Origin of the sequence: Nocardia sputorum, from assembly GCF_027924405.1 — a bacterium.
GTDB lineage: Bacteria > Actinomycetota > Actinomycetes > Mycobacteriales > Mycobacteriaceae > Nocardia > Nocardia sputorum.
Window position 1 is genome coordinate 168937 of the sequence record NZ_AP026978.1, and the last position, 54917, is coordinate 223853.

The following is a 54917-nucleotide window of genomic DNA, read 5'->3' on the forward strand; positions in this document are numbered from 1 at the left end:
CGGGAGTTTGCGATGCCGTTCAACGAGTTCTTCCGTCGTCAGGCGGCGCTTTCGGCTGACCGGCCGCACTTCGGCGACTTCGACCCCGTTTCGGGTTACGCGGAAGGTCTCACCGGCCTCGACCGCATCCATGACCGCCGCTGAGTGGTTGCGGAACTCGCGCTGCGTGATCACCTTCATGACGTCATTGTAGCCCGCTGTAGCGCGCGGAGCTACGGCGCTGCTCGCACCCCTACAACCAGGTGTCCAACGTCGTCGTCGTGAGGAAGTGCTCCAGGTCGGCGCGCCACGGGGCCGGGGTGGTCTTCTCCGGTTCGATGGCGGTGTACTGGCCCCGGTAGAACAGCAGGGGGCGGCCGGTGGTGGTCGTCTCGGAGAGGGCTTGGACGCGGCCGATGACGATGTAGTGGTCGCCGCCGTCGACGACGGTCTCGACCTTGCACTGGATGGTGGCCAGCGCTTCGTCCAGCACCGGGAGTTCCTGGTCGGAGGTGTGCCAGGCGGCGCCGGCGAACTTGTCGGGTTCGCGGGAGCCGAAGCGGGCGCACAGTTCGCGCTGCTGTTCGGCGAGGACGTTCACGCAGAAGCGCCCGGATTTCTCGATCGCCGCCCAGGACCGGGACGCCTTGGTGGGGCAGAACAGCACCAGCGGCGGTTCGAGGGAGAGGGCGGCGAAGGACTGGCAGGCGAAGCCGATCGGCGCCCCGTCACCGTCGAAGGTGGTGATCACGGTGATGCCGGTGCAGAACTGCCCCAGCACGTTCCGGAACTGCCGTGGATCGATCTCGGATCCGTCCGCGGTCATCGTTTCGCTCGCCCTCTCGGTCACTGCTGCCGCTGTCCGACGGTGAAGTCGTGCCCCCACAGGCTCACCGCGGTGGATTCCCGCGCGATCCAGTCGTGGTCGTCGACTTCCAGTCCTTCACAGCCGAATTCGACGTCGAACCCGCCCGGCGTCTTCATGTAGAAGGAGAGCATCTTGTCGTTGACGTGCCGTCCCAGCGTCGCCGACATCTTGACCTTCTTGCGCAGCGCGCGATCCAGGGCGAGCCCCACGTCGTCGGCGTTCTCCACCTCGATCATCAGGTGCACGATGCCGCTGGGCGTCGGCATGGGCAGGAACGCCAGCGAATGGTGGCGCGGATTGCAGCCGAAGAATCGCAGCCAGGCGGGCTCGCCATCGGCGGGGCGGCCGACCATCTGCGGTGGCAGCCGCATCGAGTCGCGCAGCCGGAAGCCGAGCACGTCGCGGTAGAACTCCAGCGCCGCCTTGTCGTCCTTGGTGGAGAGCACCACGTGCCCGAGCCCTTGCTCCTCGGTGACGAACTTGTGCCCGTACGGGCTGACCACCCGGCGATGCTCCAGCGCCACACCGTGGAACGCTTCGAGCGTATTGCCGGAGGGGTCGTCGAACCGGATCAGCTCGTACACCCGGCGATCGGCCAGTTCGGCGGCAGTGCCCTCCTTGAAGGGCACGCCCGCCGCGTCCAACCGGTTGCGGATGTCTTGCAGCTCTTCGGCGTTGGCGGTTTCCCAGCCCGAGATCTGCAGCCGGTCCTTTTCGCCGGGGACGATCACGAGCCGGGCCGGGAACTCGTCCATGCGCAAATACAGCGCTTCCGGATCGGTGCCCTTTCCCTCGACCATGCCGAGGACTTTGAGCCCGTACTCCCGCCAGGCGGCCATGTCGGTCGCCTCGATACGCAGATATCCCAGTGATCGGATGCCCATCACTTCTCCTTGACGCCCGCGAGGAAATCGATCGCGAGCCGGTTGAATTCGTGGAACTTCTCCAGCTGTGCCCAGTGTCCACACCCGCCGAAGACGTGCAACTGCGCGCGCGGGATCAGCTTGGTCGCCACCAGTGCGCCGTCGAGCGGGTTGACCCGGTCCTCGCGGCCCCAGATCAGCAGCACCGGCTGCCGCAGCTTGTAGGCGTCGCGCCAGAGCATGCCCTTCTCGAAGTCCGCGCTCGCGAACGACTTGCCCATCGCCCGGGTGGCGGCCAGCGCCTCGGGCGTGCTCGCGGAGGCGAACCGCTCGTCGATCAGCTCGTCGGTGACCAGCGACTGGTCGAAGACCATGATGCGCAGGAACGCCTCCAGGTTCTCCCTGGTCGGCTCGTAGTTGAACTTGGAGAGCAGTTTCACGCCCTCGGTCGGGTCGGGCGCGAACAGGTTGGTGCTCAGTCCGCCCGGACCCATCAGGATCAGCTTCCCGGCGCGATCCGGGTAGTCCAGCGCGAACCGGACGGCCGCGCCGCCGCCGAGCGAGTTGCCCAGCAGGTGCACCCGGGAGGTGATCTCCAGGTGGTCGAGCAGGTCCTTCAGCGCCGAGGCGCTGTGCACGAAGTACTGCGGATGCTCGGTGGGCTTGTCCGAGCGGCCGTAGCCGGGCTGATCCACCGCCAGTACGTGGAAGTGCTCGGCCAGCACCGGGATATTGCGCGCGAAGTTCGACCATGAGGACGCGCCCGGCCCGCCGCCGTGCAGCAGGACGATCGTCGGCCCGTTGCCGACGCCCGCCTCGTGGTAGTGCAGTCGCAGGTCGGGTCGCACCTGCGCGTAGCGCGAGGTCGATTCGGCGGTGAGTTCCGCGGTCGAGGTCACGGGCACCCCCTACACCATGCCGTCGGTGACGGGGAGGCCGAACTCGTGCGTGCCATACATCAGGTAGGCGCGCTCGGGGTCGTTGGCCGCGTGCACCCGGCCCGCGTGCGCGTCGCGCCAGAAGCGTTGCAGCGGCGTGCCGTTGGCCAGCGCGGTGGCGCCGGAACTCTCGAACAGCTTGTCGATCGCGGCGATCGAGCGGCCGGTCGCGCGCACCTGGTCGCGGCGGGCCCGCACGCGCAGGTCGAACGGGATCTCCTGGCCCGCCACCAGCAGCGCGTATTCGTCGGCGACGTTGCCCGACAGCTGCCGCCACGCGGCGTCGATGTCGCTGGCGGCCTCCGCGATGCGCACTTTGGCGAACGGGTCCTCCTTGGCCTTCTCGCCTGCGTAGGCCGCGCGTACCCGCTTGCCCTGGTGCTCGACGTGCGCCGCGTAGGCGCCGTAGGCCATGCCGACGATCGGGGTGGAGATCGTGGTGGGATGGATGGTGCCCCAGGGCATTTTGTAGACCGGATCGGTGTTCTGTTCCAGACCGGGCGATTTCAGTTCGCTCATGGCGCGGAAGCTGAGGAACCGGTGCGACGGCACGAAGACGTCTTTCACCACGACCGTGTTGGAGCCGGTGCCGCGCAGGCCGACCACGTTCCACACGTCGTCGATGCGGTAGTCGTCGCGCGGGATGAGGAAGCTGCCGAAGTCGACCGGCTTGCCGTCCTTGATCACCGGGCCGCCGAGGACCGCCCAGGTGGCGTGATCGCAGCCGGACGACCAGGCCCACGCGCCGTTGACGAGGTAACCGCCGTCGACGACCGTGCCCGCGCCCATCGGCGCGTAGGAGGAGGAGATCCGCACTTCGGTGTCCTCGCCCCAGACGTCTTCCTGCGCCTGCTGCGCGAACAGCGCCAGGTGCCAGTTGTGCACGCCCACAATGCCGGCCACCCAGCCGGTGGATCCGCAGGCGCTGGCGATCTTGCGCACGGTGTCGTAGAAGACCACCGGATCGGCGGCGTGACCGCCCCACTGCTTGGGCTGGAGCAGCCGGAAGAAGCCGGTCTCCTGCAACGCCTTCATGCTTTCGTCGGGGATGCGCCGCAGGTCCTCGGCCTCCTGTGCGCGTTCGCGCAACGTCGGCAACAGCGCTTCGACCCGTTCGGTCACTTCTTGCGTCATCTCGGGACCTGCTCCTGCCTGGTCGGTTGATGTCCGAAATCTCATTTGCCTCTGAGACTAGAACAGGTTCCTATTTCTGTCGAGAACCGGTGTCCACCCCTGCCCGGACATGCGCTCATGCAGGAAGTGAGGGGAATCGCTGGCGTCCAGAGCGCCAGTTTTGTAACGTGTTCTAGTACAGATGGAGGAGGAAACGCGATGGCAGTTACGCCACAGGGCGGTGCGAAGGTCCGGGAGCTGGATGTCGGCGCCGCACCGACTCGCTATGCGCGGGGATGGCATTGCCTGGGTCTGGCCAAGACGTTCCGGGACGGCAAGCCGCACGCGGTGAACGTCTTCGGCACCAAGCTCGTCGTCTGGGCCGACAGCAACGGTGAACTGCGGGTGCTGGACGCGTACTGCAGGCACATGGGCGGCGACCTGAGCATGGGCGAGGTCAAGGGCGACGACATCGCCTGTCCGTTCCACGACTGGCGCTGGTCGGGCACCAACGGCAAGTGCACCGCGATTCCGTACGCGCGCCGGGTGCCGCCGCTGGCGCGCACCAGGAAGTGGACCACGCTGGAGCGCAACGGTCAGTTGTTCGTCTGGCACGACCACGAGGGCAGCCAGCCGCCGCCCGAGGTCACCATCCCGCACATCAAGGGCCCTTACACCGACGCCGACGGCAACCCCAGTGAGCAGCTCGACAGCGGGTGGACCGACTGGACCTGGAACTCGATGCTGATCGAGGGCGCCAACTGCCGCGAGATCATCGACAACGTGGTCGACATGGCCCACTTCTTCTACATCCATTTCGCCTTCCCGACGTACTTCAAGAACGTCTTCGAGGGGCACATCGCCACCCAGTTCCTGGAGACCAAGGGCAGGCCGGACATCGGCATGGCCTCCAAGTACGGCGGTGACACGCTGCTCAAGTCCGAGGCCTCGTACTTCGGCCCCTCGTACATGATCAACCCGTTGATCAACATCTACAGCGGTTACGAGGTCAAGAGCGTCCTGATCAACTGCCACTACCCGGTCACCCAGGACTCCTTCGTCCTGCAATGGGGTATCACGCTGGAGAAGCCGAAGGGCGTCGAGGGCGAGATGGCGACCAAGCTGGCGGAGAAGATGACCGAGGGCATCAGCGTCGGCTTCCTGCAGGACGTCGAGATCTGGAAGCACAAGTCCAAGGTCGAGAACCCGCTGCTGTGCGAGGAGGACGGGCCGGTCTACCAGCTGCGCCGCTGGTACGAACAGTTCTACGTCGACCTGGCCGACGTCACCGAGAAGATGACCCAGCGCTTCGAGTTCGAGGTGGACACCACCAAGGCCAACGAGGCGTGGGAGGCGGAGGTCGCGGAGAACCTGCGGCGCAAGCGCGAGTCCGAGGAAGCCGAGGCCGGCGTCTGATGGCGGCCACCTGGGCGAAGGCACCCGATTTCGCCGACCAGCCCGCTCGGCGAGCCGAAGTGCGCGCCCAGACGGTGGTCGACAAACAGCGCTACCTGGAGGACGGCCTGACCCCGCTGCGGTGTCAGGCCTGCCGGAGCCAGGTCTTGGTGCGCAAGAGCAGCACGCACCAGACCTCGGTGCAGTGGACCGGCGATCCGGCCGAGCGCTGCCCGGTCTTCGCCGAACTGAGTGCGCGCGGCCACGGGCCTGGCCGCCCCGACTCCTGTCCGAATCTCGAGCGCACCATCGCCTGGGCCGTGGACGAGGGCGTGCTCGAAATCCCCGAGTGATCCAGCTGCGCGGGGCGGCGGGCGCCGATCGGGTTGCCCGCCGATCGCCGCGGCGGTGACCGCGCTGTCGCGCCCGAGCCGTGCTCCGGCTACGTTGACGGGAACAAAAAGGACCTTCGTGCCGGAACGGATACCGTCCGAACCGGCGCCGCAGGAGGGAGTTTCCGCGATGCTGGTGCGGCATCTGGACTGCGCGACCATGTGCCCGGTCGGCGGGCGCGCGCTGCTCGGCAGCGGTGGGCTGCTGACCGGTGGGCTGGTCGGGCATTGCCTGCTCATCGAGTCCGATGACGGACTGGTGCTGGTGGACACCGGTTTCGGCATGGCCGACGTGCTCGACCGCGGCAGGCTGGGGGCAGGCAGCGCGCGGCTGCTGCGTCCCCGGTTGCGTCCGGAACTCACCGCGCTGCACCAGATCCGCGGGCTCGGCTACCGGCGCGAGGACGTCCGGCACATCGTGCTCACCCATCTCGACCTCGATCACGCCGGCGGGCTGTCGGACTTCCCCGACGCCACGGTGCACGTCTTCGCCGACGAACTCGACGCGGCGACCCAGCGCCCCACCATCGGCGAGAAGCTGCGCTACCAGCCGCGCCAGTGGGAGCACGGGCCTCGCTGGCTGGCCCACGAGACCGGCGCGGACACCTGGTTCGGTTTCACCGCCGTCCCGGTGCTCGAGGACATCATGCTGATCCCGCTGGTCGGGCACACCCGCGGGCACAGCGGCGTCGCGGTCCGGCAGAGCGACGGATGGTTGTTGCACTGCGGTGACGCCTACTTCCACCACCGGCAGCTGGCGGAGGGGAGGGCTCGTCCGCCGGTCGGCCTGGGTGTCTTCGAGGTGCTCGCGAGCACGCTGGGGCGCGCCCGGGTGGAGAATCTGGAGCGCCTGCGCACGCTGCACGCCGATCACGGCGACCGGGTGCGGATGTTCTGCGCGCACGATCCGCACGAGCTCGCCCAGTTCGCCGCCGTGCCGGTGCGCTGAACCCGGTCAGTCCAGCCGGAAGTCGGCGAAGTCGAAACCCGGTGCGACGATGCAGCTGACCAGCACGTATTCCGCGCCCGCAGGTCGCGCCGACTGGCTGACGCCGCCGGGCACCACGGCTTGGAGCAGCTGACCGCGCTCCACGTCGGGGCCCAGGGTCACCACTTCGCCGCCGATGTCGAGCGCGAGCGGCCCGCCGCGGTGCCAGAGCCACAGCTCGTCGGAGCGCACCGTGTGCGGCGCGGACCGCTCGCCCGGCAACAGCAGGAAATGGATCGCCGTCGCCGCGGCGCGCCGGCCCGGGTAGCCCTCCGGCGTGAATCGCACCGGGCTGCGCCAGGTTTCGCGATACCATCCGCCCTCCGGGTGCGGCGCGAGATCGAGTGCGACGGCGAGCGGCGGACGAGTGTCGGTCATCGTTCGACTATGCCCGATCGACGCACCGCTCAGTTCTCCTCGATCCGCCAGGTGATGCCGAACGGCGCGAGCGCGTCGAGGAAATCGGCGGGGTCGAACGCTTCGGCGGGGGCGAGCGCGCCCGGTGCGGCGGCGTTCTCGGCCAGCCGGACAGCCGTCGCCACGGCCATCAGCGCGGAATCGCGGTAGGAGTCGACGCCGCTGAGCACGCCGCGGGCGTGCCGTCCGTCCGCGCCGAACGCGTCCACCACGAGGTCGTAGCGCAGGTCCGCGCTGGGCGCGTCGGGCAGTGTGTCGATGAGTGCGGCGGTGAACCCGCTGAGCGTGTCGAGAATCGACGTGGCGAGGACGCCTTCGACGTACGAGACGTTCGAGTGACGGGGGATGGTCAGCACCGGGGGCTGCGGAAACTTCGCGACGGTGGTCGGCTCGGTGTTGCCGGGGAAGGTCATCTTGTCGTGTCGTGCCTCCGCGCCCGCGCCCGTGCGCAGTTCGCCGTCGGCGTAGTGCCAGCCGCCGCCGCGGAACCAGTCCAGGCTCGCGAAGACCGTCTTCGCACTACCTTTGGAACCGTTGCCGCCGCTCTTGCTCAGGTGGCTCAGCACCACCTCGGCCGGACCGGTCACGCGGCGCGTGGCGAGGTGAGCGAGCAGGTCACCGGGGACATTACTGTCGGTGACGCCGGAGACGAGGGTGACGCCCGCCGCCGCGGCGCGCGGTCCGAACTCGTCGAAGACCCGTTTCAGGAACAGTTGCTCGCCGGACATGTCGGTGTAGTGGGCACCGGCGTCGATCGCCGCGGCGAGTACCGCCGCGCCGTGCTCGACATAGGCGGGCAAGCTGCTGATCACCACCTCCGCGCCAGTGAACGCGGTGACGAGGGCCGCGTGGTCGGACAGCTCGGCTACCCGTATGCCGGCGTCGGGCAGGTCGACGGCGCCGGCGGCGGCACGGATGCGATCGGCGTCGCGGCCCACCAGGATCGGGGTGAGGCCGCGGCGGCGCAGTTCGGCGAGCAGGTAGCCGCCGGTGTGTCCGGTGGCGCCGTAGACGGCGATGGTGCGGGTGTCTTCGCTGGATGTCATGAGAAGAAATCTATTGTTTGCAGGTGAGTCGGCCAATGCCTACGAAGCTCGATACTTTGTCTCAAACGCTCATCAATAGAGTGCTACGGTGAACGGGTGGACATTCTGAGCGAGGCCATCGCGGCGATCCGCACCGGCAGCCCCACCTCCGGCCTGTTCATCCGGCACGCCCCGTGGGGTCGGCGGTATCCCGTGGTTCCGGGCGCCGGGTTCCACGTGGTCCTCCAAGGCTCTTGCTGGGTGGTGCCGCCGGACGGCGAACCCATGGCGCTCGGCGTCGGGGACGTGCTGTTCATGCCGCGCGGGGCCGACCACGATCTGGTCGACAGCCTGGACAGCCCGGTCACCGAGACCGCGCTGCCCGGCGAGCCCAGGGAGGTCACGGGCCCCGGCGTTCGCACCGCCTTGCTCTGCGGCGCTTACGAACTCGGCCGCGGTCGCAGTCACCCGATCCTCGACGAGCTGCCCGAGTTCATTCATCTGCCCGCGCGCCCGGGGCGTCATCCCGCGCTGCGCGGCGCCGTCGACCTGCTGGCCGCGGAGATCGCCGAGCCGCGCCCGGGCAGCGACGCGGCCGTGCCCGCGATCCTCGAGACGTTGCTGTTGTTCATCCTGCGCGCCTGGTTCGACGAGCAAGCCGACGCGCGATCGTCGGGCTGGGCAGGCGCTTTCGCCGATCCCGCGGTCGCGGCGGTGCTACGCGCCGTGCACGAGGAACCCGCGCGTGCGTGGACGGTCGCCGAGCTCGGCGACATCGCGGGCGTCTCCCGCGCGACTCTCGCCCGCCGCTTCCTCGCGACGGTCGGCGAACCGCCCCTGGCCTACGTGACCCGCTGGCGCATGCTGACCGCCGCCCGCCTGCTGCGCGACACCGACGCCGGCCTCGGCGCCGTGGCCCGCCGCGTCGGTTACGCCTCGGAGTTCGCTTTCGCCAAAGCGTTCAAACGCGAATACGGCCTGGCCCCAGGGCAGTACCGCCGTGCGGCCGAAAGTCCGCCCCTGGTCGCGGTGTGAACCGGCGCCGGACCACCCGTTCGGTGCGCATGGCGCGAAGACCCCACCGTGGTGATCGTGTGGCACGTGCGGCCTGCCTTGTGCGGACCGAGGCTCCTGCCGTCCGCCGACCGGGCCGACGCTGAACTCAGCTGAACGGCGAGTGCGGCCGTTCCTGGAGCTCGTCGTCCACGTAGATGTCGACCTTCTCGTTGTAGAAGCAGACCAGCCCGGCGACCTTCTGGCTCTCCGGAAGCGGCGTGCGGTAGCCCCACACGTAGTCGGGATACTCCTTGCCCTCGACGCGGACCGTCCAGTAGTCGGCGGTGCCCTTGTACGGGCAGCTGGTGTGGGTGGCCGACGGGTGCAGCAGATCCATGCGGACGTCTGTCATCGGCAGGTAATACCGCGGCGGCAAACCGGTTTCGAACAGGATGCGCGGCGTGCGCGAATCGGCGACGGTGACGCCGTCGATCTCCACTCGCACATGTCGCGAACTGGCCAGGATGTCGACGCGCGAGTAGGGGTTGCGCGGATGGACGTAGATCGGCTCGTCCTCCTCGAACCACTCGTCCATCGCGCCCCACTCCAGCCGGACGAGGTCGCGCAATTCGGTGAGCGGCGAGTCGTGGTACCGCAGCGCCGCCCCGCCCGCCGTCGTGCCGTCGACCATGACGTCGTAGACGGTCGCGTCGCCACGGCTCGCGGAGTGCCGGGTCTGCCCGCTCGGTTCGAGTTTGGCGCGCAGATCCGCGACCGGCAGGTAGTAGGTCGGGTAGTGCGGGTTCTCCCAGACCAGCACGGGCCGCGCACTGTCGGCCACCAAGTGACCGCCCAGGTACACGCGCACACGCTTCTTGCTGGTCTCGACGCTGACGCGGCCCCGCTTCGCTTCGGTCATATCTCTCGACCGTACTCCTCGCTCACGGTCAGTCACCGACCGTCATGGCCTGCGCTTCCTCGACGCTGTGCGGTGCGGGATCGTGGTCGTCGAGGTGGGCCAGCGCGGCGCGCCCGGCCAGCAGGACGACGACCGCGGCGGCGGTGCACGCCGCGCCGACCCAGAACGGCAACGAGATGCTGTGCTCGCCGAGTTTGCCCGCGAGGTAAGGAGCGGCGGCCCCACCCGCGAACCGGACGAAGCTGTAGGCGGCCGACGCCGTGGACCGCTCCACCGGCGCTGAGATCATCACGGCCTCGGTGATCAGCGTGTTGTTCACGCCGAGGAACAGGCCCGCCAGCACGGTGCCGACGATCAGCACGGGCTTGTGCTCGGCGAAGACGGCCATCATCGCCAGGTCCGCCGCGAACAGCGCCAGCGACAGTCCCATCATCGGCAGCGAACCGAACCGGCGCTGCAACCGGGGAGCCAGGAACACCGACGCGATCGCCAGCAGCACACCCCAGCCGCAGAAGATGAAGCCGATCGCGTAGGTGCCCATATCCAGCGGGAACGGGGTGTAGGCGAGCAGGGTGAAGAAGCCGAAGTTGTACAGCAGGGCGGTGAGGCTCACGATCAGCAGCCCCCGGTGGCGCAACGCGCGGAACGGCGCGGCGATCGAGGTGCGGTGCGCCGGCTTGGGGCCCTCCGGCAGTAGGACGACGATGCTGATCAGCGCGACGGCCATCAGCGCCGAGACGCCGAAGAACGGCCCGCGCCAGCTGATTCCGCCGAGCACGCCGCCGACCAGCGGTCCGGTCGCGATGCCGATGCCGAGCGCGGCCTCGTAGAGGATGATCGCGCGCGCTACGCCGCCGCTGGCCGCGCCGACGATGGTGGCCAGGGCGGTGGCGATGAACAGCGCGTTGCCCAGGCCCCAGCCCGCCCGGAATCCGACGATCTGCGCCACCGTGTCCGACATGCCTGCCAGCGCCGCGAACACGATGATGATCGCCAGCCCGGCCAGCAGCGTCTTCTTGGCGCCGAAGCGGCTGGACACCACACCGGTGACCAGCATGGCCACGCCCGTGACCAGCATGTAGCTGGTGAACAGCAGCGACACCTGGGACGGTGAGGCGTGCAGTTGTTCGCCGATGGGTTTCAGGATGGGATCGACCAGGCCGATGCCCATGAACGCGATCACGCTGGCGAAGGCGACCGCCCAGACGGCTTTCGGTTGTTTGGTGTCGTCCGCGACCGGGGCGGGGGTGGGAGCCAAAGCGCTCATCAGTGTTCCCTCGAGATCGGATCGTGCTGTCGCGTAGCCGTTTTCAGGGCCTCCAGCAGGTCGTGCAATTCGGTGTCGAGTCGCGCCAGGCGTTCGGCGTCGAAACCGGGCAGGTGTCCGCCGATCGCGGCGGCGAATGCTTGGCGGAACTCGGTCAGCCGGGTCCGCCCGGCCGGGGTGAGCTCGATGAGGACGGCCCGGAAGTCCTCCGGGTCCTTGCGCCGGGTCGCGAAGCCTTCCGCGACCAGCTTGCCGATCAGCGCCGTTGCCGCCGGCTGTGAACATCGGTCGATCCTGGCGAATTCGCTGACCCGCAGCGCGCCGTGTTCATCGAGCACCGCCAGTGCCCGCAACACGGCCCGCGGCAGGTCGTCGCCGCTGATCACCCCGGCCAGCCGAGTGAGCCTGCCCGCGGTGACGAGAAGGTCGACGACGATGTCATCCGCTACGTTCACCTGGGCTTGCCGCACGAGGAATATTATTACATAGGCTAACTATCTATTTGTCGTGAGGTCGGCCACAGGCGGGGAACGCGCGGGCGGCCCCGCGCAACGGCGGTTCCGCGGGGCCGTCGACGTCGGCGGTCAATCCTGCTGCGCGCCGGTTGAATCGGCTGCGTGTTCCGGTTCCTCGTAACGGATGTCGTACGCCGCCGCGATCGGATTGAACTTCACCGGGTCCAGCGCTCCGTCGGTCAGCACCGACGCACCGGCTTCGAAGAGATCCTCCAGGTAGCACTCCCAGCCGCCGGGCGATGAGATCTGCAGCACCCGTGGCGGCGGTTGCGATCCGCAGCGCAGGGCGTGCGGGACGCCGTGCGGCAGCAGGACGAACATGCCCTCCGTCGCGGAGAGGGTCCGGTCGTCGAACTCGACGTCGAGCGTGCCTTCGAGCACGTAGATGCATTCGTCCGCCACGTGGTGGGTGTGCCGCGGGATATCGCGCGCGAGCGTCACCTCCAGCAGGGAGAACCTGCCCTCGGTATCGGCGGTGGTCGCCTTCACCGCGAACGCGGGCGGTAATGGCACCCGGCCGGGGCGTGCCTCGCCGGCGTCCAGGAGGTGGAAACGATTGTGGGACATGAAGTGCTACCCTTCGAAGCAGTTAAACGGAACCGGAATCCGGTTCCGATTGAAGCGTAAACACGGAGGTATCGCCAGTGTCAAGGCCAACGCCCCGCAAACCGCGCGCGGACGCCGCGCTCAACCGCGCCCGCATCGTGGCCGTGGCCCGCACGCTGTTCGCCGAGCGCGGCGGCGCGGTGCAGCTGCCCGAGATCGCCCGCGCCGCAGGCGTCGGAATCGGCACGGTCTACCGCCATTTCCCCACCCATGCCGATCTCATCGAAGCCGCGGCCGAGCAGCGCTTCGCCGAGATCGAGGAGTTCGCCCGCACCGAATGCCTGCGGGCCGAGCCCGGGCAGGGGCTCGCCCGCTACCTGCGTCATGTCGGCGCGGTGCTGGCGGCCGACCGGGGCCTGTCGGCGGCGATCGAGGCGGCTCGGGAGTCGGCGGGCAGTGCGCCGCGGGGCGAATCCCGAAGCAGGCTCGAGAAGGTGATCGGCGAACTGGTCGAGCGGGACCGGGACGCAGGGACCGTGCGCGACGACTGCACGGTGACCGATGTGTACATGATCGTCGGCGCGGTGTCCGCGACGATCGGCAGCGGCAGCGGTGATTGGCGCCGGCTCGTGGAGATCGTTCTCGACGGCCTGCGTCCCGGCGGACGCTCGGACGCGTGAGTCAGCCCGGGGCTATGTTGGCGTTGCGGTGGAAGACGTTGCCCGGATCGTAGTCGGCCTTGATGTGGGCCAGTTTCGCGTATTTGGCGCTTCCGTAGGATTCGCGGACCCGGTCGTAATTCGGGTCCGCCATGAAGTTCACGTACCCGCCGCGATTGGAAGCCATCGGGCGCAGCGCTTCCCACGTGGTGCGCACCCATTCCCGGTCGCGGGCGAGCGTCTCGGCGTCGGGAGTGATCGCGGTGATGTTGCACCCGTAATGCGGGGTGCGCGCGCCGCCGAATGCCGTGTCGTCCTCGCCGACGGTGGTGAACGCGCCGCTGAGCGGGAAGATCGGCATGAACGACAGCGGCGCGGTCTTCGCCGCGGCGTGCGCGGTGAGCACGGCGATGACGTCGTTGGAGAAGTCGTCCAGATCGAGCCCCTTCTCGTAGCCGCGCATGCCCCAGGGCGCCGCGGCGTCGAGCATCCGTTGCAATCCGGCGTACGGGATCGGGCTGAGGAACTCGAACAGCGGCGGGAGCGCGTTCCGGATCGGCGCTACCGCGGCGGCGTGTTCCTCGGCCGTGCCGAAACCGGCGACGATCAAGGCGTGGCCCGCTCGGCCGTGGTACCGCTCCGGAACGAACGGCGCGGGCGGCGCGGTCATCGCCAGCGCTATCAACGCTCCCGATCGGCGCGGCAGGGTGGGAAGGAACTCCCGGATCAAGCGCAGGGCGTCGGTCCCGTCCGGCATGTCCCAGAAGAACAGGCCGAGGTGCACTTCCGGCCCCACGTGATGCAGGCGGTACTCGAATTCGGTGACCACACCGAAGTTTCCGCCGCCCCCGCGCAACGCCCAGAACAGGTCCGCGTGCTCGGTCTCGCAGGCCCGCACCACCTGGCCGTCGGCGAGCACCACCTGCGCCGAGACGAGATTGTCGACAGCCAGCCCGGCCATGCGGGTCAGCCAGCCCATGCCGCCGCCGAGGGTGAGGCCGCCGACGCCGGTGTCACTGATCACACCGCCGGTCACCGCCAGACCGTGGGCCTGGGTCGCGGCGTCCATGTCCGCCATCGTCGCGCCGCCGCCGACCCGGGCGCGCTCGGTCCCCGGATCCACCACGACGCCCGTCAGCGCGCTGAGGTTGATCATCAGGCCACCCTCGCCCACCGCGGTCCCGCTGTAGGAGTGGCCGCCGCCGCGCACGGATATCTCCAGCCCGCGCTCCCTGCCGAAGGCCAACGCCGCGGCCACGTCACGAGACGACAGGCACTGGGCTATCACGGCGGGCCGCCGGTCGATGTCGGCGTTCCAGATGGCGCGGGCGCGGTCGTACCCGGCGTCCGTGGGGCCGAACACCGGCCCGTCCATGGTGGACCGTAGAACCTGGAGATCGGAATTCACTGTTTGCGTCATGGCATCCTCCCGGATGGTGGCCCCGACGACTTGTTGGGCGGCGAGTCGGCATCTCGACTCGCTACGGCACCGATCCCGACCTTGCGGTGCCACTCGAAAACGCATCCCCCGACCATGCGCGTGTGGCGCTTGTCACATCTTAGTTGATCATGTCCAGGCCCGACAGCCTCCTAGACAGGGCGCATCGTCGGAAGGCCCGGCGCGCCGCCGCTCAGGACTCAGGCGGGCTGCGTCGCCGGACGGTGCGCGGCGCCGAACAGCTGGGCGTCGCCGTGGGCGCGCTTGAAGAACAGATGCGCGTCGTGTTCCCAGGTGATCGCGATGCCGCCATGCAACTGGACGGTCTCGGCCGCGATGGCGGAGAGCGCCTCCGAGCAGTGCACCCGAGCGACCCAGACGTCCTCGGCGGCCGACGGGCTGTGCGCCGCCACCGCCGCGGTGGCTGCGACGGACGCGGAGCGGGCCGATTCCAGCAGCACGTACATGTCGGCCATGCGGTGCTTGAGCGCCTGGAAGCTGCCGATCACCCGGCCGAACTGCACGCGGGACTTGGCGTAGTCCACCGTCATCTCGAGGCAGCGGTCGGCGGCTCCCACCTGCTCGGCGGCCAGCGCGGCCCAGGCGATCTCCCGCAGCCGGGCGACGGTCGCCGCCGGATCGCCCGAGCCGAGCCGTCGCGCGGGCGCCTCGGCGAAGGCGACCTCGGCCAGCTTGCGCGTGGGGTCCATGGTGGGCGCGGACCGCCGGGTGACGCCCGCCGCGGTGGGCTCGATCTCGAACAGGCCGGTAGCGGTGACGACGACGAGAGTGTCCGCCGACATCCCGTCGAGCACGTAATGCGCCGTCCCGGTCAGCGCGCCGTCCGTCTCGCATACGCCCGGATCGTCCCAGCCGCGCTCGCTCGCCCAGCAGACCGCGATCGTCCGCGTGCCCTCCGCCACCTCGGGCAGCAGCCGCCCGCAGGCTTCGGTGTCGCCCGACAGCAGGACGGCCTGCGCACCCAAGACGGCCGAACCGAGCATCGGCACCCCGGCGAGCGTGCGGCCCAATTCGCCCACCACCAGCAGGGATTCGACCAGACTCGCGCCGAAGCCGCCGTACTCCTCGGGAATCGCGAGCGCGGCGACGCCGATCTGCTCGCACAGCAGCCGCCACAGGGCCGGGTCGTAGCCGAGTTCGGTGTCCATCGCGGCACGCACCGCCGCGGACCCCGCGTGCTTGGTCAGCAGCGCCCGCACCGAGGCGAGGAACTCTTGGTGTTCGGCGGTGCTCATCGGTGTCCTTTCGTGGTGGTGACGCTGCGCTGCCTCCTCCGGGCCTGACCGCTCATGCTGGGTTTGTTTTTCGCATGAGCGGGGCCCTGCGGGGTGACGCTGCGCTGCCTCCTCCGGGCCTGACCGCTCATGCTGGGTTTGTTGTGCGCATGTGCGGGGCCCTGCGTGGTGACGCTGCGCTGCCTCCTCCGGGCCTGACCGCTCATGCGAGGCCCCGCGTGGCGCGATCGGAGTCGGTGTCCGCCCGCAGCGCCCGTGCGATCCGGGCGCGGTGCAGATCCGGTGTGCCCCATGCCGAACGCAACGCGGTCACCTTGGTCAACCACAGTGACAGGTCGTACTCGGCGGTGTAGCCGATCGCGCCGTGCACCTGCAGCGCCGCGCGGGCGGCGCGGTAGGCGGCGTCGCCGCAGGCGATCACGGCGGCCGAGACGTCGCGGCCGCGGGTGGTTTCGGTCATCGTCAGCGCGGCCCGGAAGAGCAGCGGCTCGGCCAGATCCAGCGCGATGAGCACGTCGGCGAGCTTCTGCTTCACGGCCTGGAACTCGCCGATCGGCTTGCCGAACTGCTTGCGCTGCTTGGCGTACTCGGTGGACGCGTGCAGCAGGGCTTTGCCCGCGCCGAGCAGCTGGGCCGCGCAGGCCAGCGCGCCGGTGTCGAAACCGGCGGCCGCTGCCACGCGAGCCCCGTCGCCCTCCGCGACGGTCTCGGCCGCGGCGACGGTGAACAGGCGGCGGGCGGGATCGACCGAGCGCACCAGACCGGTGCGATGCCCGGTGGACAGTTGATGCTCCCCGGCCAGCAGGACCACCTCGGCGGTGTCGGCGTCCAGCGCGACACCGCCGGGCCCGTCTGACGCGAACGCGACGGTGCCCAGCGCCGCGCCCTCCACGAAGCCCGGCAGCCAGCGCGCGGCCGGTTCCTGGTCCGGAAGCGCTTGGAGCAGTGCCGGAATCGCCGCGGCGGTTTCCACCAGCGGGCCGGGCACGGCCGCCCGGCCGATCTCCTGGAACGCCACGACCAGGTCGATCGGTTCGGCGCCGATGCCGCCGTGCTCCTCCGCGACGGCCAGACCCAGCACACCGGCCTCGGCCAGTTGCCGGATCAGCGCGCGACCGGGACCGCTGTCGCCGGACGCCCACGCGCGCACGGCGGCGGGCGCGCGGCCCGCCTCCAGCAGTTTGCGCAGGCTGACGCCGAAATCGAGTTGTTCGGGGCTGAGCGCGAATCTCATCGGCTGCTTCCTCTCGGTAGTCCGAGCAGCCGCTCGGCGATGATGTTGCGCTGGATCTCGTTGGTGCCCGCGTAGATCGGGCCGGACAGCGCGAACAGGTATCCGTCGGTCCACGGCCCCGAACGCTCCGCCGCCGCACCGAGCACCTCGAGCGCGGTCTCGTGCATCGCGATGTCGAGCTCGGACCAGAACACCTTGGTGATCGATGATTCCGCGCCCAGCTTGCCGCCTTCGTTGAGCCGGGTCACCGTGCCGAACGTGTGCAGCCGGTAGGCCTCGCTGCCGATCCAGGCGTCCACCACCGCGTCGCGCTGCGCGGTGTTGTCCTCGCCGCCGGTCTCGCGCCACAGGTCGATCAGCCGCTGCGCGGTGGCGCTGAACCGGCCGGGGCTGCGCAGGGAGAGGCCGCGTTCGTTGCTGGAGGTGCTCATCGCCACGCGCCAGCCCTCGCCGGGCGCGCCGATCACGTCGCGGTCGGGCACGAACACGTCGTCGAGGAAGATCTCCGCGAAGCCGGGTTCGCCGTCCAGCTGCGGGATCGGGCGCACCGAGACCCCGTCGGCGGTCAGCGGGAACATGACGTAGGTGAGGCCCTTGTGCCGCTCGGCCTCGGGGTCGCTACGGAACAGCCCGAATGCCCAGTCGGCGAAGGCGGCGCGCGAACTCCACGTCTTCTGGCCGCTCAGCAGCCAGCCTCCGCTGGTGCGCCGGGCGGTCGAGCGGATACCGGCCAAGTCGCTGCCCGCTTCGGGCTCCGACCACGCCTGCGCCCAGATGTCGTCGCCGCGCGCCATCCGCGGCATGATCCGCTCCAGCTGTTCCGGCGTGCCGTGTTCGAAAAGCGTCGGCGCCAGCAGGAAGATGCCGTTCTGGCTGACCCGCCCCGGCGCGCCCGCCGCGTAGTACTCCTGCTCGAACAGCACCCACTCCAGCAGCGAGGCGTTGCGCCCGCCGAATTCCTCCGGCCAGGCCACCACCGAGAGCCGGGCGTCGGCGAGGGTGCGCTCCCATGCGCGGTGCGCCTCGAATCCCGCTTTGGTGTCCATGGAGGGCAGCGGCTTCGCGGGTTTGTTCGCGGCCAGGAATTCGCGGACCTCCCGCTGGAATTCCTGGGTCGCCTGGTCGAGATCCAGATCCACTAGGTTGTTCCGTTCTGTTCTGCGGTGCTCGCGGAGGCCTTCATCGACTTGGCGTTCATGCCGCCCAGCGAGTCGGCGCCGACCTCGGCGTTGTGCGCGTGGGCGAAGTGGTGCAGGCCGAACACCGAGTCCATGCCCGACCGCATGCCCATCAGGTCCTCGGCCTGGTTGACCGCCTTCTTGGTCAGCGCGAGGCCGAATTGCGGCATGGCGGCGATCTTCTCGGCCAGCGCCAAGGTCTCGGCCTCCAAGTCGGCGCGGGGGACCACCCGGTTGACCATGCCCCACTCCTTGGCCTGCGCCGCGCCGAACCGGTCGCCGGTGAACAGGAACTCCTTCGCCGCGCGCGGACCCATCACCCACGGGTGGGCGAAGTACTCGACGCCCGGGATGCCCATGCGCACCACGGGATCGGAGAAGAACGCGTCGTCGGAGGCGATGATCAGATCGCACACCCAGGCCAGCATGAGCCCGCCGGCGATGCAGGCGCCCTGCACCATCGCGATGGTCGGCTTGGGAATCTCCCGCCAGCGCCTGCACATGCCGAGGTAGACCTCGAGCTCGCGGGCGAAGCGCTGATCGCCGCCCGCCCGGTCCACGTGGTCCCACCACAGCGCGGCCTTGTTCGGGTACCGCACGTGGTGATCGCGACCGGGCGTGCCGATGTCGTGCCCGGCGCTGAAGTGTTTCCCGTTGCCGGCCAGCACGATCACCCCGACCTCCGGATCCTCCACGGCGCGCTCGAAGGCGGCGTCGAGGGCGTAGGTCATCACCGAGTTCTGCGCGTTGCGGTAATCCGGCCGGTTCAGCGTGACGATCGCGACGCGACCACGCCGCTCGTAGGTGACGACCTCACCCTCGTCCGGGATCGCCGGACCCTGGTCCGGGGTTGCCGGTTCCGACATTACGACTTCTCCTCACGTAGTTGACGCTTGAGCACTTTCCCGGCGGCGCTGTAGGGCAGCTGGTCGCGGAATTCGACGAACCGCGGCACCTTGAAATTGGCCAGCACGGTGGCGGCGTGCGCGCGCACCTGGTCCTCGGTGAGCGCGGCGTCGGGTTTGCGCACCACGTACGCCTTGCCCACCTCGCCCATCCTGGTGTCCGGGACGCCGATCACCGCCGACTCGGCCACGCCGTCCAGCCGGGCCAGTGCCTGTTCCACTTCGGCGGGGTAGACGTTGAAGCCGCCGGAGATGTACATGTCCTTGAGCCGGTCGGTGACCTTGAGGTACCCGCGCTCGTCGACCGTGCCGATGTCACCGGTGTGCAGCCAGCCGTCGGCGTCGATCGTCTGCGCGGTGCTGTCCGGGTCGTCCAGGTAACCGAGCATCACGTTCGGCCCGCGCAGCAGGACCTCGCCCGCGTCGCCGAGCCGCAGTTCGAAGTCCGCGATCGGCCTGCCACAGGTGTTGGCGATGGTCTCGGCGTCGTCGTCGACGCGGCACATGGTGCCGAAGCCCGCGCTCTCGGACAGGCCGTAGGCGGTGATCACGACGTCGAAGGCCAGTTCCGAGCGCATCCGCTCGATCAGCACCACCGGCACCGTCGCCGCACCGGTGACGGCCACCCGCAGCGAGCTCAGGTCGAACTCGGAGCGTCGCGGGAAATCCAGGATCGTCTGGTAGATCGTCGGCGGGCCGGGCAGCACCGTGACCTGCTCCGCACCGATCAGCCGCATCGTCTCCGGTACGTCGAAGGTGGCCTGCGGAATGATCGTGGCTCCGGTGACCAGGCAGGCGAGGATGCCCGCCTTGTAGCCGAAGTTGTGGAAGAACGGGTTCACCACCAGGTACCGATCGTCCCCGCGCAACGTGGCGCACTCGGCCCAGGCCCGCACGACGGACAGCGCCTGCCGATGGGCGACCAGGGTGCCTTTGCTGCGGCCGGTGGTGCCGGAGGTGAACAGGATGTCGGAGATGTCGTCCGGACGGATCGACGCGGCGCGTTCCTCGGCTTCGGCCACGGTGACCGGCGCGGCGACGGTCGCGAGTTCCGACCAGTCCAGCGCGGCGATGTCGGTGTTCTCGGTGCCCGGTTCGACCGGGATCACCACCACCGTGTCGATGGCCAGGTCCGGAGCGGACGCGCGGAGTTCGGCGAGCCGCTCGCGGCCGAGGAAAGGACCCGCGATGAACAGCGCCTTCGCGTCCACCCGCCCGAGCACGTCGGCGGCCTCGTCGGCCACGTAGCGGGTGTTCAACGGCACCAGCGCCGCGCCGGCGTAATGGGCGGCCAGCGCGGCGATCACCCAGTGGTGCGTATTGGGCGCCCACATGGCCACGCGGTCGCCCACTCGCACGCCGCGCGCGATCAACGCCCGCGCCACTTCCTGGACCGCCTCGAGCAGCTGGGTCCAGTCCAGCCGGACCTCGCCGTCGGCGATCGCCGGTGCGTCGCCGAAGGTCCGGGCGGCGTGGTGCAGTGCCATCGGTGTCGTCTGAGCAGGGGTTGTCACGGTTGTCCTTACCGTCCGCGAGCGACTTATGCGCACGCTCTACAAAGCAAGTGCTTGGTAGGTTATCCTACCGGCGTGGGTGCGATCCAGACCTCAGAATCCGACACCGCCGCTCCGGACGGGCGGTTTTCCGCCGCGCCGGACGAGCGATTCGCCGCCGACGTGCGCGAGTGGCTGGAGGAGAACCTCAACGGCGAATTCCGCGAGCTGCGCGGCCTCGGCGGTCCCGGCCGCGAACACGAGGCGTTCGACGAACGCATCGCCTGGGACCGGCACCTGGCCGCGGCCGGTTGGACCTGCCTGGGCTGGCCGAAGGAGTACGGCGGCCGCGAAGCCACGGTCCGTCAGCAGGTGATCTTCCACGAGGAGTACGCCAAGGCGAACGCCCCCGCGCGGGTGTCGCACGTCGGCGAGGAACTGCTCGGCCCGACGCTGCTCGCCTTCGGTACGGAGGCCCAGAAGAACCGGTTCCTGCCCGGTATCCGCACTGTCACCGAACTGTGGTGCCAGGGCTATTCGGAACCCGGCGCGGGCTCGGACCTGGCCGCCATCACCACCGCCGCGCAGCTGGACGGCGACGAGTGGTCGATCACCGGGCAGAAGATCTGGACCTCGCTGGCGCACGTCGCGGACTGGTGCTTCGTCGTCGCCCGCACCGAGCGCGGGTCGGTGCGGCACAAGGGCCTGTCCTACCTGCTGGTCCCGATGAAGCAGCCGGGCGTCGACGTGCGCCCGATCATCCAGCTGACCGGGACCTCGGAGTTCAACGAGGTCTTCTTCGACAACGCCCGCACCGCGGCCGACCTGGTGGTCGGCGAGCCGGGTGACGGATGGCGCATCGCCATGGGCACGCTCACCTTCGAGCGCGGCATCTCCACCTTGGGCCAGCAGATCCGCTTCGCCAGGGAACTGGCCGACATCGAGGCATTGGCGCGGCGCACCGGCGCGTCCGACGACCCGCTGATCGCCGAGCGGATCGACCGCGCCTGGGTCGGGCTGCGCGTACTGCGCGCGCACGCCATGCGCACGATGGAGGGCGCGGGCGTAGACGACGGCGCGGGCCAGGCTTCGGTGGCGAAACTGCTCTGGGCCAATTGGCATCGCGGGCTCGGCGAGCTGGCGATGGCCGTACTCGGCGCCCGCGGCCTGGTGGCGGGCGAGGACGATCTCGACGAATGGCAGCGGCTGTATCTGTTCACCCGCGCCGACACCATCTACGGAGGTTCGAACGAAGTGCAGCGCAACATCATCGCCGAGCGGGTGCTCGGCCTACCGCGCGAGGCCCGCCCGTGACCGGCCCGCTGTCGGTCGCCCCCGCGCCCGTCTCCGGGCACGGCCTGCTGACCGGACGATCGGCCGTGATCACCGCGGCCGCGGGCACCGGCATCGGCTCCGCGACCGCGCGCAGGCTGCTGGCCGAGGGCGCGGACGTGGTGGTCTCCGACTGGCACGAGCGTCGCCTGGCGGAGACCGCGACCGAGCTGGCCGCGGAGTTCCCGGACCGCCGGGTCGCCTCGATCGCGTGCGACGTGCAGAGCACAGAGCAGGTGAACGCGCTGGTGCGCGGCGCCGCGGAGGCCCTGGGCCGGATCGACATCATGGTCAACAACGCCGGGCTGGGCGGGGAGACGCCCGTGGTCGACATGACCGACGAGCAGTGGGATCGCGTTCTCGACATCACGCTCAACGGCACGTTCCGCTGCACGCGCGCCGTCCTCGGCTACTTCCGCGACGCGGGCCATGGCGGCGTGGTCGTGAACAACGCCAGCGTGCTCGGCTGGCGCGCGCAGTACGGCCAAGCGCACTACGCCGCGGCGAAGGCGGGCGTCATGGCGTTGACCAGGTGCAGCGCGGTCGAGGCGGCCGAATTGGGCGTCCGGATCAACGCGGTGGCCCCGAGCATCGCCCGGCACGCGTTCCTGGACAAGGTCAGCTCCACCGAACTGCTCGACCGCCTCTCGGAGCGCGAGGCGTTCGGCCGCGCGGCCGAGCCATGGGAGGTCGCCGCGACGATCGCCATGCTGGCCAGCGATTACACCACCTACCTGACCGGCGAGGTGGTCTCCATCAGCAGCCAACGCGCCTGAGCCACCGCGTTTCCCGGGCTCGTCCGCGCTGTGCCGAGCGGACGAGCACACCGGGCGACCATCGAGCAGCCACCCGCCCGCCGCTCCGGGCGAGACCCCTCGCGCCGTATTGCGATCGCCTTCTTTCATCGGGCGGGCCCCGGGAAATGGGCGGCTGATCAGGTAGAAAAGGGCGAGCCGGAGCGCCCTGCGGTGTGCCATGCTGAAGGAGATCGGATCCGCGCTCTTCAAGGGGGCGATGGCTATGGGCCTGGATCGCCCACCTGCCCGCGAACAATTGGAACTCGACGTGGTGCGCGAAGTCGTGCTCGCCAGGCGACGGATGGACAGCCTCGTCCTCTCCGCGCTCACCCTCGGCGCCGAACTCATCCAGCACACCTCCGAGAGCGCGGTCGCCACGGCCGCCGTTCGCATCCTGGAGCAGCACGCCGTCGACGAGGAGGAAGTCGCCCGCGATCCGCGCGGCGCGCTGCGTGCCGATCTGGCGCGTGATCGCGAGCGCGCCCGCCGCGTCGGCCTGGGCGCGGACAGCGGGGAGACCGAGCAGGAACGGCGCAGACAGCGCCAGACGGCACTGCTGTGCGAGGTGCGCGCCGACCTGCTCGCGGTGGTCGCGAAATGCCGGAAATTCCGCTTCGACCAGGTGACCTTCGCGGACGAGATCGCGCAGGGACTGTGCGCGGCCACCGACAAGCTGGTGATCGGGGCGGACATGGACACCTACCACGCCTGGCAGCGCGGCATGGTGCTGAAGTTGAGCGAGGAACCGGTGCGGGGCGGCCCGCCGCGGGTGATGGCCACGGTGGACGCCGGGCCGGACCGCGGCCAGCTCACCGTGGAATGGGACAGCTGCGAACGACGTCTCGCGCTCGTCGCGCGGATGGCGCGAGCGGGTGTCTCGCCCGTGATCATCTGCGATCGCCTGCTGGTGGATCTCTCCGTGTCGTCGCCGCTGCGCTACTCGGCCCGGTGAGGTCTCGACCAAGCAAATGCTTGGTTGTATGATGGCCGTGTGCCCGCACCAGACGCTTCGAAATCAGCACGGCGCAGCGAGTTGCTCGCCATGGCGGCCGAATTGTTCGCCGAGCGAGGACTGCGCGCCACCACCGTGCGTGACATCGCCGACGCGGCCGGGATCCTCTCCGGGAGCCTCTATCACCACTTCGATTCCAAGGAGTCGATGGTCGACGAGATCCTGCGCGGATTCCTGGACGAACTATTCGGCCGCTACCGGGAGATCGTCGCCTCCGGCCTGAGTTCGCGAGACACCTTGGAAGCCTTGGTGCTCGCGTCCTACGAGTCGTTCGACCGCTGGCACGCCGCGGTGGCGATCTACCAGGCCGAGGCGAAGCGACTGCGCGACTCGGAGCGGTTCGCCTACATCGCCGACTACAACCGCGAATTCCGTGAGCTGTGGCACCGGGTGCTGACCAACGGCGTCCAGGACGGCAGCTTCCGGGCGGAACTCGACGTCGAACTGGCCTACCGGTTCCTGCGTGACACGGTATGGGTCGCGGTGCGCTGGTACCGGCCCGGAGGCCCGATCACCGTCGAGAACCTCGCAAAGCAGTACCTGACCATCGTGCTCGACGGGCTCACCGCCGGCGAGCGCACCACGTAGGAGTCCTTACATGTCAGCACCTTCCGCGTCCCGTCGTCCGTATGCCCCGCTGCGGGACGCCTACGTGATCGATGCGGTACGCACCCCGGTCGGCAAGCGCGGCGGCGCACTGGCGGGCGTGCACCCGGCCGATCTCGGCGCGGCCGCGCTGCGCGGCCTCCTGGACCGCAATCCCGTCGATCCGGGGAATGTGGACGATGTGATCGTCGGCTGTGTCGACAACATCGGCCCGCAAGCGGGCAACATCGGCCGCACCATGTGGCTGACCGCCGGATATCCCGAAGAGGTTCCCGGCGTCACGGTGGACCGGCAGTGCGGATCCAGCCAGCAGGCCATCAATTTCGGCGCCCAAGCCATCATGAGCGGCACCGCCGAGGTCATCGTCGCGGGCGGCGTGCAGAACATGAGCGCGATCCCGATCTCCGCGGCCATGCTCGCGGGCAAGGAGTACGGCTTCGACTCACCGTTCGTCGGGGCGCAGGGCTGGGACCACCGCTACGGCACCGGTGAGGTGACACAGTTCCGCGCCGCCCAGCTGATCGCCGAGAAGTGGGGCATCAGCAGGGAAGAGATGGAGCGCTGGGCGCTGCGCAGCCACGAGCGGGCCCGCGACGCGATCAAGAACGGCCGTTTCGACAACGAGATCGTGCCGGTCGGCGACTTCTGGATCGACCAGGGGCCGCGCGAGACCAGCCTGGAGAAGATGGCGTCGCTGCCGCCCCTGGCGGAGGGCAGCCCGCTGACCGCCGCGGTGGCCAGCCAGATCTCCGACGGAGCCAGTGCCACCCTGCTCGCTTCCGAGTGGGCGGTGCGGGAGTACGGCTTGACGCCGCGAGCGCGCATCCACCACGTCAGCGCGCGCGGCGCGGACCCGATCTTCATGCTCACCGCGCCGATTCCGGCGACCAAGTGGGCGCTGGAGAAGAGCGGTCTCACCATCGACGACATCGACGTCGTCGAGATCAACGAGGCGTTCGCGCCGGTGGTGCTGTCCTGGCTGAAGGAGACCGGCGCGGACCCGGAGAAGGTCAACGTCAACGGCGGCGCCATCGCACTCGGCCACCCGCTCGGAGCGACCGGCGCGAAGCTCTTCGCGACGCTGCTCAACGAACTCGAGCGGATCGAGGGCCGCTACGGCCTGCTCACCATCTGCGAGGGCGGCGGCACCGCCAACGCCACCATCATCGAGCGGCTGCCCCGCTGACCGCGACGAGCGGCACGTCGGCGAATTCGACGTGCCGCTCGGCCGCGCACGATGGGCGCCGGTCGGGCTCAGTCGGATTGCACCTCGTGATCGGATTGCCCCTGGGACGACCCGTCCTCGGCAACGCTCCCGCTCGCGGAATCCCCGGTCGGCTTGCCCTCGCTAGCCTGGCCTTTTCCCTTCCCTTTCCCCTTACCCTTGCCTTTCCCTTTGCCCTTCCCCTTTTCTTCGCCGTCGTCGGTGTCGCTCGTGTCGGAGGGTTGCCCCTGCTCTTCGTCCTGTGCCAGATAAGTGACCGGCCCGCCGCCGATCGTCTCGCTCGTGGTTGGCTGCGCTACGAGTCCCACGGTCAACGCGCCCGCGGCGACCGCCGCCGCCGTCACGACAGCCCGAACGGTGGTCTTTCCCACTACCAAACCTCCCTGATGATCGGTTTCGTCGGTGGAGCAGCGCGAAGTTAGCACCGGGAAGGACGCTCGTCGCCGGGCTCGCCGCACGCGGACACCCTCGTGACGAGGCCGACATCCCGCTGTGACGACTTCCCGGAAGGTCCGGATGGTTCGCCGGGAATGCGGGTCAGCACCGCGGTTCGGCGCGTGGTCGGGAACCTCGATGCCGATCACGCTCAGCGGTGGCCGAGGCATGGGCCGCGTCCGGGCGGCCGGACTCGGGAGCCGATCGGCGATGAGTTCGCCTGTGGTTTCCCGTCTGTACCCACAGACCCGGTCAACCGCACCCGAGGAGAGCATCATGACCGCCACATACACCTTCGACGTCTTCTCCAGTCTCGACGGCTACGGCAGCGTCAGCGGCGGTGACTGGGGCGGCTACTGGGGCAAACAAGGCCCCGAACTGCTCGCTCACCGCCTCGCCTCGTACACCCCGGAGCAGCGGATGGTTCTCGGAGCGAACACGTATCGAGCGTTCGCACAGCTGCTGGCCTCGGGTACCGAGGAGTCGGTGCGTGACGCATGGGTCACCCGGATGAGGAACCTGCCTGCGACGGTGGTGTCGACCACCCTGGACGGTCCGCTCGACTGGCCGGACGCCACCGTCGTGAGCGGTGACGCCGTCGACGTCGTCGCCCGGCTGAAGCAGGAGTCCGAGGTGCCGCTGCGGTCGCACGGGAGTCTGTCGATGAACCGGGCGCTGATGGCCGCGGGCTTGGTCGACCGCGTCCAGGTGACGCTGTTCCCGGTGATCACCGGTCGGACCGGTGCTGATCCGATCTTTCGAGGGGCGGCCGACTTCGACCTCGAGCTGATCGAGAGCCGGACGCTCGACGGCAACATCCAAGAACTCGTCTACCGGCCCACCCTGCATGTCTGAGTCCGACTGCGGTTCGACGTGGCCGCGAACCCGCGGCCGGGCACGATCCACAGCATGATGGTGGGATGGCCGAGCGGGTGAACGCATGCGCACATTGCTGATACTGATCGTCGTGCTGGTGATCGCGCTGATCGTCGGCGACCGGATCGCGGTCGTGCTGGCGCAGAACGAGATCGGTCGCAAGATCGCCGCCGACTACGACCTCCCGCACCAACCGAGCGTCGACATCGGCGGTTTCCCGTTCCTCACCCAGGCCGCCGAGGGCAACTATCACGACATCGGTATCCGGATCGGCGACTGGAGCGGGCAGAACATCACCGTCCACAACCTCGACATCACGATGACCGACGTATCGGCGCCGCTGACCGACGTACTCCACAACCGGACGTCGAACCTGATCGCGGCCACCGCGACGGCGACGGCCGTGGTTCCCTACGACACCGTGCGGGATTTCGCGCCGTCGGGCGTGGAGTCGATCTCCAACGCCGAGGACGGGCTGCGCGTCACCGGGACATTCCTGGTGGATGGAATCCCGGTACCCGCGACGGTCGTCGTCGCCGTCGAGCCCACCGGCGAGGGCATTCGAGTCACGCCGGTTTCGGTCCAGCCCGCGGCCGGCGGACCGAGGATTCCCCTGGCGATGCTGCGCCGAAGCCTCACCTTCGTGGTGCCGTTACAGCGGCTGCCGCTCGGTGCGCAACTGACGGCGATCCGGCCGAGCGCCGATGGCCTCCAAGTGACCGCCGTGGCCCACGACGTGCGTTTCTCCGATCTGCCGTGAGCCGCGGCCGCCGGACGACACCGGCCCGGACCATTCTGGAGCTGTGCTTGCCGGGGTTTTCAGGATGTGAAGCCCCGGCAGGCGGCCGGTAGCAAGGTCAATCGCCGACCGGGATCGTCGTCGCCGCGGGTGCGCCGAACCAGGACGACAACGCCGCTCGCAGGCCCTCCTCGGCGGTGTCTGCGGGTTCGTCGATGGTCGCGGCCCAGGCGATGTGGCCATCCGGGCGGATGAGGATGGCGTCGGCCGGACGGTTCTCGGCTTCGCCGGTGCGGATGTCGATGCGGTGCTGCCAGTCTCGGGCGGTAGCGCGCAGATCCGCGCGGTCGGCGAGGTCGAGCAGGATGGGTCGCGCGGCGTGCATGAGTTCGGCGACGGCGGTGGTCCCGGCGTCGGTGTGCAGGGTGAGGTCGGACACGAAGGTTCCCGTCAAGGGGTGACCATTCGGGTTGGGTAGCTGATAGCGGATATCGGCACCGGCAATGAGGGCTCCCATGCGCCGCAGAGGCTGTTCGTCGGTGAGAAGTTCCTGGAAGACCTCTCGCAGTGCTTCGGCGGCCGGGTCGTGCCCGCGCCGCAGCGCGACCTGTGCCCGGGTGTGCAGCATGGTGCGCGCCCCGGCGAGGTGACGTTCGTCGTGGTAGGTGTCCAGCAGGCCGCCGGGCGCCCACCCGTGGACGTCGGCGGCCAGCTTCCAGGCCAGGTTGACCGCATCGAGCAGACCGGCGTTGAGGGCCACGCCCGTGGCGGGAAACAGATGGGCCGCATCACCGGCGAGGAGGACCCGGCCGGCGCGATAGCGTTCGGCGTGGCGGGCCTTGAAGGTGAAGCGCGACAGCCGAAATGTCTCCGTCACAGGAAGATCCGCGCCCAGCACGCGCCGGATGCTATCCCGCAGTTCGGTCACGGTCATCGGCGCGTCGTCGTCGTATTCGACGGTCTCGTCCTCGATCGTGTAGACGGACAGCACGTCCGACGCGGGCGAAACACCCATCCCGAACAGACCGCGGTCCGTGCGCGTGAAACCCGCGCGGATGGCTCCGAACCCGGGAACATCCAGGTCGCCGTTGTCGAGCCGGGTCACCGAATCGGGCACGGTGATCTGGGCCAGCCGATTCACCTCCGGATACACCGTGCCGGGAAACGGAATCCCGGCCAGGTCACGAACCCGGCTGCGCGCACCGTCGCAGCCCACCAGATAGCGGGCGGTCACCCGGTATAGCCCGTCCGGCCCGTCGACCTCCGCGGTGACCGCGTCGGCGTCCTGCCGCACATCCAGCACCTGGTGTCCGCGACGGATATCGACGCCGAGTTCGCCGGCGCGCTCGCCGAGCAGTCGCTCGAGCCGCTGTTGCGGCAGCGGCAGGGCGTGCATCGGGGATTCGACCAGCTGGGTGAGGTCCACATGCACACCGCCGAACGGGAACCGCGGAGCCGGAATCGGATCGGTGCAGGCCGCTGCGAACCGATCGAGCAAACCTCGGTAGCGCAACAGCTCCAGAATCTGCCCGCCGATTCCACCGGCCTTCGGGGTGTCGCGCGGCTGCGGCTGCCGCTCCAACACCAGCGGCCGCACTCCGGCCAAGCGCAGCTCGGCGGCCAGCATCAGGCCGGTGGGGCCCGCGCCCACGATGATCACGTCGGTACGCATTGCTACTCCATTCCGGCCGATCCCGGCCGTGGCGAACGATTGACGGAACCCCAGGTCACCGAAGGGCGCTACCGCGCCCCGTACCTGCCGTGCCGGGACCACCCGCCCTTGGAGTTGGGGACCGTGCGCGGAGGCACGGGGCGAGTCACGAAGCGCTGGTTGCTCTGGCTCGGGAAGGTGCTGCGTTGCTTTCGCATATCGGTACCGCCTTTCGAAAACTCGTGAAGTGCCGGAACGCCGGCGGGTTTGCGCCGGATCAGGCGCGATCGAACCAAGTGATCTGCGCGCCGCTGCTGAAGAATTCGCGCTGGGTGACCTTGAATTGCGTCGGCTGGAAATTGCCGGTGAAGAGCCCGATGCCGTCGCCCGCGATCACGGGATAGCTTTTGATGATCAGCTCGTCGACCTCGCCGAGCAGCTGACCGGCCAGATTGCCGCCGCCGCAGAGCCAGATATCCAGGCCCGCTTCCTTCTTCAGTCGCCGGACCAGCTGCACCGGATCGGTGTCGACGATCTCCACCTGCGGATTGTCCACCGGTGCGAGGGTGCTGGAGAAGACGTACTGCTTCAAGTGGTTGTACGGGCTGGTGGCACCCTGCGCGAGGCCCGGCTCGTAGGCGCCGCGGCCCATGAGCACGGTGTCCAAGGTCTTGTTGGGCGTGTCGAGGGCCATGCCGACGGACTCGCGGATCTGCGTCGGCACCGTCTCCGGATAGCGCGGATTGATCCACGCCATCATGTCCGCACTGATCGGATAGAAGTCGTATTCCCCCTGCGGACCTGCGATGTAGCCGTCGAGGGAGACCGCAGCGTAGTAGACAAGCTTTCGCATCTTGACCGCCTCAAGTGTAGTACTCTGAATGAAGTGATTTGAACCGTAGTACTACGAATGGAGTGGTGTCAAGTGGTGCGCACGAATCCGGAACGCCGTCAGGCTCTGCTGGATGCATCGATCGAGGTCCTGGCCCGCGACGGGGCTCGCGGCCTGACTTTCCGGGCGGTCGATCAGGAGGCGGGAGTGCCCGCCGGAACCGCCTCGAACTACTTCCCCAACCGGGATGCACTGCTCGTCCAGGTCGGGCACCGCTATTACGAGCGACTGATCCCCAGCGACGACGCCATGGCGAAATCGCGCGGGCCGCAAACCCGCGAGAGCATGACCGAACTCATGACCGAGGTGGTCGAGCGGGTCTCTCATTTCCGCACCGGCTATCTCGCGATCCTCGAACTGCGACTGGAGGCCACCCGGCGTCCCGAACTGCAGGCACTGCTCACCGAGCGAGTACGCGCGGATCTGGACTTCAATATCGCCAACTATCGGGAGTCCGAGCTGCCCGGTGACGAGGACGCCGTGGTGCTGCTCTATCTCGCCCTGAACTGGCTCATCCTCGAACGACTCACCCTGCCGGGCATTTTCGACGAGCAGCGCGCCGCCGAACTGGTGCGGACGATCGTGGAGCGCGCGATACCCGCCACCACCCGGGTCGCCAACTCTTGACGCGGGCGGCCGGCTGCCTCTGAGCGCTGTCGCTAGTCGACGGTGTAGGTGCCGATGAGCTGGCCGTCGCCGAGGCTCGCGTCGACGATCGCGGTTCTCGCGTCGTTCGGTGCGGTTCGCGAGTCCACCGGTACCGGGCGGGAGAGCGCGTACAGGATGAATCGGTAGTGGTGGACACCCGTGCCCGCGGGTGGGCACGGGCCGAAGTATTCGGCTTTGTCGGCGCTGTTCAGGCTCACCACCCCGCCCGGGGGCGTCTGCCCCTCCTCGGTGGACGTGGTGGTCGGCGGGATATTGCTGACAACCCAGTGGGTGAACAGGCCGCTGGGAGCGTCTGGGTCGTCCACGATCAGGGCGAGGGCGGTGGCTTGCTCGGGGGCGGTCCATGTCAGGGGCGGCGGAACGTTCCTGCCGTGGCAGGTGTAGACCGCCGGAATCGGGTCGCCATGGTTGAAAGCGCTACTACGCACGGAGATCTCGGTCATCGCGGCCTCCGCTCGGGTCGAGGGATAGTGGTCGAGTCCAGCGATTCGCCTGTGCCGGTCCGTGTGGACGAGCCCGGCGCACTGCGAAGGGCGAATACCGGGCGAACTCGATATGTCGTTATCAGACCAGCGTAAGGCGACTGCTGCCGATCGACCAGATTTGGAGGCGAACGCACGGTTATCGGCGGTTCCGATGCGGCTCAGGATCGCCTGCACGCCGGCGGCTGTCGTTTCGCAGCCGGGATGGGCGCGTGATCGGTGACCACAGCACGTCTGCCGCCCGCGCGGGTCCACTGCTGCGATGTGGAAGGACGGCGGCCGCCCTCGCAGCCGCCGTCCGGTGTGACCGCGTCCGGCGTTCAGTCCGACCCGGTAGCGGCCGACTGCTTGTCCGCGGTGAGCTTTGCGATCGTCTCGATCCGCCCCACCGCGTCCGTGACGATCCGATCGATCAACTCCGCGCACGTGGGCAGATCATCGATGATCCCGGTGACCTGCCCCGCGGCGAGCACGCCCGCCTCGGTGTTGCCCTCGACCAATCCGGCGCGCAGCAGCATCGGCGTGTTCGCGGCCATCACCACCTGGGACCAGGTGAGGTCCTTGGTCTTTCGCATGGCCAGGCCGTCACGGATCATGGTGGACCACTTCATGCCCGTCATGCTCTTGAACCGAGCCGCGTTGCCCACCGCGGCGGTGAGCCCGCGCCAGCGGCCCGAATGTTCCAGCCGCTGCACCAGTTCGGTGTTCAGCACGCGATGCGGCATGCCGTCGACCTTGAGCGACACCACCGTGTCCTGGAGCTGTCGCCGCAGGTACTCCTGCTTGACGGCGTCCGGAACGGTGCTCTCCTGGGTGAGCAGGAACCGGGTGCCCATGGCGACGCCCGCCGCGCCGTAGGCCAGGGCGGCGGCCAGGCCGCGCCCGTCGAAGAATCCGCCTGCCGCGACCACGGGAATGTCCACCGCGTCCAGCACGGAGGGCAGCAGCAGGGTGGTGGCCACCGGGCCGGTGTGCCCGCCGCCCTCGCCGCCCTGCACGATCACCGCGTCGGCGCCCCAGGACGCCACTTTGACCGCGTGCTTGGCAGCGCCGATCGACGGGATCACCACCACGCCCGCGTCCTTCAACTTCGCGATCAGGTCCTGCTTGGGGGCGAGCGCGAACGACGCGACCGCCACCTTCTCCCGGATCAGCAGATCGATCCGCTCGGGGGCGTCCGCCGCATCGGCGCGAATGTTCACGCCGAAGGGTTTCGCGGTGTGCGATTTGGTCTTCGCGATGGCCGCCTCGAGCTCGGCGAACGTCATGGTGGCGGAGGCCAGGATGCCGAGTCCGCCCGCCTCGGCGGTGGCCGAGACCAGGCTCGGGCCGGCGACCCAGCCCATACCGGTCTGCACGATCGGGTGTTCGATGCCGACCAGATCGGTCAGCGCGGTGCGCAGGCGCGGGCTCATGACGGTACCTCGGTTTCGCGAATCCTCTTGGGGTCGAGTACCTCCCGGATCAGCCGCAGCTCCTCGGCGGTGGGCTGCCGCGTCTCGCCCGCCTCGGCGAGACCTGCGATCCCGAACGAGGTGTTCGCGGCGACCTCGTCGGCGGTGACGCCGGGATGGAGGCTGCGGGCGCGCATGGTGTGGCCGGGGCCGTCGAAATCGAAGACGCCCAAGTTGGTCACCACGCGATGCAGGTGGTGGAAGCGGTAGGCCGGGTTGGCCGAGTCGACCTTGTCGTATCCCACGCCGGAGACGATGTCGACCCGGTCGGTGAACACACGCTTCGTGTGCCGCGCGACCCAGTAGCTGGTGGCGTGGTTGATCGTGTTGCCCGGCGCGCCACGCACACCGAACATCTGGCGGGTGGGCCGCTGCAACGATCCGAACGCCGAAAGGTTCTGATTGCCGAACCGGTCGATCTGGTTGGCCCCCATCACCACGTGCCGCCGTCCGGACGCCACGACGTCGAAGACTCTCCGGAACGGAATCCAGCCTTCGATGGGCGCTTTGCCACCCAGCGGGGGAGTCTCGGCGAACAGCAACGCCTCACCGTCGGACAGCAGCAGATCGGGTTCGGTGGTGAGTTTGGCCAGGCGCGCTCCGATGATCGACATCGGTGCCATGGGGCTGGCCATGATTTCCCCGGCGCCGCTGAAGATCTCCGCGCAGGCGACGGCGCAGATCTCGGCGCGGGTGACGGTTTCGATGCTGGTCATCACGCCTCCTCGGCGAATCGGCGGACGGCGGCCTGGTACTGCTCCTCCGAGCCGGTCAGATAGGTGTCGACGAACAGCTGCCACGCCTCCGGCGTCTTCGCGGATTCGACGTAGTGCTTCTGGAACTTCTCGTCCCGGCCGTAGTCGTCGGCGGCCAGGGTGAAGTGCGCGCCGCCCGGGGCCTCGACCACGCCGTCCACCATCATGCGGTTGAGCAACAGCGATTGCAGGGGAACGGTTTTCACCAGCTCGTCGGTCTCCACCACGCGCTCGACCGAGACGTAGCGGCGCTGCGCCGCCAGGCAGAACAGATCGTCGAAGTACGGATCGACGCCGGTGTAGGCCGCGTTGCCGTGCTGGTCGCCGAGGTTCAGGTGCACCAGCGCCGCGTCCAGATTCAGCGCGGGCATGGCGATCAGGGTCTCGGGCGTGCCGTCGACGGGATAGGGCGATTCGACCGTCTTCAGCTCGCCCTCCCAGAAGTTCGGCACATCGGAGCCGAGCCCGGCGCGAATCGGCAGGAACGGCAGTCGCGCCGCCGCCGCCTCCAGGCCGCACTTGAGCATGCCCTCGTCCATCTCGCGGGCGGCCAGCGTGCCGGAGGTGCGCGCCTCGGCGAACCACGGGTCGTAGAACGGCGCCGAATCCAGCGACACGAAGCCGTAGTACGCCTTGCGCACCTTGCCCGCCGAGCACAGCAGCCCGAGATCCGGCCCGCCATAGCTGACCACGGTCAGATCCGTGATGTCCGAACGGAGGATGGCTCGCACCAGCGCCATCGGCTTGCGCCGCGACCCCCAGCCGCCGATGCCGATCGTCATCCCGCTGCGCAGCTCGCCGACGACCTCGTCGAGCGACATCCGCTTGTCTCGCATGGAAGTTCCTCTCTACTGCCCGCTCTTGCGCGCCGCGAGGTCGTCGTCGAACCGGGCGCGGATCTCGTCGGCGACGCCGGCGAGGTTGAGTTCGAAGGTGAATCCCTGCTCGTACCGGTAGCTGCGGTGCACGTCCTGCACGTCGATGCCGTTGAGGGCCCGCTTGGCCGCCCGGATCACCCGGCCGTCCTTGGCCGCGATGTTCTTGGCCAGCTCCAGGGCGGCGGCGTCCAGCTCGGCGCGCGGCACCACCTGGTAGACCGAGCCGTAGTGATGCAACTGCTGCGCGGTGATGGTGCTCGCGGTGTAGAACAGCGCGCGCATCAGGTGCTGGGGCACCAGGCGTGCGAGGTGGGTAGCCGCGCCGAGTGCGCCGCGGTCGACCTCGGGCAGCCCGAAGGTGGCGTCGTCGGAGGCGATCACGACATCCGCGTTGCCCACCAGGCCGATGCCGCCGCCCAGGCAGAAGCCCTGGACCACGGCGATCACCGGCACCTGGCACTCGTACACCGCCGCGAACGCCTCGAAACAGCCGTGATTGGCGTCGATCAGCGCCTGGTGGCCCGGCTTGCTCTGGATCTCCTTGATGTCCACGCCCGCGTTGAACCCGCGGTTCTCCGCGCGCAGCACCACCACCTTGGTGTCCGGGTCGCGTCCCGCCGCGCGCACTTCGTCGGCGATGGCGAACCAGCCGTCGGTCGGGATGGCGTTGACCGGCGGATAGTCGACCGTGACCACGCTGATCCCGGTCGCTTCGGAATGGCGGTTGATCCCCATGGCAAGTCCCATCGTGTGTACCAGCGCATTGGCAAAGCAAGCAGTTGCTTGGTAGGTTAGCACGGTGGCACTCGAAATCGATCTGGCCGGGCGCGTCGTTCTGGTGACGGGCGGCGTGCGCGGTGTCGGCGCGGGCGTGAGCAAGGCGTTTCTCGCCGCGGGCGCGACCGTCGTGGCGTGTGCGCGGCGACCGGCCGACGCACCCGTCGAAGTGGACGGGCGCGCGATCGACTACCTGCCGTGCGATGTTCGGGACGCCGACGCGGTGCACGCGCTGGTCGAGACGATCACCGAACGCCACGGCCGCCTCGACCATCTGGTCAACAACGCGGGCGGCGCGCCCTTCGCGCTCGCCGCCGAAGCGAGCAAGAACTTCCACGCCAAGATCGTCGAGCTGAACCTGCTCGCTCCGCTGCTGCTGGCGCAGGCCGCCAACGCGGTGATGCAGCGACAGGACGACGGCGGCTGCATCGTGAACATCTCCAGCGTGAGCGGACATCGCCCGTCGCCGGGCACTGCGGCCTACGGCGCGGCCAAGGCGGGCATGGACAGCCTCACCGGCTCGCTCGCCGTCGAGTGGGCGCCCAAGGTGCGGGTCAACTCGCTGGTGGTCGGCCCGGTCGACACCGAGTTGAGCCGGATGCACTACGGCGATCAGGACGGTGTGGACGCGGTGGGCCGAACCATCCCGCTCGGCCGCATGGCCCGCCCCGACGACGTCGGCCGCTGCGCCGTCTTCCTCGCCTCGCCGCTGGCCGCCTACGTCAGCGGCGCGACGCTCCTGGTGCACGGCGGCGGCGAACGGCCCGCCTTCCTCGCCGCCGCCAACGCCGACCAGCAGTCCTGAACAAGACCGGACACGAAGAAGGACACATATGGACACCGAGCAGATCTGCGCCGGGCGCGTCGTCATCGTCACCGGCGCGGGCCGGGGCATCGGCCGCGCGCACGCCCTCGCCTTCGCCGCGGCGGGCGCCGACGTGGTGGTGAACGACATCGGTTCGACGCTGGACGGCGCGGCCACCGCGGAAACGCCCGCCGCGCAGGTGGTGGCCGAGATCGAAGCGCTGGGCGGACGAGCCGTGGCCAACGGCGACGACGTCGCCGACTGGGCAGGCGCCCGCAGGCTCGTTCAGCAGGCCGTCGACACCTTCGGCAAGCTGGACGTGCTGGTCAACAACGCAGGCTTCGTGCGCGACCGCATGTTGGTCAACCTGAGCGAGGACGAGTGGGACGCGGTGGTCCGCGTGCACCTGAAGGGCCATTTCGCCACCATGCGGCACGCGATCGAGTACTGGCGCGGTGAGGCCAAGGCGGGCCGTCCGGTCGACGGCCGGATCATCAACACCAGCTCCGGCGCGGGTCTGCAGGGCAGCGTCGGCCAGAGCAATTACGGCGCGGCCAAGGCGGGCATCGCGGGCCTGACGCTGACCGCCGCCGCCGAGTTCGCCCGCTACGGCGTGACGGTGAACGCGATCGCCCCGTCCGCGCGCACCAGGATGACCGAGACGGTGTTCGCGGACATGATGGCCAAGCCGGACAACGGCTTCGACGCGATGGCGCCGGAGAACGTGTCCCCGCTGGTCGTGTGGTTGGGCAGCGCGCAGTCGGCGGCGGTGACGGGGCGCGTGTTCGAGGTCGAGGGCGGCAAGGTGGCGCTGGCCGACGGCTGGCGGCACGGCGTGGCCGTGGACCGCGGCGCCCGCTGGGATCCGGCCGAGCTCGGACCCGTCGTGGCCGATCTGATCGCCAAAGCGACTCCGCCGGAGCCGGTGTACGGGGCCTGACCGGCCCCGCCCCTTTCGAGGGCGCGTTCGCGGACCGGGGTTTAGTATGGGCACCCATCCGTTCGGAAAGTCCCGTGTGAGAGTGGCGACCGGGTACAGAACTGCGCTTCGACTGATGAGGGGAAGGCTCGGCGCATGGCAGGAGGTCGCGCATCCCGTGTGCCGGCGGTAGCGGGCGCCGTTCTGGGTGCCGCGCTGTTCGGCAGCCCCGCCTTCGCCGACGTGGGACATCCCTGCCCCCCGTGCGTCGCGGACCCTGCTCCGCCACCCTACGACAGCGGCGATCCCTGGAATCCGCTGACTGTGCCCGGACAGCAATCGGAGACCAGCGCGCCCCCGGCCCAGCCCGCCGCCGGAACCGATTCTGCCGCAGCGGGTTCGGCGGCAACTGCGTCCGCCGCGGGCTCCACCGGGGCGGGAGTTCCGCTCGGGTCGGGCTCGGCCGGACTCGGCGTGGTGCTCGGCTCGGGTTCCGCCGGCCTCGCGCTCGTCCTCGGGTCCGGCTCGGCCGGTCCTGGGGTCGCGCTCGGCGCCGGTTCGGCGGCGGTGGGCTCCGCTGCCGCCGGTACCGGTTCGGCGGTCTCGGGTACCGGTTCGGCCGCACCGGCAACGGGCTCCGCCGCGTCGGGCACCGGCTCCACTGTCTTGGGCGCTAGCGGTTCCGCCGCGCTCGGTACCGGCTCCGCCGCCGTGGGCGCTAGCGGCTCCGCTGCGTTGGGTACCGGTTCGGCTGCGTTGGGTACCGGTTCGGCTGCGTTGGGTGCTGGGTCCGCTGTGCTGGGCGGGACTGGTTCGGCTGCGTTGGGTGCTGGGTCCGCTGTGCTGGGCGGGACTGGTTCGGCTGCGTTGGGTGCTGGGTCCGCTGTGCTGGGCGGGACTGGTTCGGCTGCGTTGGGTACCGGTTCCGCCGCGTTGGGCGCCACCGGCTCCGCCGCTGTCGGCTCGGCAGGCATCGGGTCCGCGGCCGTCGGCTCCGCCGCAACGGGTTCGGCCGCAACGGGTTCCGCCGCGGTGGGTTCGGCGGCCGTCGGGTCCGCGAGTCCATTGCTGCTGTTGTTGATTCCGCTCCCGCAGGCGACCGCTCCGCCCTCCCCAGCGCTGCCACTCGTGACGATTCCTCCCGCACCCAGCCTCGCTGCACCGGAAATCCCGCCTATTCCGATAGGCGCCTTGATGTTTCCGCCGCTCGCCGCCCCTGCCCCCGACCTCGCCGCGCCCGCACCGCCGCAGGCGCGGCAGCCCGCGTCCCCGGCGGTTCACCCGATCGGCTCCACCGATGTCCTTCCCGCGCCGGAATGGTTGTCCCTGATCGGAGGACTGATCGCGCTTGGATTGGCGGGCGCGGGCTCCGGCGTGATCAGCTTCCGGAGCGCGGCGGCCGCACAGGCCAGGATCGACGCGGCGCGGGCCCGGTTCTTCCCGAGGCCGTGAGGAGGCAGCCGATGAGCGAGAGCCGGACCCGCGGTAGCACGCGGTCCTATCGCCGGGTCGCCGCCGCCGTCGACGCCGTGTGCGCGGTGGCGGCCGACTTCGACGCGACCACCCTCGACGAGGTCGTCCTCGCGATCGCGGCCGAGCGGCGCCGGGAGATCGAGATCGCCAGTGCGCGACTGGGTCCCGGCGTCTGCGGACAGCGTCGCCGCTATCCCGACCGCGACGTGATCGTGCTCGCGGAGACGCTGCCGAGCCGTGAACACACCCTCGCCCACGAACTCGGCCACATCGTCTTCGACCACGAAGGCGCGCCCGCGTCCGAAGTGGCGCTGGCGGCGAGCGACGACCTGATCGCCTACATGCTCAGCAGGCGCGCGCATCAGCAGATCGTCGACGACGGCGCCGACGAACTCGCCGAGTGGGAAGCCGAGACGTTCGCCGCGATGCTGATGACCCGGCTGCGCGTGTTCAACAGCCGGGGCGCGGGCGTCTCGGTCCTCCGATTCGACGAGGCGCTCGGATGACCCTGTGGTCGACGGCTCTGCTGGTCTGGATGGCCGCCGGTGCTCGGGTGGGGCGCGTCCTGGTCAAGCCGGCGACCACGGCGCGGGTCGCCATCGTCGTCGCGGTCGCCGCCGTCGCGGTCGCCGCCACCGTCGCGGTGCCCGAGATCGCGGTCGCGTTGGACAATATCGTCCCGGGCGGCGTGCACGCGGGCTGGCTGTCCGACGGAGTCGTCACCGCGAGCTGGATCGCTTTCGCGACGGCCACCTCGGTGGTCGCCTCGGCCGCCTGGCCGGTGGTCTCGCGGCGGAATCTGCGGCAGATCGCCTGGTTCCTCTACGGCGCCGGGCTGTTCGCGATGGTGCTGACGCTGGCCTGGTCGTTCACTTTCGGGTGGGTGGTCGTGGCCGTGGGGTGCGCGTTCGTCGTCGTCACCGGTCTGCGCAATCTGGACTGGACCGCGCTGGGCCGCGGCATCGCGCTCTACACCGCGGGCACCGCGGTGGCCGCGGTGCTGGCCACGGGCCGGATCGGGCGCGCGTTCCAGCACGCACCCCGGGTGGCGCCCGGTGATCCGGCCTGGGCTTGGCCGGTCTGGGAGCTCGCGAGCCTGCTCATCGCGCTCGGCGCGGTGTGGATCGTGGTGGAACTCTGGGTGCGCGCGCGGGTGTTGTTGCATCGGATCCGTGCCCTGCACCGGACCATGGTCGGTCGTTTTCCCGAGGTGGTCGCGCACGAGCAGGGCGGATTCTCCACCCAGCTCAGGGCTTCCGACCAGGTGGCACAGATCATCGATGCGCTGTATCTGCAGTCCGGCGGCGGACTCGTGCTGGCGGAGCTGGCGCCGCCACCCGACTCGGTGGCCGCCCGGGCCGACCGGGTGGCGCGGTGGGCGCGCGACCCGGCGGGGGAGTTCGTGGTGGACGCGCGGTGGATTGCTCCGCCCGAAGGCATTAGTCCGCGCGGTTGGGTGCAGGCCGTCGCGCGGGCCTATCAGACGATCGAGACCGCACCCGCTCGAAATTGATCGACTTCGCGCGAAGGTGATCAATCCGGCGCAATAGGCGCACTCGGTCGGACTATTCGGACAGACCGGTTGGATCGGGAATCTCGTTCGGCGCGAGAGAGAGCAGGCGGAGCCGCGCCGAATGCGCTTATGTGCATACCTCACCCGGACCGCAGCACTAACCGGCGTGCGGCCGTGCCCCAATTTCTCGGGGCAGATCGCACACCGGTCGTGTGCTGCGCCCGCTTACGCGCGCATAACACAGCACAGTGCGACCCGGTGGGTCGCACTGTGCTGCCGTGCAGGAGAACCTATTCGGTGCCGTCCGGAGGAATTTCGGGCAATCCTTCGCTTGCCCGCAACTTCTCCGCCATAGACGTGAGCAGGTTCTGTGATTCTTCGGACAAGTCGAACGCTCTACTCGACAGCCGTCGCAGTCCGTAGCCCTGCAGCTGGGACAGCAGCTCCAGATCGTGATCGATCTTGGCGGCATAGATGTCGTTGAAGAAGTAGTCCGGCTTGACTTTGAAGAACTTCGCCAGGGCGGCCACCGTCTCATCCGACGGGTTCGTCCGTTGTCCCGACCGCAACTGCGACAGGTACGGTTTCGAGATCGGATGTCCGGAGGCCGTCAGCGCCGCCGCAACCTCCGCGTTGGTGTGCGGCTTACGCCCCGGGGGATGCACGGTTTCGAACAGCTTGTTCAGCCGCGCCGCGAAATCAGCCATTGTGAGCCGCCCAATTCCCTTCGCTGTACTAACAGTCGTTATCTCGGATACGTATCATTGATATTAGCGGCTCAGTAACTGAAAACCTACGCCTGATTCCGGATTTCCTTGAAGCTTCTAGGTCGGAAGGCGGCGAAGGGGCTGGGACGGTCGCGTTTGCGGGTCACCCCAAGGCCTCTCGAGAAGCCGCGGTACGAACCGGTTCTGGCCCGTCGCTGCGGTCCCGTCGCAAGGGGTCTTGATAGCCGCAAGATAGCTGACATCTCATGGACTCGGCGGTACATGGGTTTGTGTGGCGTACGACACGTTTGCGCCCCTAGGGGATGAACGTTCAACAAACGCGTACGAAATGGTTGAAGTCACAAACGTTCGATGATCGTTCCTGTCGCGAGTGCGCCACCGGCGCACATGAGAACCATTGCGGTGCTGCGATCGGAGCGCTCCAGCTCGTGCAAAGCCGTTGTGATGAGGCGTGATCCAGTGGAGCCGACCGGGTGCCCGAGCGCGATGGCGCCGCCGTTGACATTAACCCGATCCATGTCCGGCTCGTGTACAGAAGCCCACGAAAGTGCGACCGACGCGAACGCTTCATTGATCTCGAAAAGGTCGATGTCGCCGATATTCATGCCGGACCGCTCCAGCAGCCTGGTGCACGCCTGCACCGGGCCGTCGAGGTGGAACTCCGGCTCCGCGCCGACCACCGCTTGGGTGACGATCCGCGCTCGCGGCCGCAAACCGGCGCGCTCGGCGGCCTTTTCGTCCATCAGCAGCACCGCGGCGGCGCCATCGGAGATCTGCGAGGACGACCCGGCGGTGTGCACGCCGCCTTCCAGCACCGGCTTCAGCTTCGCCAGGCCCTCGACGGTGGTCTCGCGCAGGCCCTGATCCCGTGACACGTCGAGCTTTTCGCCGGTGGGATTGCCTTCCTTGTCGACCGCTGGAGCGGTGACGGTGAGCACCTCGCGATCGAACCGGCCTTCCGCCCATGCCTGCGCGGCCAGGCGCTGCGAACGCGCGCCGAACGCGTCCACGTCCGCGCGAGTGATGCCGCGCCGCTTGGCGATCCGCTCGGCTGCCTCGAACTGATTGGGCAGATCGATGTTCCACGACGCGGGCCTGCGCGGTCCGGCGTGCTCGCCGACGTTGGCGCCCAGCGGGACCCGGCTCATCGCCTCCACGCCGCAGGCCATGCCGATGTCGATGGCGCCGGCCGCGATCAGGCCCGCGATGAGGTGGTTGGCCTGCTGGGCCGATCCGCACTGGGTGTCGATCGTGGTGGCGCCGACCTGCCAGGGCAGTCCCGCGTGCAGCCAGGCGACCCGGGTGACGTTGTTGGACTGCTCGCCCGCCTGGGTGACGCAGCCGCCGATGACCTGTTCGACCTGCGCGGGGTCCAGATGTGCGCGCTCGAGCAGTCCGCGCTGGGCCGCGCCGAGCAGTTCGGCCGCGTGCAGGCCCGACAGCCAGCCGCCGCGCTTGCCGATCGGGGTCCGTGCGGCCTCGACGATCACGGGTGTGCCCATGTCCAACCTTTCCTTATGGGACAGAAAATTGAAACGCGTTCATAGCACTTGCCAGGGGCGGATCTATCCTGTTTCTTTCCTCGTTCTCGCTCCTGTGCTTCAATGATTATAGAACGTGTTTCAGTTTGTCGAAGGAGACATCTGGTGGTAGACACTCGGAATGCCCGGCCGAATCTTCCGGACGGGTTCGACGTCACGGACCCGGACATCTACGCCGAGCGTGTTCCGGTCGAGGAGTTCGCCGAACTGCGCCGGACCGCGCCGATCTGGTGGAATCCGCAGCCCCCGGAGGTCAGCGGCTTCCACGACGACGGCTTCTGGGTGGTGAGCAAGCACGCCGACGTCAAGGAGGTCTCGCGGCGCAGCGACGTGTTCTCCAGCTACGAGAACACTGCCATCCCGCGGTTCAACGACGACATCGCCCGGGAGCAGATCGAGCTGCAGCGGATCGTCCTGCTGAACATGGACGCGCCCGAGCACACCAAGCTGCGCAAGATCATCTCCCGCGGCTTCACGCCGCGCGCCATCAACGGCCTGCGCGCGGAGCTGTCGGCCCGCGCGGAATCGATCGTGAAGGCGGCGGCGGAGTCGGGATCGGGGGACTTCGTCACCCAGATCGCGTGCGAACTGCCGCTGCAGGCCATCGCCGAGCTGATCGGCGTCCCCCAGGAAGACCGGATGAAGGTCTTCACCTGGTCGAACGACATGACCGGCTACGACGACCCGGAGAGCACGGCCGACCCGGTCGCGGCATCGGCGGAGATCCTCGGCTACGCCTACCAGATGGCCGCCGCGCGCAAGCAGTGCCCGGCCGACGACATCGTGACCACGCTGATCGAGGCGGACGTCGACGGGGACAAACTCACCGAGGAGGAGTTCGGCTTCTTCGTGATCATGCTCGCGGTCGCGGGCAACGAGACCACCCGCAACGCCATCTCGCACGGAATGATCGCCTTCCTGGAGAACCCGGACCAGTGGGAGTTGTTCAAGAAGGAACGTCCCGCCACGGCCGCCGACGAGATCATCCGGTGGGCCACTCCGGTCACCTCGTTCCAGCGCACCGCGCTGGAGGACACCGAGCTCGGCGGCGTGCAGATCAAGAAGGGCCAGCGGGTGGTCATGCTGTACCGCTCGGCCAACTTCGACGAGGAGGTCTTCGACCACCCGGAGAAGTTCGACATCATGCGCACGGACAACCCCCACCTGGCCTTCGGCGGCACCGGCGCGCACTTCTGCATCGGGGCGAACCTCGCCCGGCTGGAGATCGACCTGATCTTCAACGCCATCGCCGATCACCTGCCCGACATCACCAAGGTCGCCGACGCGAAGCGGCTGCGGTCGGGGTGGCTGAACGGGATCAAGGAGTTCCCCGTCGACTACAAGACCTGCCCGGTCGCGCACTGAGACACGAAAAGGGCCCTCGCACCGCAGTGCGAGGGCCCTTTTCCATGTCCGCCGTGTCAGTCGATCGGCCGCGCGGTCTTCATGGCGCGATCGACCTCCCAGAACGCGCGCAGCGCGGCGATCTTGCCGTCGTCGTTCACCCGGTAGGTGAACACCCCGTCGGCGTCTATCCGGTGGCCGCCGATGGTGCTGCGGATCGTGCCGGTGAAGGCGACTTCGTTGCCGCAGGCGAACGAGTCGCCGAACAGGAACTCGATCAGATCCGTCTTCGCGATCGCCTTGTCCCAGAACGCGGCGATGGCCTCCGTGCCGCGGTGGCCTTTGCCCTCCGGATCGAAGCCGGACGGGCCGATGGGGTCCTCCACGATGCCGTCCTCGGCGAACAGCGCGACCCACGCCTGCTTGTCCCGCGCTCGCACGGCGGCCTGCGAAGCGAGGCCCGCGGCCCGGGCCGGATGCTCGGTGGTGGTCATACGGCCTCCCTTGGCCGGTGAGTCGTCCTCATCGCGCTGCGAGGACGGGTTCGGTGATGTATTGCCGCGCGAACTTGCGCAGCGAGTCCTGCTTGGCGGCCAGGTCGCCGTCGAATCCGATGCCGTCGGCCAGCCAGGGCACCACGATCGCGTCGGTGACGCCGGCGTCGGCGAGGTCCTGATAGCCGGACCGGCCGAACCTATCGACGCACACCGCCTGGATCTCGAACGGCTCGTCGGTCCGGCCGTACTCGGCGCGCAGCGCGTCGAGCTTGCCGATGGTGCGCCGCAGTTCGTCGTAGGTCATCATGGCCGAGGTCCAGCCGTCGCCCACCCGCGCGGCGCGGCGCAGCGCCGCGTCGGTGTGCCCGCCGATGTAGAACGGCACCGGCTCGGTGGGCGCCGGGCTGATCTGCAGCGGATCGAAGTCGAAGAACTCGCCGTGGTACTCGACCATGCCTCCCGCCAGCACCAGCTTGATGACCTCGATCATCTCGTCCACCCGGGCGCCGCGGCGCGCGAACGGCACGCCGCACCACTCGAACTCCTCAGGCGCCCAGCCGATGCCGACGCCGAATCCGAAGCGGTTACCCGACAGGTTGGCCACCGAGCCGACCTGCCGGGCCAGCAGCAGCGGGTTTCGCGAACCCAGCTTCAGCACGTTCGTGTAGAAGCGGATGCGGCTGGTGACGGCGGCCATGGCGGTCGCGCCGATGAGCGGGTCGACCCACGGGGTGTCCGGTCCCCAGAACCGGCTGCCATCGGCGGTGTACGGGTACTTCGCCGCCGCCGACTTCATGTAGAACAGCGAGTCGGGCAGCGCGATGGACGAAAAACCGCACTCCTCGGCGGTTGTCGCGAGCTCCGTCAGCTGGTCCAGCGGACTCAGCGCGATGCCGACGGTGAACCGCAGCGGGGTCACCGCCGCTCCGATCCGACCACCCACATCGAGAAGTACTGCGAACCGCCGCCGTACGCGTGACCCAGCGCCTTGCGCGCGCCCTCGACCTGATAGTCCCCGGCCCGCTGCATGACCTGCTTGGCGGCCTCGGCGAACCGGATCAGCCCGGAGGCGCCGATCGGGTTGGACGACAGCACGCCGCCGGACGGATTGACCGGAAGAGTCCCGCCGATCTCGGTCTCGCCCTTGTCGGTGAGCTTCCACCCGTCGCCCTGCGGCACGAAGCCGAGGTTCTCCAGCCACATCGGTTCGAACCAGGAGAACGGGACGTAGATCTCGGCCACGTCGATCTCCTCCAGCGGGTTGGTGATGCCCGCCGCCTCCCACAGCGCCGCGGCCGCGTCCCGGCCCGCCTGCGGGTTGACCTGGTCGCGGCCGGCGAAGGTGGTCGGCTCGGTGCGCATCGCGGTGCCGTGCACCCAGGCGACCTTCCGGCCGGTGGCTTCCACCGCCTCGGCGGCCTCCGCGTCGCCGAGTACGATCGCGCACGCGCCGTCGGAGGAGGGGCAGGTCTCATCGAAGCGGATCGGGTCCCACAGCATCTGCGAGGCGAGCACCGATTCCAGCGTGATGTCGGGCTGCTTGAGGTGGGCCAGCGGGTTCTTGGCGCCGTTGCGGCGATCCTTCACCGCGACCATGGCGCCGATGTGGCCCGGCGCGTTCGAGCGCCGGATGTAGGAGCGCACGTGCGGCGCGAAATACCCGCCCGCGCCCGCGCCGACCGGCATGGTGAACGGCACCGGAATCGACAGCGCCCACATGGCGTTCGACTCCGACTGCTTCTCCCAGGCCACCGCGAGCACGCGCTTGTGCACGCCCGCCTGGATCAGGTTGGTCGCGACGATGCCGGTGGAGCCGCCGACCGAACCGGCGGTGTGCACCCGCAACAGCGGCTTTCCGGTGGCGCCGAGCGCGTCCGCCATGAACAGCTCAGGCATCATGACGCCCTCGAATCCGTCGGGCGCTTTGCCGACCACGACCGCGTCGATGTCGGCGATGGTGAGACCGGCGTCGGCGAGGGCCCGGTCGATGGCCTCACGGCACATCCCCGCCATGGACACATCGGTCCGTTTCGTCACGTGATGGGTTTGTCCGGTGCCGAGCACCGCAGCTGGCAAGCTCATCGGTTCTCCGATTCCAAGACGGTCACAAGGTTCTGCTGGAGCGCGGGGCCGCTGGTGGCGTGGGCCAGCGCGCGATTCGCCGAGCCCGCGATGATCGCCTCGGCCGCGAAGCCGATGCGCTCCAGGCCCGCGGCGAACATGGGGTGGGCCGCGAGCGCGCCGCCGGACGGATTCACCTTCGTGCCGTTCTTCAGCCCGATCGCCTCGGCGAGGATCAGCTGCTGATGGCTGAACGGCGCGTGCAGCTCGGCGATGTCGAAATCGCTCACGTCGCCGCCGGTGACGGCCTTGGCCGCGGCGGCCGTCGAGGGCGAGACGGTGAGGTCGCGCGCACCGAGCACGGGAGTGTCGATCCGGTGCGCCATGCCCGTGATCCACGCGGGACGTTCGCACAGTTCGCGGGCGCGGTCGCCCACGGCGAGCACGATCGCCGCGGCGCCGTCGGTGATCGGCGCGATGTCGTGGGCCCGCAGCGGATCGGCGACGTATGGCTGTTCGAGCAGGCTGTCGGCGTCACCGGACGCGCCGGCGGCCACGGCCGCCATGTCCCGCTCGGTCCAGCGGCCCGCGTCCAGACCGGCGCGCGCCTGCAGGCCCGCGATGGACCAGGCGTCCGGCCACAGCGGCGCGACCACGTACGGGTCCAGCTGCATGGTGAGCACCTGGCGTAGCGTGCCCGCGGAGGACTTGCCGAACCCGTACACCAGCGCCGTCTGCGCCTGTCCCGAGCGCAGTTTCACCCACGCCTCGTACAGTGCCCAGGCGGCGTCCATCTCCACGTGCGATTCGTTGATCGGCGGCACCGCGCCGATGGCGTCGATCGCCGAGATGAACGAGAAAGCCCGCCCGGCAAGGTAATCGGACGAGCCCGAGCACCAGAAGTCGATGTCGGACTTGGTGATGCCGAGCCGGTCGTAGAGCTGCTGGAAGCAGGGCACCAGCATCTCGACACCGTTGGTGGTGCCGAAGGTCTCCGGCACGTGCGGCGCGTGGGCGAAACCCACGACCGCGATATCGGTGGCGTTGTCAGTCAACGTGCGCCTCTCTCAGAGGTGGTGCTTGTAGGTCTCGTAGTCGGCGTCCGGCTCGCCGGAGGGGCGGAAGTGGTCCACGTTCTCCAGGCCGTAGCCCCACTCCTCGCGCGGCTTCCAGACCGCCTGCACCCGCATGCCCATGCGCACTTCGCTCGCGTCGCAGCCGAGCACCAGGTGCAGCACCGGGATGTCCGCGCCGTCCAGCAGCACGTACGCCGCGACGTACGGCGGCTTGATCCGCTGGCCCATGAACGGCACGTTGACGATGCAGAAGGTGGTCACGGTGCCGTGATCGGACAGTACGATGAACTCGTCGGTCGGCCTGCCGTCGGTCGGATTGGCGCCGCGCGGCGGGAAGTACACCTTGCCCACGGCGTCGGTGCGCGCGCCGATCAGCTTGCCTTCGGCGAGCCCGCGCAGGTACACGGTCTCCTGCGGCGAGGCGGTGTGCTTGTAGGACAGATCGACCGGCGTGACGAGCATGGTTACCGGGTCGGCCGCAGCGGATTCCGCCGGTGCGGAGGACTTCTCGCCCGGCTCGAAGCAGACGATGTCGCGAATGCTGCCCTCGGTCTGCTCGGCCCAGCGGGCGGTCACCCGCAGGCCTTTGTGGATGTCCTCTGGCGCGGCGACGTCGACGGCGTGCAGCAGCGTGGTGTCCGCGCCGTCCAACCGGATCAGCGCCCAGGCGAACGGGCGGTCGAAAGGCTGGCCGGGCAGCGGCTCGCGCACCCAGGTCCACGACTCGACGGTGCCGGTGTCGGCGAGGTCGACGAATTCGGTCAGCGGTTCGGCGGTGATCGGATCGTATTCCGGCGGCGGCACGATCACCCGGCCGTCCGAGCCGCGCACGCCGACGATCTTGTGGTCGCGCAATCCGGTCAGGAAGGTTCCGATGGTGGAGCCGACGGAGCGGGTGTAATCGAAACGCACCCGCAGGGGCGCGCTGAGTACCTCGGGCACGGCGTCCGTGTTCAATGCCGTGCCGCTACCACCAGCGATTGCCGTGGATGCAGTATTCCCCTGAGTCACGATATCGAGTAGAACAGGTTCTAACTCTGGTGGCAAGCAGTTGATCGGAAAGGGGTCCGGCGTGAAGTTCGGATTGCAACTCGGGTACTGGATGGCCCAGCCGCCCGCGAACGCGGGGGAGCTGGTGGTGGCGGCCGAGGAAGCCGGGTTCGACGCCGTCTTCGCCGCCGAGTCGTGGGGGTCGGACGCGTTCGGCCCGCTCACCTGGTGGGGTTCCGCCACGCGGCGGGTGCGCCTGGGCACCTCGGTGGTGCAGATGTCGGCGCGGACGCCGGCCGCGACCGCCATGCACGCGCTCACCCTCGATCACCTCAGCGGCGGTCGCGCGATCCTCGGCCTGGGCGTCTCGGGTCCGCAGGTGGTGGAGGGCTGGTACGGCCAGCCCTTCGCCAAGCCGTTGCAGCGCACCCGCGAGTACGTCGGAATCGTGCGTCAGGTGCTGGCCCGGCAGGCGCCCGTCACCAGCGACGGCCCGCACTACCCGCTGCCCTACACCGGGCCGGGCTCGCTCGGGCTCGGTAAGCCGCTGAAGCCGATCGTGCATCCGCTACGTGCGGATTTGCCGATCTGGCTGGGTGCGGAGGGGCCGAAGAACGTGGCGCTCACCGCCGAGATCGCCGACGGCTGGCTGGCCATCTACTACGCGCCCCGGCTGGCCGGAATGTACGACGAGTGGCTCGACGAGGGCTTCGCGCGGGCGGGCGCGCGGCGCAGCCGGGACGACTTCGAGATCGCCGCGAGTTGCCAGGTGGTGATCACCGACGATCCGGCGAGCGAGCTGGAGCGGATGCGCTGGATCATGGCGCTCTACATCGGCGGCATGGGCGCCCCGGAACTGAATTTCCACGCTCAGGTGTACCGGCGGATGGGCTACGACCGGGAGGTCGACGAGATCGGCAAGTTGTTCCAGTCGGGCAAGAAGGCGGAGGCCGCCGCGGCGGTGCCGGACGAGCTGATTCTGGACACCGCGATCATCGGCGACGAGGAGCACGTCCGCAAGCAGCTGCGGGTCTGGGAGGCCGCGGGCGTGACCATGATGCTGGTGTCGGTTCCGGATGTCGCGCAATTGCATCGGCTCGCACCCCTTGTCGAACAGTAGAACACGTTCTAGATTCGATGGGGTGACTGCCTCATCCGCCCCGTCGGCTCCTAACCGTCCCTCTGCGCAGGAACCGGAAAAAATCCTCGGTCTGTGGAACATCGCCGAAGCCGAACCCGATCGCATCGCGATGGTCGATCCCTGGGGCCGGGAGGTGACGTATCGCGAATTGGCCACGCTCGCCAATCGTTACGCCACCGGCCTGCGCGGGCTCGGCTTGAACACCGGTGACGTGCTGGTGAGCATGGTGCACAACTGCGTGGAGGCCATCGCGGCGTATTTCGCGGCCTACCAGTCGGGGTTGTACATCGTCGCGGTGAACTGGCATCTCACCGGTCCGGAGGTCGCCTACATCCTGGCCGACAGCGAGGCGAAGGCGTTCATCGCCAGCGATCGTTTCGCCGCCGCCGCCAAAGCCGCCGCCGACGAGGCCGGGCTGCCCGCGACGGCGCGCTTCGCGGTGGGTGAGATCGAAGGCTTCAAGTCGGTGGCCTGGCTCGGCGCGGCCGACACCGGCCGTCCGTCCGACCGCAGCACCGGCGCGCCCATGCTCTACACCTCCGGAACCACCGGACGGCCCAAGGGCGTACGGCGGCCGCTCACCGGCGCGGACCCCGACGTCGTCCCACCGCACACCACCGCGTTCTTCGGCCTGTTCGAGCTCGCGCCCTACGACGACCACGTGCACATCTGCGGCTCGCCGCTGTACCACACGGCGGTGCTGAACTTCGCGACCATCTCGATCCAGCTGGGCCACAAGCTTGTTTTGATGGACCGCTGGGACGCTGAGGACATGCTGCGGCTGATCGACAAGCACCGGGTGACGCACAGCCACATGGTGCCCACCCAGTTCCACCGCCTGCTCGCGTTGCCGGAGGAGGTGCGCGCCAAGTACGACGTGTCTTCGCTGCGCAGCATGGTGCACGGCGCCGCGCCCTGCCCGCAGGAGACGAAGCGGCAGATGCTCGAGTGGTGGGGCCCGACGGTCACCGAGTACTACGCGGCCACCGAGGGCGGCGGCACGGTGATCAACGGCACCGAGTGGCTGCGGAAACCGGGCTCGGTCGGCAAGGCGTGGCCGTGGTCTGTGATCAAGGTGCTGAGCGAAGAGGACGGCTCCGAGGTGCCGGTCGGCGAACCCGGCCTGGTCTACATGCGCATGGGCGCTTCGAGTTTCGAGTACCACCACGACAAGGCCAAGACCGAGGACTCGCGCGTCGGCGACCTGTTCACCGTCGGCGACATCGGCCACCTCGACGAGGACGGCTATCTCTACCTGCACGACCGGCGCTCGGACCTGATCCTGTCCGGCGGTGTGAACATCTACCCGGCGGAGGTCGAGAACGTCCTGATCACCCACCCCAAGGTCGCCGACGTGGCGGTCTTCGGCATCCCGCATCCGGATTGGGGCCAGGAAGTGAAGGCCGTCGTACAGCCCGCCGACGGGATCGACGGCGACGACGCGCTCACCGAGGAACTGCTCGCTTTCGCCGCCACCCAATTGGCGAAGTACAAGATGCCGAAATCGATCGACTACCTGCCCGAACTGCCGCGCGACCCCAACGGCAAGCTCTACAAGCGCAAGCTGCGGGAACGGTACATCCCCGCCTCCTGAGATTCGCCGCCGGACGGACGGCGCCGGGCAATACCCGGTCCAGGTCCGGCGGAGGGTAGGCGCGCCGCGCAGCCGGGCCGCTGGGGCTGTGACCCGGCCGCGCGACGACGCGGAGCGAATGCGCCCTTCACGATTACCGTGAAGGGCGCATTCGCGTCCAGGGGTGGGAAACAATCCAACCGGGGACGGTGGAGATTCCGCACCTTCTGACCTGGTTCTCCGAGCCGGATACGTTCATCGGCTCCACTATGACCGACACCGGCCGGGGTACCTTCACCGTATCCGGTCGGCCGATCACCGAGCCGGATGTGTTGGGCATGTCGACCTTGGCGGAGGACGAAACTGCTATCGAGGTCCCGAAGCTAGGAAGGACGTTCTACGGCAATGCTGCTGCGGCCCAACGATGTACCGGACCTGTGGCCGAATCTGTTCCGTGAGCTGAAACGGGACGCGTTCCATCTCGAAGTGCGGGACGAATACCACGTAGCCGACGAGGACACCCGCATACGTGCGTTCCTCGCTGGCGAACCAGCCCCGTACACCCGGACGCCGTGGCAGGACCTCATGCTGGAAACCACTGGCCGGGGCGTATCGGTGACCCGTGTTCGGGTGGTCACCGAACCACTGTCGGACTATCAGCGATGGTTGTTGTCGGTCACCGGGTACAACGTGGAAGCTGGGGACGACATCCGTTATGTGCCGAGAAATATCGCGGGAACGGTGCCACCAGACGACTGGTGGTTGATGGATGGCGAGAGGGTTGTTTACAACCTTACCGATCCGGCCGGGGTACCGGCCGGTCTGGCAGTGACCACAGACCCCGGAATCGTGACGTACTGCCAAGAGGTACGGGGGCGGCTCTGGAAGCTGGCTATCCCTTATGCGGAGTACGTCGAGCGGTGACCAACTCCGTTCATGAAGCGCGACAAGCCCTTGGGGCAACTCTCCGAGGGCTTCGTCGTGATGCTGGGCTCTCCGGCCGTCAGCTTGCCTCTCTTGCGGGTTGGCATGAGTCGGTGGTGTACAAAGATCGAAACCGGGGACCGTAGCCCCACGGAGGCGCATCTAAGGGCCTACTGCCGCCATACCGGCAACGACGCTCAGTTACCCGACCAACCTACCACCGCCGACGTCGACAAGCCCGCTTTGGCCGGTTGACCCCGATCGAATAGGAAACCATGCTGACCGCAGCAGCGCTACAACTGTCTCCCGATCCTGCAGCAGCCCCAACCTCCACTCGTGGTTAACGAGGTTCCCTCAAATGACGCTCCACAGACTCGACTTTCGATGTGATCGCGTTTGTTGATCCAGGGCGGACATCGCCCTTGAGAACGATGCTGCATCGTGGCGCGACTTCCATTACGGCATCTACCGCTTGCTTGATCACCGCCATTACCTCATCCCATTCGCCTTCGATGGTTGTGAACAGGGCATTCGTCTCATTCGGCAACCCGCTGGCGCGTATAACGCGCACCGCTTCTGCCACTGCGGCACCGACGCTTTCGCCTGCTCCAACCGGTGTTACCGAGAAGGCGATGATCACTATGACTCCTTTGTTAGAATATCCGAAATGCCCCGCCGCAATTCGGGCACGCCTGATGCATTCCTGATGCGGTCTTCGCCCGTAACCTGATAGATCTTTGCCAGCTCGTTCAGCACTCGCGCCGACGTTGTGCTCAAAGCGCTTTGGACGGCTCTGGCTCCCAGGGCGACCCCCTCGTCCAAGTCTCCGTGTCGGAGCTGCAGCGCAGCAAGGCGCACGGTGTTCAATTGCCGCGAGCGAGCGTGGTCGTCCGACAGCTCCAACGCGGCGTATAGACGTTCAACCGTGTTGGGTACTCGGATGTTGCGCTGATATGCGAGATCGAATAATCCGTGTGTGGCGTCGCTATTCATCAGTTGCTCGTTGTAGTAGCCTTTGAAGCCTTCGTATTCCGTATCGGGGTGTTCTTGCCCGGCGGCCTCCGCAAAGAGCTGCTCGGCTTGGCGTACAGCTCGAATGCATTCGGTATCGTTGCCTAGGTTGCCGAAGGCGCGGGCCTGCACTGCGGCAATATCTGCTCGACGCAGCAGCGAAATGCGATCAGACCGCACCGAGGCAAGGCCGAGCATAGTGAGTGCATCATCGGCATTGCCGAGGAATATTGCCTGACGCGCCATGCAGGTCAGGATCGCAGCGCGTAGCCACCATTCACCAGCCTGTTCCGCGCATTGCCAACCCATATGAAAGTGATCTCTGGCCGGATCGTGCTGCCCGCGATCGAAATAGGCCCATCCGACGACCCTGAAGAACGTTCCGACCGCCGATTGCATCGCGGTGCGAACGTGTGATGGCATGTCGGCGCGGAGGAATAAGACTGCTGTCCGTAGTTGGGTGGTCATGGCGTCACCCACCCGCAGTCCCGCATCGTCCGCTGCACGGAACAGTCCCGCCCACGCCCGAACCTGGTCGACGTGATCCATCCCCACCTTGGCCGGGACGGATGGCTCCATAGGAGCGCTGGCCACCGTAATGAGATCGTTCGCAAGGGTAGCGGCAGGGAGAGCCAACAATCCGCGTAGAAATTCATTGCGGTTCACGTCGTCCTCAGCTTCCGCGTCAGGTATGCGAAGATCGCTACTGCCTTCGGCCGCGATGATAGGACGATCTTCCGGACCTTCGCTGGGTGCAATCGGCCGCACCGAAACAGCCAGTTCGGCCTGGAACCGTGCCGACTGGTCATCGTCCAGTCGCTTCAGCATGATGTCCATGGCAGCGGCGAAGTCACCAGACAGAGTGATCGTCTCGCCACGTCTTTCCCACTTGCTTACAACCGCTTCGGAGAAACCAGTCATCTCGGCGAACCGAGACTGACTGACTCGCAGAGCTACTCGGCGCAACGCTCGGACTTCCAAGCCGGTCCAACGGGTCACCACGAACATCGCGTACGCCCCTCCGTGTCTGTTGTTCGCGTATAGGAAGCGTAAGCGCTCCGTATGCACCGTGTGACTGCAACAGCGTCAAGGGTGACGCCACGCTGATAACCAGCCCCGCCGCCGGGTTGATGCGGTGCCTACATCGACGCCCCGGCGTCGGGTGCTCACCAGCAAAAGCCGACAGACAGGGGTGAAGTGGTGGGGTTCAACTGGTGGAGGGAAGCCGAACCGGACGAGACATCGCCGCAGGCGATCATTGATCGCGTACAGGCCGAGTGGCGAGCCGAACGGCGACAGAGCCGCATCCGCGCCGAGCAGGCCGCTGAGCCCGCCGACATGGGCCTATGGCCGACCGGCTGGCCGCATGAGGCACCGGAGCACCCGCTGAGCGTGCCCGAAGCGCACGCCACGATGCAGCGCCATCGCGGATGCCGCGCCGATGGTTGCCCCCGGAAGGCAGCCGCACGGCAGACCTTGATCGACGCCGGACGCATGGTGCCGGATACCGCGCGTATGTATCCGGACTCGCCACGCATGCACTGAGCAGCGCTTTGAGCATCCCGCATGCAGTTCGCGTCCTCCGACGGTCACCGGTCGGGGTGCGGGAGGGGGGCACCGCCCCCACAGCGTCAGCTTCGGTCGGGGCGCAGAGACGCACCCTCGACGTGGATCACACCGGCGCTCACAGCGCACGGCACCGGGACCGCTGGAGTAGCCGCAGCTCAGGCTCCCCCACGCAGCCGGGGTTATCGGTCTACAACAACGAGCCCCCCGGACCTTCTCGGTCCGGGGGGCTCGTGGTTCGCGAGTCGGGTCAGCGGGCCGACAGCGTGTTATGTTCCTGCCGAATGTCGCCACTGGCGACGGCGACGAGACGCTCCTGGTCATCGAGCGGCATCGCGAAAAATCGCATTCCATAGTGTGGTTCACCGAGCTCAGCGGCATCGATTTCGATGGACCGCCGCGTCGTCTCGACCACGATGCCCGACCGATCCTGCGCCACCCGGACGGCAACGATTTCAGGGAAACCGTCACGACCGCCGACGCAGTACCGCAGTTGCTCGCCGGGTTCGCGAACACCACCGATGCCGCCGGAATCCAGGCGGCCCTCGCCGTTCGCGACTTCCACGAAGGTCGCCAGGAAGTCTGCATCCTCCGGCCAGCCCATGAGATCAGCTTCCGGTGGCCGTCGTGCGTCGCACCAGACGCGCCATGTGAATTCACCGCGGGAACCAACCGGCGTGACCGGCTCCCAACCTTGATCGCGGAGGGTCATTTATGGATTGTCACACACGGGTACCCGGAGATCGAGACCCGTCCGGTGGGGTCCCACCAGCCAGCACAGATCCGCGTGC

At 68.6% G+C, this 54917-nt stretch carries 60 protein-coding genes (2 of these 60 only partly in view); 24 read left to right on the top strand and 36 right to left on the bottom strand.

From position 1 onward, the window contains the following. The 5 genes in view from QMG86_RS00825 to hsaA are tightly spaced (at most 52 nt apart) and all read right to left on the bottom strand, a layout consistent with a single transcriptional unit that may run on beyond the window. Nucleotides 1-180, bottom strand: partial view of a type II toxin-antitoxin system Phd/YefM family antitoxin gene (locus QMG86_RS00825; RefSeq protein ID WP_281877072.1) — the 5' portion only. It extends 96 nt beyond the left edge of the window; 180 of the gene's 276 nt are visible here — the first part of the coding sequence; the start codon lies at nt 178-180; its stop codon lies off the left edge, out of view. 52 nt (nt 181-232) lie between these two features. Further along, nucleotides 233-805, bottom strand: coding sequence for a 3-hydroxy-9,10-secoandrosta-1,3,5(10)-triene-9,17-dione monooxygenase reductase subunit (hsaB, locus tag QMG86_RS00830; protein ID WP_281877074.1), 573 nt, complete (start codon nt 803-805; stop codon nt 233-235). Between the two features lie 20 nt (nt 806-825). Beyond that, nucleotides 826-1731, bottom strand: a complete 906-nt coding sequence (gene hsaC, locus QMG86_RS00835; protein ID WP_281877075.1) for an iron-dependent extradiol dioxygenase HsaC — start codon at nt 1729-1731, stop codon at nt 826-828. After that, entirely contained in the window at nt 1731-2609 is an 879-nt protein-coding gene (gene hsaD / locus QMG86_RS00840) for a 4,5:9,10-diseco-3-hydroxy-5,9,17-trioxoandrosta-1(10),2-diene-4-oate hydrolase (RefSeq protein ID WP_281877076.1), read from the bottom strand. The genes hsaC and hsaD overlap by 1 nt, the downstream gene beginning before the upstream one ends. Nucleotides 2610-2618: 9 nt before the next feature. Continuing rightward, nucleotides 2619-3782: a 3-hydroxy-9,10-secoandrosta-1,3,5(10)-triene-9,17-dione monooxygenase oxygenase subunit gene (gene hsaA / locus QMG86_RS00845; RefSeq protein ID WP_281877078.1), complete on the bottom strand. Its 1164-nt coding sequence runs from the start codon at nt 3780-3782 to the stop codon at nt 2619-2621. Nucleotides 3783-3980: 198 nt separating this feature from the next. On the opposite strand from hsaA, the gene QMG86_RS00850 reads away from it, so the two are divergent. The 3 genes from QMG86_RS00850 (at nt 3981) to QMG86_RS00860 (ending at nt 6497) form a co-directional block, all read left to right on the top strand. Next, nucleotides 3981-5177, top strand: a complete 1197-nt coding sequence (locus QMG86_RS00850; protein WP_195088489.1) for a 3-ketosteroid-9-alpha-monooxygenase, oxygenase component — start codon at nt 3981-3983, stop codon at nt 5175-5177. After that, nucleotides 5177-5509 (top strand): hypothetical protein, encoded by a 333-nt coding sequence (locus QMG86_RS00855; RefSeq protein ID WP_281877079.1) that lies wholly within the window; start codon nt 5177-5179, stop codon nt 5507-5509. Before QMG86_RS00850 ends, QMG86_RS00855 begins: the two co-directional genes overlap by 1 nt. A 169-nt stretch (nt 5510-5678) precedes the next feature. Continuing rightward, nucleotides 5679-6497, top strand: coding sequence for an MBL fold metallo-hydrolase (locus tag QMG86_RS00860; RefSeq protein ID WP_281877080.1), 819 nt, complete (start codon nt 5679-5681; stop codon nt 6495-6497). Between the two features lie 6 nt (nt 6498-6503). On the opposite strand, the gene QMG86_RS00865 is transcribed toward QMG86_RS00860, so the two are convergent. Next, nucleotides 6504-6914 carry a cupin domain-containing protein gene (locus QMG86_RS00865; RefSeq protein WP_281877081.1) on the bottom strand — a complete coding sequence of 137 codons (411 nt, stop codon included), beginning with the start codon at nt 6912-6914 and terminating at the stop codon, nt 6504-6506. A 29-nt stretch (nt 6915-6943) separates the two neighbouring features. After that, nucleotides 6944-7999, bottom strand: a complete 1056-nt coding sequence (locus QMG86_RS00870) for a saccharopine dehydrogenase NADP-binding domain-containing protein (protein ID WP_281877082.1) — start codon at nt 7997-7999, stop codon at nt 6944-6946. Between the two features lie 96 nt (nt 8000-8095). Between QMG86_RS00870 and QMG86_RS00875 the strand changes: the two genes are divergently transcribed. After that, a complete protein-coding gene (locus QMG86_RS00875; RefSeq protein WP_281877083.1) occupies nt 8096-9013 on the top strand; it encodes an AraC family transcriptional regulator in 918 nt (305 codons plus the stop codon). Nucleotides 9014-9140: 127 nt separating this feature from the next. On the opposite strand, the gene QMG86_RS00880 is transcribed toward QMG86_RS00875, so the two are convergent. The 4 genes from QMG86_RS00880 to QMG86_RS00895 form a co-directional block, all read right to left on the bottom strand. Then, on the bottom strand, nt 9141-9893 hold the full coding sequence (locus tag QMG86_RS00880) for a DUF427 domain-containing protein (RefSeq protein ID WP_281877084.1): 753 nt from the start codon (nt 9891-9893) through the stop codon (nt 9141-9143). Nucleotides 9894-9921: 28 nt separating this feature from the next. Continuing rightward, complete coding sequence (locus QMG86_RS00885; RefSeq protein ID WP_281877085.1) at nt 9922-11160, bottom strand: MFS transporter; 1239 nt, start codon at nt 11158-11160, stop codon at nt 9922-9924. Further along, nucleotides 11160-11630 (bottom strand): MarR family winged helix-turn-helix transcriptional regulator, encoded by a 471-nt coding sequence (locus QMG86_RS00890; protein ID WP_281877087.1) that lies wholly within the window; start codon nt 11628-11630, stop codon nt 11160-11162. Before QMG86_RS00890 ends, QMG86_RS00885 begins: the two co-directional genes overlap by 1 nt. Before the next feature lie 114 nt (nt 11631-11744). Next, on the bottom strand, nt 11745-12242 hold the full coding sequence (locus QMG86_RS00895) for a cupin domain-containing protein (RefSeq protein ID WP_281877088.1): 498 nt from the start codon (nt 12240-12242) through the stop codon (nt 11745-11747). A gap of 77 nt (nt 12243-12319) precedes the next feature. Here QMG86_RS00895 and QMG86_RS00900 point away from each other — a divergent pair, with 77 nt between their 5' ends. Beyond that, nucleotides 12320-12901 (top strand): TetR/AcrR family transcriptional regulator, encoded by a 582-nt coding sequence (locus tag QMG86_RS00900; protein WP_281877089.1) that lies wholly within the window; start codon nt 12320-12322, stop codon nt 12899-12901. A 1-nt stretch (nt 12902) separates the two neighbouring features. Here QMG86_RS00900 and QMG86_RS00905 read toward each other — a convergent pair whose 3' ends face one another. The 6 genes from QMG86_RS00905 to QMG86_RS00930 all read right to left on the bottom strand — a co-directional run bounded on the left by QMG86_RS00905 (nt 12903) and on the right by QMG86_RS00930 (nt 20405). Beyond that, on the bottom strand, nt 12903-14300 hold the full coding sequence (locus QMG86_RS00905) for an FAD-binding oxidoreductase (protein WP_281877090.1): 1398 nt from the start codon (nt 14298-14300) through the stop codon (nt 12903-12905). Between the two features lie 218 nt (nt 14301-14518). Further along, nucleotides 14519-15574 carry an acyl-CoA dehydrogenase family protein gene (locus tag QMG86_RS00910; protein WP_281877091.1) on the bottom strand — a complete coding sequence of 352 codons (1056 nt, stop codon included), beginning with the start codon at nt 15572-15574 and terminating at the stop codon, nt 14519-14521. Nucleotides 15575-15776: 202 nt separating this feature from the next. Then, complete coding sequence (locus QMG86_RS00915; RefSeq protein WP_281877092.1) at nt 15777-16808, bottom strand: acyl-CoA dehydrogenase family protein; 1032 nt, start codon at nt 16806-16808, stop codon at nt 15777-15779. Further along, nucleotides 16805-17947, bottom strand: coding sequence for an acyl-CoA dehydrogenase family protein (locus tag QMG86_RS00920; RefSeq protein WP_281877093.1), 1143 nt, complete (start codon nt 17945-17947; stop codon nt 16805-16807). The genes QMG86_RS00915 and QMG86_RS00920 overlap by 4 nt, the downstream gene beginning before the upstream one ends. After that, nucleotides 17947-18852, bottom strand: coding sequence for an enoyl-CoA hydratase (locus QMG86_RS00925; protein WP_281877094.1), 906 nt, complete (start codon nt 18850-18852; stop codon nt 17947-17949). The genes QMG86_RS00920 and QMG86_RS00925 overlap by 1 nt, the downstream gene beginning before the upstream one ends. Beyond that, nucleotides 18852-20405, bottom strand: coding sequence for a FadD3 family acyl-CoA ligase (locus QMG86_RS00930; RefSeq protein WP_281877095.1), 1554 nt, complete (start codon nt 20403-20405; stop codon nt 18852-18854). Before QMG86_RS00930 ends, QMG86_RS00925 begins: the two co-directional genes overlap by 1 nt. A gap of 162 nt (nt 20406-20567) precedes the next feature. On the opposite strand from QMG86_RS00930, the gene QMG86_RS00935 reads away from it, so the two are divergent. From QMG86_RS00935 to QMG86_RS00955, 5 genes are all read left to right on the top strand, one after another. Next, entirely contained in the window at nt 20568-21698 is a 1131-nt protein-coding gene (locus QMG86_RS00935; RefSeq protein WP_281880711.1) for an acyl-CoA dehydrogenase family protein, read from the top strand. Beyond that, on the top strand, nt 21695-22492 hold the full coding sequence (locus tag QMG86_RS00940) for an SDR family oxidoreductase (protein WP_281877096.1): 798 nt from the start codon (nt 21695-21697) through the stop codon (nt 22490-22492). The genes QMG86_RS00935 and QMG86_RS00940 overlap by 4 nt, the downstream gene beginning before the upstream one ends. Before the next feature lie 199 nt (nt 22493-22691). Further along, nucleotides 22692-23465: a hypothetical protein gene (locus tag QMG86_RS00945; RefSeq protein WP_281877097.1), complete on the top strand. Its 774-nt coding sequence runs from the start codon at nt 22692-22694 to the stop codon at nt 23463-23465. A 90-nt stretch (nt 23466-23555) separates the two neighbouring features. Then, a complete protein-coding gene (locus QMG86_RS00950; protein WP_159842296.1) occupies nt 23556-24113 on the top strand; it encodes a TetR/AcrR family transcriptional regulator in 558 nt (185 codons plus the stop codon). A gap of 10 nt (nt 24114-24123) precedes the next feature. After that, nucleotides 24124-25317, top strand: coding sequence for an acetyl-CoA C-acetyltransferase (locus QMG86_RS00955; RefSeq protein WP_434085607.1), 1194 nt, complete (start codon nt 24124-24126; stop codon nt 25315-25317). A gap of 68 nt (nt 25318-25385) precedes the next feature. On the opposite strand, the gene QMG86_RS00960 is transcribed toward QMG86_RS00955, so the two are convergent. Then, on the bottom strand, nt 25386-25727 hold the full coding sequence (locus QMG86_RS00960) for a hypothetical protein (RefSeq protein ID WP_281877098.1): 342 nt from the start codon (nt 25725-25727) through the stop codon (nt 25386-25388). Nucleotides 25728-26067: 340 nt separating this feature from the next. Between QMG86_RS00960 and QMG86_RS00965 the strand changes: the two genes are divergently transcribed. Together QMG86_RS00965 and QMG86_RS00970 are read left to right on the top strand one after the other, a co-directional pair. Next, on the top strand, nt 26068-26646 hold the full coding sequence (locus QMG86_RS00965; RefSeq protein WP_281877100.1) for a dihydrofolate reductase family protein: 579 nt from the start codon (nt 26068-26070) through the stop codon (nt 26644-26646). 85 nt (nt 26647-26731) lie between these two features. Continuing rightward, a complete protein-coding gene (locus QMG86_RS00970) occupies nt 26732-27427 on the top strand; it encodes an LmeA family phospholipid-binding protein (RefSeq protein WP_281877101.1) in 696 nt (231 codons plus the stop codon). Nucleotides 27428-27524: 97 nt separating this feature from the next. Here the strand turns inward: QMG86_RS00970 and QMG86_RS00975 are convergent, their stop codons facing one another. After that, on the bottom strand, nt 27525-29078 hold the full coding sequence (locus QMG86_RS00975) for an FAD-dependent monooxygenase (protein ID WP_281877102.1): 1554 nt from the start codon (nt 29076-29078) through the stop codon (nt 27525-27527). A 256-nt stretch (nt 29079-29334) separates the two neighbouring features. Then, nucleotides 29335-29910 carry a dihydrofolate reductase family protein gene (locus tag QMG86_RS00980; protein WP_281877103.1) on the bottom strand — a complete coding sequence of 192 codons (576 nt, stop codon included), beginning with the start codon at nt 29908-29910 and terminating at the stop codon, nt 29335-29337. Nucleotides 29911-29982: 72 nt separating this feature from the next. Between QMG86_RS00980 and QMG86_RS00985 the strand changes: the two genes are divergently transcribed. Next, nucleotides 29983-30576, top strand: coding sequence for a TetR/AcrR family transcriptional regulator (locus tag QMG86_RS00985; protein WP_281877105.1), 594 nt, complete (start codon nt 29983-29985; stop codon nt 30574-30576). Nucleotides 30577-30608: 32 nt separating this feature from the next. Here the strand turns inward: QMG86_RS00985 and QMG86_RS00990 are convergent, their stop codons facing one another. The 5 genes from QMG86_RS00990 to QMG86_RS01010 all read right to left on the bottom strand — a co-directional run bounded on the left by QMG86_RS00990 (nt 30609) and on the right by QMG86_RS01010 (nt 34922). Continuing rightward, a complete protein-coding gene (locus QMG86_RS00990; RefSeq protein WP_281877106.1) occupies nt 30609-31061 on the bottom strand; it encodes a YbhB/YbcL family Raf kinase inhibitor-like protein in 453 nt (150 codons plus the stop codon). 359 nt (nt 31062-31420) lie between these two features. Further along, nucleotides 31421-32515 (bottom strand): NAD(P)H-dependent flavin oxidoreductase, encoded by a 1095-nt coding sequence (locus tag QMG86_RS00995; RefSeq protein ID WP_281877107.1) that lies wholly within the window; start codon nt 32513-32515, stop codon nt 31421-31423. Further along, entirely contained in the window at nt 32512-33270 is a 759-nt protein-coding gene (locus QMG86_RS01000) for a CoA-transferase subunit beta (protein WP_281877109.1), read from the bottom strand. The genes QMG86_RS00995 and QMG86_RS01000 overlap by 4 nt, the downstream gene beginning before the upstream one ends. Beyond that, a complete protein-coding gene (locus tag QMG86_RS01005; RefSeq protein WP_281877110.1) occupies nt 33270-34145 on the bottom strand; it encodes a CoA transferase subunit A in 876 nt (291 codons plus the stop codon). The genes QMG86_RS01000 and QMG86_RS01005 overlap by 1 nt, the downstream gene beginning before the upstream one ends. A 12-nt stretch (nt 34146-34157) precedes the next feature. After that, nucleotides 34158-34922, bottom strand: coding sequence for an enoyl-CoA hydratase family protein (locus QMG86_RS01010; RefSeq protein ID WP_159842084.1), 765 nt, complete (start codon nt 34920-34922; stop codon nt 34158-34160). 64 nt (nt 34923-34986) lie between these two features. Between QMG86_RS01010 and QMG86_RS01015 the strand changes: the two genes are divergently transcribed. The 5 genes from QMG86_RS01015 (at nt 34987) to QMG86_RS01035 (ending at nt 39674) form a co-directional block, all read left to right on the top strand. Next, nucleotides 34987-35769, top strand: coding sequence for an SDR family oxidoreductase (locus QMG86_RS01015; RefSeq protein WP_281877111.1), 783 nt, complete (start codon nt 34987-34989; stop codon nt 35767-35769). 28 nt (nt 35770-35797) lie between these two features. Continuing rightward, nucleotides 35798-36709 carry an SDR family oxidoreductase gene (locus tag QMG86_RS01020; protein WP_281877112.1) on the top strand — a complete coding sequence of 304 codons (912 nt, stop codon included), beginning with the start codon at nt 35798-35800 and terminating at the stop codon, nt 36707-36709. 1173 nt (nt 36710-37882) lie between these two features. Then, complete coding sequence (locus QMG86_RS01025) at nt 37883-38140, top strand: hypothetical protein (protein ID WP_281877113.1); 258 nt, start codon at nt 37883-37885, stop codon at nt 38138-38140. A gap of 11 nt (nt 38141-38151) precedes the next feature. Continuing rightward, nucleotides 38152-38667 carry an ImmA/IrrE family metallo-endopeptidase gene (locus QMG86_RS01030; protein ID WP_281877114.1) on the top strand — a complete coding sequence of 172 codons (516 nt, stop codon included), beginning with the start codon at nt 38152-38154 and terminating at the stop codon, nt 38665-38667. Beyond that, the gene (locus QMG86_RS01035) at nt 38664-39674 is read left to right on the top strand and encodes a hypothetical protein (RefSeq protein ID WP_281877115.1); all 1011 of its coding nucleotides are present in this window, start codon (nt 38664-38666) and stop codon (nt 39672-39674) included. Before QMG86_RS01030 ends, QMG86_RS01035 begins: the two co-directional genes overlap by 4 nt. 290 nt (nt 39675-39964) lie before the next feature. Here QMG86_RS01035 and QMG86_RS01040 read toward each other — a convergent pair whose 3' ends face one another. Both QMG86_RS01040 and QMG86_RS01045 read right to left on the bottom strand, forming a co-directional pair. Further along, entirely contained in the window at nt 39965-40381 is a 417-nt protein-coding gene (locus QMG86_RS01040) for a helix-turn-helix domain-containing protein (protein WP_011207048.1), read from the bottom strand. Between the two features lie 359 nt (nt 40382-40740). Further along, the gene (locus QMG86_RS01045) at nt 40741-41904 is read right to left on the bottom strand and encodes a steroid 3-ketoacyl-CoA thiolase (protein ID WP_281877116.1); all 1164 of its coding nucleotides are present in this window, start codon (nt 41902-41904) and stop codon (nt 40741-40743) included. 102 nt (nt 41905-42006) lie between these two features. Between QMG86_RS01045 and QMG86_RS01050 the strand changes: the two genes are divergently transcribed. Further along, nucleotides 42007-43308: a cytochrome P450 gene (locus tag QMG86_RS01050; protein WP_281877117.1), complete on the top strand. Its 1302-nt coding sequence runs from the start codon at nt 42007-42009 to the stop codon at nt 43306-43308. Between the two features lie 56 nt (nt 43309-43364). Here QMG86_RS01050 and QMG86_RS01055 read toward each other — a convergent pair whose 3' ends face one another. From QMG86_RS01055 to QMG86_RS01075, 5 genes are read right to left on the bottom strand one after another with little or no spacing between them, the layout of a single operon-like run. Beyond that, nucleotides 43365-43781 carry a nuclear transport factor 2 family protein gene (locus tag QMG86_RS01055; protein ID WP_281877119.1) on the bottom strand — a complete coding sequence of 139 codons (417 nt, stop codon included), beginning with the start codon at nt 43779-43781 and terminating at the stop codon, nt 43365-43367. A gap of 28 nt (nt 43782-43809) precedes the next feature. After that, complete coding sequence (locus QMG86_RS01060; RefSeq protein ID WP_281880713.1) at nt 43810-44694, bottom strand: TIGR03619 family F420-dependent LLM class oxidoreductase; 885 nt, start codon at nt 44692-44694, stop codon at nt 43810-43812. Between the two features lie 5 nt (nt 44695-44699). Continuing rightward, nucleotides 44700-45866 (bottom strand): thiolase family protein, encoded by a 1167-nt coding sequence (locus QMG86_RS01065; RefSeq protein ID WP_159842102.1) that lies wholly within the window; start codon nt 45864-45866, stop codon nt 44700-44702. Then, a complete protein-coding gene (locus QMG86_RS01070) occupies nt 45863-46900 on the bottom strand; it encodes a thiolase family protein (RefSeq protein WP_281877122.1) in 1038 nt (345 codons plus the stop codon). The genes QMG86_RS01065 and QMG86_RS01070 overlap by 4 nt, the downstream gene beginning before the upstream one ends. A 12-nt stretch (nt 46901-46912) precedes the next feature. Continuing rightward, nucleotides 46913-47878 (bottom strand): Zn-ribbon domain-containing OB-fold protein, encoded by a 966-nt coding sequence (locus QMG86_RS01075; protein ID WP_281877123.1) that lies wholly within the window; start codon nt 47876-47878, stop codon nt 46913-46915. A gap of 115 nt (nt 47879-47993) precedes the next feature. On the opposite strand from QMG86_RS01075, the gene QMG86_RS01080 reads away from it, so the two are divergent. From QMG86_RS01080 to QMG86_RS01095, 4 genes are all read left to right on the top strand, one after another. Beyond that, a complete protein-coding gene (locus tag QMG86_RS01080; protein WP_281877124.1) occupies nt 47994-49031 on the top strand; it encodes an LLM class F420-dependent oxidoreductase in 1038 nt (345 codons plus the stop codon). Between the two features lie 130 nt (nt 49032-49161). Further along, nucleotides 49162-50646, top strand: coding sequence for an acyl-CoA synthetase (locus QMG86_RS01085; protein WP_281880715.1), 1485 nt, complete (start codon nt 49162-49164; stop codon nt 50644-50646). Nucleotides 50647-50834: 188 nt separating this feature from the next. Beyond that, nucleotides 50835-51083, top strand: coding sequence for a hypothetical protein (locus QMG86_RS01090; RefSeq protein ID WP_281877125.1), 249 nt, complete (start codon nt 50835-50837; stop codon nt 51081-51083). Continuing rightward, nucleotides 51031-51549, top strand: a complete 519-nt coding sequence (locus QMG86_RS01095) for a DUF6879 family protein (RefSeq protein WP_281877127.1) — start codon at nt 51031-51033, stop codon at nt 51547-51549. Before QMG86_RS01090 ends, QMG86_RS01095 begins: the two co-directional genes overlap by 53 nt. A 340-nt stretch (nt 51550-51889) precedes the next feature. On the opposite strand, the gene QMG86_RS01100 is transcribed toward QMG86_RS01095, so the two are convergent. Then, the gene (locus tag QMG86_RS01100) at nt 51890-52189 is read right to left on the bottom strand and encodes an MTH1187 family thiamine-binding protein (RefSeq protein WP_281877129.1); all 300 of its coding nucleotides are present in this window, start codon (nt 52187-52189) and stop codon (nt 51890-51892) included. Beyond that, nucleotides 52189-53568, bottom strand: a complete 1380-nt coding sequence (locus tag QMG86_RS01105; protein WP_491565759.1) for an NsdA family TPR-like regulatory protein — start codon at nt 53566-53568, stop codon at nt 52189-52191. The genes QMG86_RS01100 and QMG86_RS01105 overlap by 1 nt, the downstream gene beginning before the upstream one ends. Before the next feature lie 192 nt (nt 53569-53760). Between QMG86_RS01105 and QMG86_RS01110 the strand changes: the two genes are divergently transcribed. Further along, nucleotides 53761-54105 carry a hypothetical protein gene (locus QMG86_RS01110; RefSeq protein ID WP_281877132.1) on the top strand — a complete coding sequence of 115 codons (345 nt, stop codon included), beginning with the start codon at nt 53761-53763 and terminating at the stop codon, nt 54103-54105. 271 nt (nt 54106-54376) lie between these two features. On the opposite strand, the gene QMG86_RS01115 is transcribed toward QMG86_RS01110, so the two are convergent. Both QMG86_RS01115 and QMG86_RS01120 read right to left on the bottom strand, forming a co-directional pair. Beyond that, nucleotides 54377-54838, bottom strand: coding sequence for a hypothetical protein (locus QMG86_RS01115; protein ID WP_281877133.1), 462 nt, complete (start codon nt 54836-54838; stop codon nt 54377-54379). Further along, nucleotides 54835-54917, bottom strand: the end of a protein-coding gene (locus tag QMG86_RS01120; RefSeq protein WP_281877134.1) for a hypothetical protein. It continues 352 nt past the right edge of the window; the window shows 83 of its 435 coding nt (coding positions 353-435); its start codon lies beyond the right edge, outside the window; the stop codon is at nt 54835-54837. The genes QMG86_RS01115 and QMG86_RS01120 overlap by 4 nt, the downstream gene beginning before the upstream one ends.

Bases quoted from the DNA above. Each gene is read 5' to 3' on its own strand.
- QMG86_RS00950 (WP_159842296.1), top strand. From the start codon at position 23,556: ATGGCGGCCGAATTGTTCGCCGAGCGAGGACTGCGCGCCACCACCGTG.
- QMG86_RS00965 (WP_281877100.1), top strand. From the start codon at position 26,068: ATGACCGCCACATACACCTTCGACGTCTTCTCCAGTCTCGACGGCTAC.
- QMG86_RS00910 (WP_281877091.1), bottom strand. From the start codon at position 15,574: ATGAGCACCGCCGAACACCAAGAGTTCCTCGCCTCGGTGCGGGCGCTG.
- QMG86_RS01020 (WP_281877112.1), top strand. From the start codon at position 35,798: ATGGACACCGAGCAGATCTGCGCCGGGCGCGTCGTCATCGTCACCGGC.
- QMG86_RS00995 (WP_281877107.1), bottom strand. From the start codon at position 32,515: ATGAGCCCGCGCCTGCGCACCGCGCTGACCGATCTGGTCGGCATCGAA.
- QMG86_RS00870 (WP_281877082.1), bottom strand. From the start codon at position 7,999: ATGACATCCAGCGAAGACACCCGCACCATCGCCGTCTACGGCGCCACC.
- QMG86_RS00895 (WP_281877088.1), bottom strand. From the start codon at position 12,242: ATGTCCCACAATCGTTTCCACCTCCTGGACGCCGGCGAGGCACGCCCC.
- hsaC (WP_281877075.1), bottom strand. From the start codon at position 1,731: ATGGGCATCCGATCACTGGGATATCTGCGTATCGAGGCGACCGACATG.
- hsaA (WP_281877078.1), bottom strand. From the start codon at position 3,782: ATGACGCAAGAAGTGACCGAACGGGTCGAAGCGCTGTTGCCGACGTTG.
- QMG86_RS01040 (WP_011207048.1), bottom strand. From the start codon at position 40,381: ATGGCTGATTTCGCGGCGCGGCTGAACAAGCTGTTCGAAACCGTGCAT.
- QMG86_RS00925 (WP_281877094.1), bottom strand. From the start codon at position 18,852: ATGTCGGAACCGGCAACCCCGGACCAGGGTCCGGCGATCCCGGACGAG.
- QMG86_RS00970 (WP_281877101.1), top strand. From the start codon at position 26,732: ATGCGCACATTGCTGATACTGATCGTCGTGCTGGTGATCGCGCTGATC.
- QMG86_RS00880 (WP_281877084.1), bottom strand. From the start codon at position 9,893: ATGACCGAAGCGAAGCGGGGCCGCGTCAGCGTCGAGACCAGCAAGAAG.
- QMG86_RS00850 (WP_195088489.1), top strand. From the start codon at position 3,981: ATGGCAGTTACGCCACAGGGCGGTGCGAAGGTCCGGGAGCTGGATGTC.
- QMG86_RS01035 (WP_281877115.1), top strand. From the start codon at position 38,664: ATGACCCTGTGGTCGACGGCTCTGCTGGTCTGGATGGCCGCCGGTGCT.
- QMG86_RS01065 (WP_159842102.1), bottom strand. From the start codon at position 45,866: ATGAGCTTGCCAGCTGCGGTGCTCGGCACCGGACAAACCCATCACGTG.
- QMG86_RS00885 (WP_281877085.1), bottom strand. From the start codon at position 11,160: ATGAGCGCTTTGGCTCCCACCCCCGCCCCGGTCGCGGACGACACCAAA.
- QMG86_RS01030 (WP_281877114.1), top strand. From the start codon at position 38,152: ATGAGCGAGAGCCGGACCCGCGGTAGCACGCGGTCCTATCGCCGGGTC.
- QMG86_RS01115 (WP_281877133.1), bottom strand. From the start codon at position 54,838: ATGACCCTCCGCGATCAAGGTTGGGAGCCGGTCACGCCGGTTGGTTCC.
- QMG86_RS00860 (WP_281877080.1), top strand. From the start codon at position 5,679: ATGCTGGTGCGGCATCTGGACTGCGCGACCATGTGCCCGGTCGGCGGG.
- QMG86_RS01050 (WP_281877117.1), top strand. From the start codon at position 42,007: ATGATTATAGAACGTGTTTCAGTTTGTCGAAGGAGACATCTGGTGGTA.
- QMG86_RS01055 (WP_281877119.1), bottom strand. From the start codon at position 43,781: ATGACCACCACCGAGCATCCGGCCCGGGCCGCGGGCCTCGCTTCGCAG.
- QMG86_RS01105 (WP_491565759.1), bottom strand. From the start codon at position 53,568: ATGTTCGTGGTGACCCGTTGGACCGGCTTGGAAGTCCGAGCGTTGCGC.
- QMG86_RS01045 (WP_281877116.1), bottom strand. From the start codon at position 41,904: ATGGGCACACCCGTGATCGTCGAGGCCGCACGGACCCCGATCGGCAAG.
- QMG86_RS00990 (WP_281877106.1), bottom strand. From the start codon at position 31,061: ATGACCGAGATCTCCGTGCGTAGTAGCGCTTTCAACCATGGCGACCCG.
- QMG86_RS00865 (WP_281877081.1), bottom strand. From the start codon at position 6,914: ATGACCGACACTCGTCCGCCGCTCGCCGTCGCACTCGATCTCGCGCCG.
- QMG86_RS00955 (WP_434085607.1), top strand. From the start codon at position 24,124: ATGTCAGCACCTTCCGCGTCCCGTCGTCCGTATGCCCCGCTGCGGGAC.
- QMG86_RS00980 (WP_281877103.1), bottom strand. From the start codon at position 29,910: ATGCGAAAGCTTGTCTACTACGCTGCGGTCTCCCTCGACGGCTACATC.
- QMG86_RS00915 (WP_281877092.1), bottom strand. From the start codon at position 16,808: ATGAGATTCGCGCTCAGCCCCGAACAACTCGATTTCGGCGTCAGCCTG.
- QMG86_RS01085 (WP_281880715.1), top strand. From the start codon at position 49,162: ATGGTCGATCCCTGGGGCCGGGAGGTGACGTATCGCGAATTGGCCACG.
- QMG86_RS00855 (WP_281877079.1), top strand. From the start codon at position 5,177: ATGGCGGCCACCTGGGCGAAGGCACCCGATTTCGCCGACCAGCCCGCT.
- QMG86_RS01095 (WP_281877127.1), top strand. From the start codon at position 51,031: ATGCTGCTGCGGCCCAACGATGTACCGGACCTGTGGCCGAATCTGTTC.
- QMG86_RS01005 (WP_281877110.1), bottom strand. From the start codon at position 34,145: ATGCGAGACAAGCGGATGTCGCTCGACGAGGTCGTCGGCGAGCTGCGC.
- QMG86_RS01000 (WP_281877109.1), bottom strand. From the start codon at position 33,270: ATGACCAGCATCGAAACCGTCACCCGCGCCGAGATCTGCGCCGTCGCC.
- QMG86_RS00945 (WP_281877097.1), top strand. From the start codon at position 22,692: ATGCTGAAGGAGATCGGATCCGCGCTCTTCAAGGGGGCGATGGCTATG.
- hsaB (WP_281877074.1), bottom strand. From the start codon at position 805: ATGACCGCGGACGGATCCGAGATCGATCCACGGCAGTTCCGGAACGTG.
- QMG86_RS00975 (WP_281877102.1), bottom strand. From the start codon at position 29,078: ATGCGTACCGACGTGATCATCGTGGGCGCGGGCCCCACCGGCCTGATG.
- QMG86_RS00905 (WP_281877090.1), bottom strand. From the start codon at position 14,300: ATGACGCAAACAGTGAATTCCGATCTCCAGGTTCTACGGTCCACCATG.
- QMG86_RS01025 (WP_281877113.1), top strand. From the start codon at position 37,883: ATGTTTCCGCCGCTCGCCGCCCCTGCCCCCGACCTCGCCGCGCCCGCA.
- QMG86_RS01010 (WP_159842084.1), bottom strand. From the start codon at position 34,922: ATGGGGATCAACCGCCATTCCGAAGCGACCGGGATCAGCGTGGTCACG.